This window comes from Streptomyces sp. NPDC037410 (assembly GCF_055602235.1).
Genome location: NZ_JBVJWR010000010.1, coordinates 100127 through 157797 on the forward strand (window position 1 = coordinate 100127; position 57671 = coordinate 157797).

52 protein-coding genes and 1 riboswitch (2 of these 53 running past the window's edge) are annotated in these 57671 nt (G+C 72.2%); of the genes, 10 read left to right on the forward strand and 42 right to left on the reverse strand.

From position 1 onward, the window contains the following. A protein-coding gene (ribD, locus tag ACZ7HT_RS18630) for a bifunctional diaminohydroxyphosphoribosylaminopyrimidine deaminase/5-amino-6-(5-phosphoribosylamino)uracil reductase RibD (RefSeq protein ID WP_471166721.1) crosses the window boundary here: on the reverse strand, positions 1–823 show its 5' portion. The gene continues 251 nt to the left of window position 1, outside the view; only the first 823 of its 1074 coding nucleotides appear in the window; its start codon is at positions 821–823; the stop codon falls past the left edge of the window. 171 nt (positions 824–994) lie between these two features. Beyond that, positions 995–1125: riboswitch (FMN riboswitch) on the reverse strand. 242 nt (positions 1126–1367) lie between these two features. Here ribD and ACZ7HT_RS18635 point away from each other — a divergent pair. Continuing rightward, positions 1368–3737 (forward strand): chitinase C-terminal domain-containing protein, encoded by a 2370-nt coding sequence (locus ACZ7HT_RS18635; RefSeq protein WP_471166724.1) that lies wholly within the window; start codon positions 1368–1370, stop codon positions 3735–3737. 132 nt (positions 3738–3869) lie between these two features. Next, on the forward strand, positions 3870–4646 hold the full coding sequence (locus ACZ7HT_RS18640) for an SDR family oxidoreductase (RefSeq protein ID WP_471166726.1): 777 nt from the start codon (positions 3870–3872) through the stop codon (positions 4644–4646). On the opposite strand, the gene ACZ7HT_RS18645 is transcribed toward ACZ7HT_RS18640, so the two are convergent. Next, on the reverse strand, positions 4643–5767 hold the full coding sequence (locus ACZ7HT_RS18645) for an ROK family transcriptional regulator (RefSeq protein WP_471166729.1): 1125 nt from the start codon (positions 5765–5767) through the stop codon (positions 4643–4645). The genes ACZ7HT_RS18640 and ACZ7HT_RS18645 overlap by 4 nt on opposite strands. A 110-nt stretch (positions 5768–5877) precedes the next feature. On the opposite strand from ACZ7HT_RS18645, the gene ACZ7HT_RS18650 reads away from it, so the two are divergent. The 3 genes from ACZ7HT_RS18650 to ACZ7HT_RS18660 all read left to right on the forward strand — a co-directional run bounded on the left by ACZ7HT_RS18650 (position 5878) and on the right by ACZ7HT_RS18660 (position 9377). Then, positions 5878–7092 carry an MFS transporter gene (locus ACZ7HT_RS18650; RefSeq protein ID WP_471166732.1) on the forward strand — a complete coding sequence of 405 codons (1215 nt, stop codon included), beginning with the start codon at positions 5878–5880 and terminating at the stop codon, positions 7090–7092. A gap of 109 nt (positions 7093–7201) precedes the next feature. Continuing rightward, a complete protein-coding gene (locus tag ACZ7HT_RS18655; protein WP_471166735.1) occupies positions 7202–8596 on the forward strand; it encodes a uracil-xanthine permease family protein in 1395 nt (464 codons plus the stop codon). Between the two features lie 73 nt (positions 8597–8669). Then, complete coding sequence (locus tag ACZ7HT_RS18660; RefSeq protein ID WP_471166737.1) at positions 8670–9377, forward strand: DUF5995 family protein; 708 nt, start codon at positions 8670–8672, stop codon at positions 9375–9377. Positions 9378–9398: 21 nt separating this feature from the next. On the opposite strand, the gene ACZ7HT_RS18665 is transcribed toward ACZ7HT_RS18660, so the two are convergent. Beyond that, entirely contained in the window at positions 9399–11096 is a 1698-nt protein-coding gene (locus tag ACZ7HT_RS18665) for a flavin monoamine oxidase family protein (protein ID WP_471166740.1), read from the reverse strand. Positions 11097–11157: 61 nt separating this feature from the next. After that, a complete protein-coding gene (locus tag ACZ7HT_RS18670) occupies positions 11158–11964 on the reverse strand; it encodes a carbon-nitrogen hydrolase family protein (RefSeq protein WP_471166743.1) in 807 nt (268 codons plus the stop codon). Positions 11965–12238: 274 nt separating this feature from the next. On the opposite strand from ACZ7HT_RS18670, the gene ACZ7HT_RS18675 reads away from it, so the two are divergent. Further along, entirely contained in the window at positions 12239–12790 is a 552-nt protein-coding gene (locus ACZ7HT_RS18675; RefSeq protein WP_471166745.1) for a Repetin, read from the forward strand. 74 nt (positions 12791–12864) lie between these two features. Here ACZ7HT_RS18675 and ACZ7HT_RS18680 read toward each other — a convergent pair whose 3' ends face one another. Both ACZ7HT_RS18680 and ACZ7HT_RS18685 read right to left on the reverse strand, forming a co-directional pair. Continuing rightward, positions 12865–13320, reverse strand: a complete 456-nt coding sequence (locus tag ACZ7HT_RS18680) for an Lrp/AsnC family transcriptional regulator (RefSeq protein WP_030691274.1) — start codon at positions 13318–13320, stop codon at positions 12865–12867. Between the two features lie 10 nt (positions 13321–13330). Then, a complete protein-coding gene (locus tag ACZ7HT_RS18685) occupies positions 13331–14818 on the reverse strand; it encodes an amino acid permease (RefSeq protein WP_471166748.1) in 1488 nt (495 codons plus the stop codon). A gap of 355 nt (positions 14819–15173) precedes the next feature. On the opposite strand from ACZ7HT_RS18685, the gene ACZ7HT_RS18690 reads away from it, so the two are divergent. Further along, entirely contained in the window at positions 15174–16169 is a 996-nt protein-coding gene (locus ACZ7HT_RS18690) for a GDSL-type esterase/lipase family protein (RefSeq protein WP_471167121.1), read from the forward strand. Between the two features lie 110 nt (positions 16170–16279). Here the strand turns inward: ACZ7HT_RS18690 and ACZ7HT_RS18695 are convergent, their stop codons facing one another. From ACZ7HT_RS18695 to fmt, 7 genes are all read right to left on the reverse strand, one after another. Beyond that, positions 16280–17722: a GuaB1 family IMP dehydrogenase-related protein gene (locus ACZ7HT_RS18695; protein ID WP_471166751.1), complete on the reverse strand. Its 1443-nt coding sequence runs from the start codon at positions 17720–17722 to the stop codon at positions 16280–16282. 168 nt (positions 17723–17890) lie between these two features. Continuing rightward, a complete protein-coding gene (locus tag ACZ7HT_RS18700; protein WP_471166754.1) occupies positions 17891–18208 on the reverse strand; it encodes a barstar family protein in 318 nt (105 codons plus the stop codon). After that, positions 18198–18626, reverse strand: coding sequence for a guanyl-specific ribonuclease (locus tag ACZ7HT_RS18705; RefSeq protein WP_471166757.1), 429 nt, complete (start codon positions 18624–18626; stop codon positions 18198–18200). The genes ACZ7HT_RS18700 and ACZ7HT_RS18705 overlap by 11 nt, the downstream gene beginning before the upstream one ends. A 55-nt stretch (positions 18627–18681) precedes the next feature. Further along, positions 18682–19698 (reverse strand): sugar-binding transcriptional regulator, encoded by a 1017-nt coding sequence (locus tag ACZ7HT_RS18710; protein ID WP_116162032.1) that lies wholly within the window; start codon positions 19696–19698, stop codon positions 18682–18684. A gap of 167 nt (positions 19699–19865) precedes the next feature. Next, positions 19866–20549: a ribulose-phosphate 3-epimerase gene (gene rpe, locus ACZ7HT_RS18715; RefSeq protein WP_041128223.1), complete on the reverse strand. Its 684-nt coding sequence runs from the start codon at positions 20547–20549 to the stop codon at positions 19866–19868. A 130-nt stretch (positions 20550–20679) separates the two neighbouring features. After that, positions 20680–22092 (reverse strand): RsmB/NOP family class I SAM-dependent RNA methyltransferase, encoded by a 1413-nt coding sequence (locus ACZ7HT_RS18720; RefSeq protein WP_471166760.1) that lies wholly within the window; start codon positions 22090–22092, stop codon positions 20680–20682. Between the two features lie 70 nt (positions 22093–22162). After that, the gene (fmt, locus tag ACZ7HT_RS18725; RefSeq protein WP_471166763.1) at positions 22163–23095 is read right to left on the reverse strand and encodes a methionyl-tRNA formyltransferase; all 933 of its coding nucleotides are present in this window, start codon (positions 23093–23095) and stop codon (positions 22163–22165) included. Positions 23096–23321: 226 nt separating this feature from the next. On the opposite strand from fmt, the gene ACZ7HT_RS18730 reads away from it, so the two are divergent. Continuing rightward, positions 23322–23840: a hypothetical protein gene (locus ACZ7HT_RS18730; RefSeq protein WP_471166766.1), complete on the forward strand. Its 519-nt coding sequence runs from the start codon at positions 23322–23324 to the stop codon at positions 23838–23840. Positions 23841–23980: 140 nt separating this feature from the next. Here ACZ7HT_RS18730 and ACZ7HT_RS18735 read toward each other — a convergent pair whose 3' ends face one another. From ACZ7HT_RS18735 to pyrR, 14 genes are all read right to left on the reverse strand, one after another. Further along, a complete protein-coding gene (locus ACZ7HT_RS18735) occupies positions 23981–26110 on the reverse strand; it encodes a primosomal protein N' (RefSeq protein WP_471166769.1) in 2130 nt (709 codons plus the stop codon). Positions 26111–26205: 95 nt separating this feature from the next. Then, positions 26206–27414, reverse strand: a complete 1209-nt coding sequence (gene metK, locus ACZ7HT_RS18740; protein ID WP_116162027.1) for a methionine adenosyltransferase — start codon at positions 27412–27414, stop codon at positions 26206–26208. Between the two features lie 360 nt (positions 27415–27774). Next, positions 27775–28980, reverse strand: a complete 1206-nt coding sequence (coaBC, locus tag ACZ7HT_RS18745; protein ID WP_471166772.1) for a bifunctional phosphopantothenoylcysteine decarboxylase/phosphopantothenate--cysteine ligase CoaBC — start codon at positions 28978–28980, stop codon at positions 27775–27777. A gap of 117 nt (positions 28981–29097) precedes the next feature. Beyond that, complete coding sequence (gene rpoZ, locus ACZ7HT_RS18750) at positions 29098–29370, reverse strand: DNA-directed RNA polymerase subunit omega (protein WP_017242218.1); 273 nt, start codon at positions 29368–29370, stop codon at positions 29098–29100. 28 nt (positions 29371–29398) lie between these two features. Further along, on the reverse strand, positions 29399–29962 hold the full coding sequence (gene gmk / locus ACZ7HT_RS18755) for a guanylate kinase (protein WP_471166774.1): 564 nt from the start codon (positions 29960–29962) through the stop codon (positions 29399–29401). Positions 29963–30035: 73 nt separating this feature from the next. Then, positions 30036–30359: an integration host factor gene (locus ACZ7HT_RS18760; RefSeq protein WP_030204477.1), complete on the reverse strand. Its 324-nt coding sequence runs from the start codon at positions 30357–30359 to the stop codon at positions 30036–30038. 297 nt (positions 30360–30656) lie between these two features. Beyond that, a complete protein-coding gene (gene pyrF / locus ACZ7HT_RS18765; protein WP_398439244.1) occupies positions 30657–31493 on the reverse strand; it encodes an orotidine-5'-phosphate decarboxylase in 837 nt (278 codons plus the stop codon). Then, complete coding sequence (locus ACZ7HT_RS18770; protein ID WP_471167127.1) at positions 31490–32599, reverse strand: quinone-dependent dihydroorotate dehydrogenase; 1110 nt, start codon at positions 32597–32599, stop codon at positions 31490–31492. The genes pyrF and ACZ7HT_RS18770 overlap by 4 nt, the downstream gene beginning before the upstream one ends. A 73-nt stretch (positions 32600–32672) precedes the next feature. Further along, positions 32673–35981, reverse strand: coding sequence for a carbamoyl-phosphate synthase large subunit (gene carB, locus ACZ7HT_RS18775; RefSeq protein WP_471166778.1), 3309 nt, complete (start codon positions 35979–35981; stop codon positions 32673–32675). Further along, on the reverse strand, positions 35974–37116 hold the full coding sequence (gene carA, locus ACZ7HT_RS18780) for a glutamine-hydrolyzing carbamoyl-phosphate synthase small subunit (RefSeq protein ID WP_471166780.1): 1143 nt from the start codon (positions 37114–37116) through the stop codon (positions 35974–35976). Before carA ends, carB begins: the two co-directional genes overlap by 8 nt. After that, complete coding sequence (locus tag ACZ7HT_RS18785; RefSeq protein WP_471166782.1) at positions 37113–37685, reverse strand: PH-like domain-containing protein; 573 nt, start codon at positions 37683–37685, stop codon at positions 37113–37115. Before ACZ7HT_RS18785 ends, carA begins: the two co-directional genes overlap by 4 nt. Then, complete coding sequence (locus ACZ7HT_RS18790; protein ID WP_471166785.1) at positions 37682–38968, reverse strand: dihydroorotase; 1287 nt, start codon at positions 38966–38968, stop codon at positions 37682–37684. Before ACZ7HT_RS18790 ends, ACZ7HT_RS18785 begins: the two co-directional genes overlap by 4 nt. Before the next feature lie 2 nt (positions 38969–38970). Continuing rightward, on the reverse strand, positions 38971–39948 hold the full coding sequence (locus ACZ7HT_RS18795) for an aspartate carbamoyltransferase catalytic subunit (protein WP_471166788.1): 978 nt from the start codon (positions 39946–39948) through the stop codon (positions 38971–38973). 83 nt (positions 39949–40031) lie between these two features. Next, positions 40032–40601 carry a bifunctional pyr operon transcriptional regulator/uracil phosphoribosyltransferase PyrR gene (gene pyrR, locus ACZ7HT_RS18800; protein WP_471166790.1) on the reverse strand — a complete coding sequence of 190 codons (570 nt, stop codon included), beginning with the start codon at positions 40599–40601 and terminating at the stop codon, positions 40032–40034. Positions 40602–40846: 245 nt separating this feature from the next. On the opposite strand from pyrR, the gene bldD reads away from it, so the two are divergent. Continuing rightward, positions 40847–41347 (forward strand): transcriptional regulator BldD, encoded by a 501-nt coding sequence (bldD, locus tag ACZ7HT_RS18805; protein ID WP_017242229.1) that lies wholly within the window; start codon positions 40847–40849, stop codon positions 41345–41347. Between the two features lie 154 nt (positions 41348–41501). Here the strand turns inward: bldD and nusB are convergent, their stop codons facing one another. From nusB to ACZ7HT_RS18880, 15 genes are all read right to left on the reverse strand, one after another. Continuing rightward, entirely contained in the window at positions 41502–41939 is a 438-nt protein-coding gene (gene nusB / locus ACZ7HT_RS18810) for a transcription antitermination factor NusB (RefSeq protein ID WP_116162016.1), read from the reverse strand. A gap of 2 nt (positions 41940–41941) precedes the next feature. Further along, on the reverse strand, positions 41942–42508 hold the full coding sequence (gene efp, locus ACZ7HT_RS18815; protein ID WP_471166792.1) for an elongation factor P: 567 nt from the start codon (positions 42506–42508) through the stop codon (positions 41942–41944). Between the two features lie 48 nt (positions 42509–42556). Beyond that, a complete protein-coding gene (locus ACZ7HT_RS18820; RefSeq protein ID WP_471166794.1) occupies positions 42557–43669 on the reverse strand; it encodes an aminopeptidase P family protein in 1113 nt (370 codons plus the stop codon). A gap of 60 nt (positions 43670–43729) precedes the next feature. Then, positions 43730–44614 (reverse strand): AAA family ATPase, encoded by an 885-nt coding sequence (locus tag ACZ7HT_RS18825; protein WP_471166796.1) that lies wholly within the window; start codon positions 44612–44614, stop codon positions 43730–43732. Between the two features lie 392 nt (positions 44615–45006). Next, positions 45007–45453, reverse strand: coding sequence for a type II 3-dehydroquinate dehydratase (gene aroQ, locus ACZ7HT_RS18830; protein WP_471166799.1), 447 nt, complete (start codon positions 45451–45453; stop codon positions 45007–45009). Next, positions 45450–46547 (reverse strand): 3-dehydroquinate synthase, encoded by a 1098-nt coding sequence (gene aroB / locus ACZ7HT_RS18835; RefSeq protein WP_471166802.1) that lies wholly within the window; start codon positions 46545–46547, stop codon positions 45450–45452. The genes aroQ and aroB overlap by 4 nt, the downstream gene beginning before the upstream one ends. Further along, a complete protein-coding gene (locus ACZ7HT_RS18840; protein WP_093877082.1) occupies positions 46544–47062 on the reverse strand; it encodes a shikimate kinase in 519 nt (172 codons plus the stop codon). The genes aroB and ACZ7HT_RS18840 overlap by 4 nt, the downstream gene beginning before the upstream one ends. Next, the gene (aroC, locus tag ACZ7HT_RS18845) at positions 47059–48243 is read right to left on the reverse strand and encodes a chorismate synthase (RefSeq protein ID WP_471166805.1); all 1185 of its coding nucleotides are present in this window, start codon (positions 48241–48243) and stop codon (positions 47059–47061) included. The genes ACZ7HT_RS18840 and aroC overlap by 4 nt, the downstream gene beginning before the upstream one ends. Before the next feature lie 114 nt (positions 48244–48357). After that, positions 48358–48612 carry a hypothetical protein gene (locus tag ACZ7HT_RS18850; protein WP_471166808.1) on the reverse strand — a complete coding sequence of 85 codons (255 nt, stop codon included), beginning with the start codon at positions 48610–48612 and terminating at the stop codon, positions 48358–48360. 38 nt (positions 48613–48650) lie between these two features. Further along, entirely contained in the window at positions 48651–49478 is an 828-nt protein-coding gene (locus ACZ7HT_RS18855; protein ID WP_471166811.1) for a shikimate dehydrogenase, read from the reverse strand. After that, positions 49478–51244: an endolytic transglycosylase MltG gene (gene mltG / locus ACZ7HT_RS18860; RefSeq protein ID WP_471166814.1), complete on the reverse strand. Its 1767-nt coding sequence runs from the start codon at positions 51242–51244 to the stop codon at positions 49478–49480. The genes ACZ7HT_RS18855 and mltG overlap by 1 nt, the downstream gene beginning before the upstream one ends. Positions 51245–51345: 101 nt before the next feature. Beyond that, positions 51346–51810, reverse strand: a complete 465-nt coding sequence (gene ruvX / locus ACZ7HT_RS18865) for a Holliday junction resolvase RuvX (RefSeq protein ID WP_116162006.1) — start codon at positions 51808–51810, stop codon at positions 51346–51348. 2 nt (positions 51811–51812) lie between these two features. Continuing rightward, positions 51813–54482, reverse strand: coding sequence for an alanine--tRNA ligase (alaS, locus tag ACZ7HT_RS18870; protein WP_471166817.1), 2670 nt, complete (start codon positions 54480–54482; stop codon positions 51813–51815). Further along, positions 54482–54835, reverse strand: coding sequence for a DUF6167 family protein (locus ACZ7HT_RS18875; RefSeq protein ID WP_471166819.1), 354 nt, complete (start codon positions 54833–54835; stop codon positions 54482–54484). The genes alaS and ACZ7HT_RS18875 overlap by 1 nt, the downstream gene beginning before the upstream one ends. Positions 54836–54841: 6 nt before the next feature. Next, positions 54842–55279 carry a DUF948 domain-containing protein gene (locus ACZ7HT_RS18880; protein ID WP_471166822.1) on the reverse strand — a complete coding sequence of 146 codons (438 nt, stop codon included), beginning with the start codon at positions 55277–55279 and terminating at the stop codon, positions 54842–54844. Positions 55280–55436: 157 nt separating this feature from the next. On the opposite strand from ACZ7HT_RS18880, the gene ACZ7HT_RS18885 reads away from it, so the two are divergent. Beyond that, positions 55437–57671, forward strand: the 5' portion of a protein-coding gene (locus tag ACZ7HT_RS18885; RefSeq protein ID WP_471166825.1) for an ATP-binding protein. 123 nt of this gene lie beyond the right edge of the window; only the first 2235 of its 2358 coding nucleotides appear in the window; the start codon lies at positions 55437–55439; its stop codon lies beyond the right edge, outside the window.

The window sequence follows — 57671 nt, forward strand, 5'->3', positions numbered from 1 at the left end:
CCAGGAGGGCGGGGACGGAGAGGCCGCGCTCGGCCCTGGGGAGCCGTACGACGTCCGTGAGGGTGGTCTCGGCGTCCTCGGCGATCGCGATCAGGGTGGGTCCCGCGTCGTCGAGGATCCGGGCGCCGGGCTTGACGGCGGTGGCCTCGGTGTCGACGACGACCCGCAGCGGCTGCACGGCTCCTTCGACGCCCCGGACGGCCAGGTGGGGGTCGTCGGCGCGGGCGGTGCCGGAGCCGACGACGACGGCGTCGGCCTCGGCGCGCAGCCGGTGGACGTCGGCGCGGGACTCGGCGGAGCTGATCCAGCGGGAGGTGCCGTCGGCGGCGGCGATCCGGCCGTCGAGGGTGGCGGCGTACTTCCAGCGGACGAAGGGGCGGCCGCGGCGGACGGAGGTGAGCCAGGCGAGGTTGCCGGCCTCGGCCTCGTCCTCCAGGAGGCCCTGCTCGACCTCGATCCCGGCGGCGCGGAGGGTGTCGGCACCGCCGGTGGCCTGCGGGTTCGGGTCGGCGACGGCGTACACGACGCGGCTGATGCCGGCCTCGATCAGGGCCTGGGCGCACGGGCCGGTGCGGCCGGTGTGGTTGCAGGGTTCGAGGGTGACGTACGCGGTGCCGCCGCGGGCCAGGACGCCGGCCGCGCGCAGGGCGTGGACCTCGGCGTGGGGGCCGCCGGCGCGCTGGTGGAAGCCTTCGCCGACCGGGTGGCCCGAGGCGTCGGTGATGACGCACCCGACGACCGGGTTGGGGCTGGTGGCGCCGAGACCGCGTGCGGCGAGCTCGACGGCGCGTCGCATGGCGGTGGTGTCGGCCTGCTGGGCCACCGGGTCCTCCTGCCTCTTCGGGCACGGACTCCGGGGCCTGTCGATGACGACAGAGAGCGGGTACGACGCTTCGCACGGGTATGCCGGTACGGCCGGAGGTCCACGGGTGCGCCGACGGAACGCGGCCACCAGCGGACGTACGGCCGGCACACCCCTGGTAGGGGTCGCCCGCCGCGCACTGCCTCCCATCCGGACTTTCACCGTCGGTCCAGGAATCTCACCTGGTCAACCGGCCGCTGGCTTGCGGACGGGTCGCGGACTATACCGCCGGTTCGGAATTACACCGACCCCGGAGTGCGCTGCTGCTGATACAGGGCCAGTGTGCCACGAGCGGCGTAGATCGCCAGGCCCGGGCCCTGTGGGCTGACTCACAGATTCCCACACACGGCTTCTTTGGTCCAGACCTATTGACGCACTGGTCTAGTCCTCTTAATCTCCGTGTCACCTCCGAGGTGACGGTCCGTCGGTGTGCGCACTCCACGGGCCCAACACGTACCACCCCCCTGTTCGTTGCGTGTCTTCGACCTCCCCAGGAGGACCGATCGTGCTGTCCCCCACGACCAAGAGAGCCTCGCTGTTCGCGTCCGGCGCGGCCGTCGCCGGGCTGCTGCTCAGCTCACTCTCCGGCGGCGTCTCGTACGCCGCCGACAACGAGTCCTGTCGCCCCGACGGGCTCTACAAGACCCCGGGCGTCGACGTCCCGTACTGCTCGGTCTACGACACCGAGGGCCGCGAGAAGATGGGCGCGGACCACCAGCGCCGGGTCATCGGCTACTTCACCGGCTGGCGCACCGGCAAGAACGGCCAGCCCGCGTACCTGGCCAAGGACATCCCGTGGGACAAGATCACCCACATCAACTACGCCTTCGGCCACGTCGGCGGCGACAACAAGCTCTCCGTGGGCACGGACGGCCCGGACAACGCGGCCACCGGGATGACCTGGCCCGGTGTCGCCGGCGCGGAGATGGACCCCGCGTACCCGTACAAGGGCCACTTCAACCTGCTCAACAAGTTCAAGAAGCAGCACCCGAACGTCAAGACGCTGATCTCGGTCGGCGGCTGGGCGGAGACCGGCGGCTACTTCGACGACAGCGGCAACCGGGTGAGCTCCGGCGGCTTCTACTCGATGGCCACGAACGCCGACGGTTCGGTCAACCAGGCCGGGATCGACACCTTCGCGAACTCGGCCGTCGACTTCATCCGGAAGTACGGGTTCAACGGCGTCGACATCGACTACGAGTACCCGACCACGATGAAGGACTCGGGCAACCCGCTCGACTGGCAGCTCTCCAACGCGCGCCGCGCCGGACTCGTGCAGGGCTACGCGGCCCTCATGAAGTCCCTGCGCGAGAAGCTGGACACGGCCGGCGCCGCCGACGGCAGGCACTACCTGCTGACCGTCGCCGCCCCGTCCTCCGGCTACCTGCTGCGCGGCATGGAGACCTTCCAGATGCAGAGGTATCTGGACTACGTCAACATCATGTCCTACGACCTGCACGGCGCCTGGAACGAGTACGTCGGCCCCAACGCCTCGCTCTTCGACGACGGCAAGGACGCCGAGCTCGCCGCCGCGAACGTCTACGGCTCCTCGCAGTACGGCTCCATCGGCTACCTCAACACCGACTGGGCGTACCACTACTTCCGCGGCTCCCTGCCGGCCGGCCGCATCAACATCGGCCTGCCCTACTACACCCGCGGCTTCAAGAACGTGCAGGGCGGCACCGACGGCCTGTGGGGCAAGGCCGCCACGACCACCTGCCCGGCCGGCGCCGGCCTGACCAAGTGCGGCGACGGCGCCAGCGGCATCGACAACCTCTGGCACGACAAGGACACCAACGGCGTCGAGTCGCCCGCCGGCTCCAACCCGATGTGGCACGCCAAGAACCTGGAGAAGGGGATCGTCGGCGACTACGTCACCCAGTACGGCTTCCCCTCGAACACCACGCTGACCGGCACCTACGCCCGCAAGTACGACGCGACCCTGGTCGCGCCGTGGCTGTGGAACGCCGACAAGAAGGTCTTCCTCTCCACCGAGGACGAGCAGTCCGTGGCCGCGAAGGCCGACTACGTGGTGGACCGCGGCATCGGCGGCACCATGGTCTGGGAGATGGCCGGGGACTACGCCTGGAACGCCGGCAAGGGCCAGTACGAGATGGGCTCCACGCTCACCTCGCTGATGTACGACAAGTTCAAGGCGGCCACCCCGTACGGCGCGAAGAAGTCGAACAAGGCGCTGCCGACCCAGGCCGTGAAGATCGACACCCAGTTCACCGAGTTCAAGCTGGGCGACTCGAACTACCCGATCACGCCGAAGATCAAGATCACCAACAACACGGCGACGACGCTGCCCGGCGGCACGGAGTTCCAGTTCGACTACGGCACCTCGGCTCCGGACAACGCCTCCGACCAGTCCGGTTTCGGCACGAAGGTCATCAGCAGCGACCACACGGGCTCCAACGTGGGCGGCCTCAAGGGCGACTTCCACCGCGTCTCCCTGAAGCTCCCGGCCTGGCAGTCGCTCGCCCCGGGCGCGACGGTCGACCTGGCCTTCAACTACTACCTGCCGGTGTCCACCCCCTCCAACTGGACGGTGAACATCAACGGCACGACGTACGCCCTCGCCGGCGACCTGGCGCGCGGCACGACGGTCGTGGAACCGGGCAGCACCACGCCGCCCACCACGCCGCCGACGACGCCGCCCACCACCCCGCCGACGACTCCCCCGACCACGCCTCCGACGACGCCGCCCACCACGGGCTGCACCGCCCCGGCGTACGTGGCCGGCCAGGTCTACACCGGGGGCACCACCGTCTCCCACAAGGGCCACCAGTGGAAGGCCCAGTGGTGGACCCAGAACGAGGAGCCGGGCACGACCGGCGACTGGGGCGTCTGGAAGGACCTCGGCACCTGCTGACGCACCCCCGCTGAAACCCCCGGCGGCGGACACTCACGGCCCTTGCCCCCGCCGGGCCCTCTCCGCGCCGCGCCCCCCTGTCCGGGGCGCGGCGCGGTCGCGTGCGCGCTCCCGGGCGGTCAGTCTGGAGAGATGAGCACGATCCTGGTGACCGGCGGTACGGGAACGCTCGGCCGTCCCGTCTGCGAGCGGCTGCGCGCGGACGGCCACGAGGTGCGCGTCCTCAGCCGTCACTCGCCCCCGTACGCCGTCGACCTGCGCAAAGGCGGACCACTGCTCGACCGGGCGGTCGACGGGGTCGACGCGGTCGTCCACTGCAGCAACATCCTGCGCGGCGACAAGGAGGCCGCCCGCCTCCTGATCGAGGCCTCGCGGCGGGCCGGGGTGCCGCACCTGCTGTACATCTCGATCGTCGGCGTCGACCGGGTGCCGCTCGGCTACTACCGGACCAAGTACGCGGTGGAACGCATGATCCAGCAGTCCGGCGTCCCGTGGACCCTGCTGCGGGCCACCCAGTTCCACGACCTGATCCTCCAGCTGCTCCAGGGCCTCGCCAAGCCGCCCGTCATGCTGCTGCCCAAGGAGGTCAGGGACCAGCCGCTGGAGGTGACCGAGGCCGCCGGGCGCCTCGCCGAGCTCGCCGCCGGGCCGCCGCTGGGCCGGGTGGACGACATGGGCGGCCCCGAGATCCGCACCTTCGACGAGCTGGCCCGCGCCTACCTGCGGGCGAGCGGACGCACGCGCCGACTGGTGGAGGTGCCGCTGCCGGGCCGGGTCTACCGGGCGCTGCGACGCGGCGGGCACCTGGCTCCGGACCGCGCGGTGGGCCGGGTGACGTTCGAGCAGTTCCTCGAAGCGCGCTTCGGTGCTCAGGGCCTGTCCGACCCTGATCCGCCGGACAGTGCCTAGGGGAACAGCTCGTCCTGGGCCGCGTCCCGCGCCCTCAACAGGGCGCCGCGCAGGACCGCCGCGTCGCCGAGGGCGGTGGCGCGGACCTCCGTACGGAGCGGGGAGAGGGCCGCGAGTTCGGTCTCCACGCGCGCGGCGAGGGCGGCGCCGCCCTGGTGGCCGGTCTCCCCGGCGAGGACCACGCAGCCGGGGTCCAGGACGGAGACGACGGCGGCCGCGCCGATGGCGAGGCGGCGGGCGAGGGCGTCGAGGAAGGGTCCGTGGCCGGAGGCGAGCGCGCCGGCCGGGTCGAGGCCGTGGTCGGCGGCGAGGGCGGCGACGGCCGCCGTGCAGGCCAGTTCGTGGAAGCCGCCGTCGCAGCCGGTGGCCGAGGGCAGTCCGGAGGTGCCGGGGACCGGCATGAAGCCGATCTCCCCCGCGCCGCCCGAGGCGCCCCGGCGGAGGCGCCCGTCGAGGACGACGGCGGCGCCGACGCCCTGGCCGAGCCAGAGCAGGACGAAGTCCTCGCGGTCGCTGGCCGCGCCCTCGCGGAGCTCGGCGACGGCGGCGAGGTTGGTCTCGTTCTCGACGAGCACGTGGGCGGGCAGCCGTTCCTGGAGGACGCCGACGAGCCGGCGGTGCCAGGCGGGCAGCCCCGAGGAGTCGCGCAGCTCGCCGGTGGCGGGGTCGATCAGCCCGGGGGCGCCGACGGCGACGCTGTGCAGCGGTTCGGCGCCCGCCTCCCGCACGGTCCGCTCCAGGAGGGCGACGGCCTTCTCGACGGCGGGCCCCGTGCCGCTGTCGTCGCCGACGGGGACGGACGCCTCGGCGAGCGTGGTGCCGAGGAGGTCGGCGACGGTGACGGAGACGGAGCGGGTGCGGACGTCGAGGGCGGCGAGGTGGGCGCGGTCGGCGACGATCCCGTAAAGCTTGGCGTTGGGGCCGCGGCGCTCGGCTCCGGCCTCGCCGACGACGTGGACGAGTCCGGAGCCCTGGAGCCGCTCGACGAGGTCGGCGACGGTCGGCCGGGAGAGTCCGGTGAGCGTCTTGAGCTGAGTGGCCGTCAACGGGCCTTCGTCCTGGAGCAGTCGCAGGGCGAACCGGTCGTTGATGGCTCGTGCGGTGCTCGGGGATGCGGCCATGCGGTGATCCTCTCAGATGCGGGGGCCCGCACAGCATCTATTTATCAGGCAGGGTTCCTGATAGTTTACGCGGCACACACCACGAGCACCCACGACCACAGGGAGGGCCCATGGCGGCGGACACCGTCACACGCACCGATCGCCTCCGGCGCGCGCGCTTCGCCGTCGCCGCCGTCTTCTGCGTCCACGGCGCGGTCACCGGCAGCTTCGCGACCCGGATCCCCTGGATCCAGGAGCACGCGGGCATCGGCGCCGGGCAGCTCGGGCTCGCGCTCGCCTTCCCCGCGCTCGGCGCCTCCCTCGCGATGCCGCTCGCCGGGACCGTCTCGCACCGCTTCGGCGCCCGCACGGCGCTGCGCGGCCTGCTCGCCCTGTGGACCCTCGCACTCGCCCTGCCCTCGCTCGCCCCGAACATCTGGGGACTGTGCGGAGCGCTGCTCGTGTTCGGGGCGACCGCCGGCATGTCCGACGTGGCGATGAACGCGCTCGGCGTCGAGACCGAGAACCGGCTCGGCCGGTCCATCATGTCGAGCCTGCACGGGATGTGGAGCGTCGGCGCCCTGCTCGGCTCCGCCGCCGGCACGGTCGCCGCCCACCTCGGCGGCGACGCCCGGCTGCACCACCTGATCGCCGCCCTCGTGCTCACCGCGCTCGGCCTGGTCTTCTGCCAGGGCGTGCTCGACGTGCGCAGCACCCCGGAGGAGGAGCCGCCGCCGCGCTTCTCGCTGCCGCCGAGGTCCGCGCTGATCATCGGCGCCATCGGCTTCTGCGGGGTGTTCGCCGAGGGCGCCAGCCTCGACTGGTCGGCCGTCTACCTCCGGGACGAGCTGGGCAGCTCGGCCGGGCTCGCGGCCGCCTCCACGACCGCCTTCGCGCTGACGATGGCGGTGGCGCGCCTCGCCGGAGACCGGGTGGTGGACCGCTTCGGGGCCGTTCGTACGGTACGGGTCGGGGGCGCCGTCGCCACCCTCGGCGGGGTCCTGGTGGTCCTCGCCCCGCACGCCGCCGTCGCGATGGCGGGATTCGGCCTGATCGGACTGGGGATCGCGGTCGTCGTCCCGCTGGCCTTCGCGGCGGCCGGGCGCAGCGGCCCGAACCCGAGCCAGGCCATCGCGGGCGTCGCCACCATCACGTACACCTCGGGTCTCATCGCCCCCTCGGCCATCGGCGGCATCGCCGACGCGACCTCCCTGGTCATCTCCTTCGGCCTGGTCACGCTGCTCGCCCTGGGGCTCGTGCTCGGCGCGGGCGTGCTGAGGACCGCCGCGCGGGAGACGGCGGCGGGGACGCCGGAGCCGGCGAAGAGCGCGGGGCCTGTGGCATAGACCGAGCGGCATCCCGAAATCCCAGGTCCGCGGCCGTGGCGCCTACCATATGGCTGAACTTTCGCGGTCTCGACACGGCCGCCGGAACCGGAGAACGGGAGCAGACCTCATGAACCTCGGCGTGCGCTGGACCCTGCACGGCGACGGGAGAACACCCGCTCCGGGAGCCGTCGTCCGCCCGGACGAGCGGCTCTCCTGGCCCCGTACGGCCGGACTCGGCGCCCAGCACGTCGTCGCGATGTTCGGGGCGTCGTTCGTCGCCCCGGTCCTCATGGGTCTCGACCCGAACCTGGCGATCATGATGTCCGGTGTCGCCACCGCGATCTTCCTGCTCGCGACCCGCGGCACCGTCCCGTCCTACCTGGGCTGCTCGCTCTCCTTCGTCGGCGTCGCCGCCGCCATCCGGGCCTCGGGCGGCACCAGCGCCACCGTCACCGGTGCGGTGTTCGTCGTCGGCGGGGTGCTGTTCCTGGCCGGTCTCGCCGTGAAGAGGTTCGGCGCGCGGATCATCCACGCGGCGATGCCGCCGATCGTGACCGGCGCGGTCGTCATGCTGATCGGTTTCAACCTGGCGCCGGTCACGGCGTCGACGTACTGGCCGCAGGACCAGTGGACGGCCCTCCTCGTGATGCTGTTCACCGGTCTCGCCGTGGTGTGCCTGCGCGGCTTCTGGTCCCGGATCGCGATCTTCCTCGGCCTGATCTTCGGCTACGCCGTCTCCTGGGTCTTCGACCTCGTCTTCGGCAAGATCCACTCGGTGTCGCCGAGCGGCCAGGTCACCGACCACTGGCGGCTCGACCTCTCCGGCGTCTCCCAGGCCGACTGGATCGGCCTGCCGTCCCTGCACGGCCCGAGCTTCGAGTGGTCCGCGATCCTTGTGGCGCTGCCCGTGGTCATCGCGCTGATCGCCGAGAACGCCGGTCACGTGAAGGCCGTCGGCGAGATGACCGGCACCTCGCTCGACGACAAGCTCGGCACCGCGATCGCCGCCGACGGCGTCGCGTCCATGCTCTCCACCGGCGTGGGCGGCCCGCCGAACACCACGTACTCCGAGAACATCGGCGTCATGGCCGCCACCCGGGTCTACTCCACCGCCGCCTACTGGGCCGCCGCCGGCTTCGCGCTGCTCTTCGGCCTCTGCCCGAAGTTCGGCGCGGTCGTCGCCGCGATCCCCGGCGGTGTCCTCGGCGGCATCACCGTGATCCTGTACGGCATGATCGGCCTGCTCGGCGCCCAGATCTGGATCAACGCCGAGGTCGACCTGCGCAACCCGCTCAACCTGGTCCCGGCCGCCGCCGGCATCATCATCGGCGTCGGCGGCGTGAAGCTGCACTTCACCGACACCTTCGAACTGGGCGGCATCGCGCTCGGCACGATCGTCGTGATCACCGGCTACCACGTGCTGCGGGCCTTCGCCCCGGCCCACCTCAAGACCCAGGAACCCCTCCTGGACGCGGGCACCAGCTCGTACGAGACGGAGACGGAAGACGTGTCGAAGAACTGAGTGATTCGCCCGTTCTGGGTAAGCCGGTCCCGAGGAGTTCCCTCCCGGGCCCGGCGGCTGGGAGCCTGCCCCCATGACGCAGACCCAGTGGACCCCGGAACGGATCGGCCCGTTCGTCGCGGTCGACCCCGTGGTGGACCGGATGCGGGCGCTTCGCGCGGCCTGGCATCCGGCCGACGGGGTCGCCGTCTTCAACCGGGTCTATCTGACGGTCACCGAGGAGATCGGCCACGCCCTCGACGCGGGCGCCTTCGCCGACCGGCGGGCCGCCGCGACCCTCGACGTGCGGTTCGCGGAGCGCTACCTCGCGGCGGTCGACGCCGCCGCCACCGGCCGTCCCGCGCCCGCCTGCTGGCGGCCCCTCTTCCACTACCGGCGCCATCCCGGCGTACGGCCGCTGCAGTTCGCGCTCGCCGGGATCAACGCCCACATCGGCCACGACCTGGCGCTCGCGGTGGTCGACGCCTGCCGGATCCTGGAGTGCGCGCCGGCCGACCTGGAGGACGAGTTCGACCGGGTCGGCGACATCCTCGTCCTCCTGGAGGAGCGCATCCGGGAAGAACTGATGCCGGGCCCGGACCTCCTGGAGGTCGCGGACCCGCTGACGCATCTGCTCGGCTGCTGGAGCCTGGACCGGGCCCGTGACGGGGCCTGGCTCGCCGCCCGCTCGCTGTGGCAGCTGCGGCGGCTGCCCGACCTGGCCGAGGAGTTCACGGAACGCCTCGACCGGTCGGTGGGCCTGGTGGGGCGGATGCTGCTCACACCCCTGACCAGGCCCTGACCTCTCGGTCCGTACCGGGGATCAGTCCTCCGGCAGCTCGACCGGGGCGATCTCGTCGTACACGTCGCCCGGACCCGGGTTGGTGCCGTCGGTCGCGCCACCGAAGTGGTGCATGACGCCCCAGACCGCGTTGAGCGCCGTCTGCACCGCGCCCTCGGCCCAGCCGGCCGTCCAGGAGATGTCGTCGCCGGCGAGGAAGATGCCCCGCTTGTCCTCCGGCAGCCGGTCCTGCATGAAGTGCGTGAACAGGCGACGCTGGTAGCGGTAGTGGCCCGGCAGGTTCGCCTTGAAGGCGCCCATGAAGAAGGGCTCGTTCTCCCAGGAGACCGTCACCGGGTTGCCGATGATGTGCTTCCGGATGTCGACCTTCGGGTAGATCTCTCCGAGCGACTTCAGCATGACCTCCATCCGCTCGTTCGCCGAGAGCGGCAGCCACTTCAGGCTGTCGTCGCACCAGGTGTACGAGAGGCAGATCGTGGCCGGCTTGTCCGGGCCGTCGTCCAGGAGGTAGGTGCCGCGGGTCATCCGGTCGGTCAGCGTCATCGACATGACGTCCCGGCCGGTCTCCTCGTCCTTGTCCAGCCAGAACGGCCGGTCGACCGGCACGAAGAGCTTCGAGGACTCCATGTAGTGGGTGCGCTCGATCGCCGTCCAGTGGTCGATCGGGAAGAGCGAGTCGTCGCAGGCGATCTTGGACAGCAGCATCCAGGACTGGGCGGTGAAGATCGCCGCCTGGTACGTGCGGATGTCGCCGGAGGCGTCGGTGACCGTGATGCGGTTGCCGGCGGTCCGGTTCAGCCGGGTCACGGCCGGCTTCGGGGTGCCGTCGTGCAGGGAGCTGAGCGAGGTGCCCTGCGCCCAGTGGACGATCTTCTCCGGCTCGCGCTCCCACAGGCGCAGCGGCAGCTGCTGCGAGCCGCCGACGATGCCGCGGTGGTGGTCGTCGGCCTCGGTGTAGACGACGCGGAGGATCTCCAGGATGGAGTTGGGGAAGTCGGTGTCCCAGCCGCCGGTGCCGAAGCCGACCTGGCCGAAGATCTCGCGGTGGCGGAAGGACTTGAAGGCCTCGGACTCGCACAGGAAGCCGTAGAAGGTCTGGTTGTCGAGCTTCTCGACGAGCTTCGCCCAGATCTCGCGGATGCGCGGGACGTCGCGCTCGCGCATGGCCTGGTTCATGTCGGAGAAGTCGGCGCCCTCGTCGAGGCACTTGTTCCAGGCCTCGGCGACATCGCGGTAGACCTGCGGCAGGTCGGCGATCGTCTCGGCGTAGTGCGACTCGCCCTTGAGGTCGACGACGGTCGACGGGGTGGCCGGGGCCAGCGGGTTCGGGAACTCCCTGGTCTCCAGGCCGACGAGGTCGATGTAGTGCTGGAACGCGGTCGAGGAGGGCGGGAAGCGCATGGCGCCCATCTCGGCGGTCAGGCCCTCGGTGCCGGTGCCCTCGAAGCCGACGGTGCGCAGGCGTCCGCCGATCTCGTCCGCCTCGTAGACGACGGGCTTGAGGCCCATCTTCATGAGCTCGTACGCGGCGATGATGCCGGAGAGCCCGCCGCCGATGACGGCGACCTCGGTGCCGTGCTCGGTGGCCGGTATCTGGCCGAGCCCGGCCGGGTGGGCCAGGAAGTCGTCGTAGGCGTACGGGAAGTCCGGACCGAACATGGTGATCGGCGGCTGGCCGTCGCTGTGCGGGACGGCGGTCGTGGGCACCGTGGACGTCATGGGGTACGGACTCCTTGCACGGAAAAAATGGGGGGTGAGGCGGGGAGGTGGGTGGGGCGGCTCAGACGAGGGAGCCGTAGAGGCCCGGGCGCCGGTCGCGGAGGTAGGGGTTCTCCTGGCGGGAGGCCGCGAGGAAGGCCGGGTCGACGTCGCCGATGACGAGCTCCTCGCCGCGTCCGGCGCGGGCCCGGGCGGTGCCGTCGGGGCCGGCCAGGGTGGAGAGGCCGACGAACTCGAAGTCGCCCTCGGGGCCGGTCCGGTTGGCGTACGCGAGGTAGAGCTGGTTCTCGAAGGCGCGGACCGGCACCACCGACAGGGGCACGACCTCGGCGGGGTGCATGAGCGCGGTCGGTACGAGGAGGAGGTCCGTACCGGCCAGCGCGTGCGCCCGCACGTTCTCGGGGAACTCGACGTCGTAGCAGATCATCATGCCGACGGTGAGCCCGCCGAGCTCCGCCTGGACGACCGGCTGGTCGCCGGGGGTGAACCACTGCGTCTCGAAGTCCCCGAAGAGGTGGGTCTTGCGGTACCGCGCGAGCGGGACGCCGTCGGCGCCGATGAGCTGCGCGGAGTTGTACAGGACGCCGTGCCGCTCGGTGTCCCGCTCCGGGTAGCCGTAGCCGACGGCCAGGCCGTGGCGCACGGCGATGGCCGCGACGGCGCGGGCGGAGGGGCCGTCGACGGGCTCGGCCAGGCGCGCGATGTCGGCGCCGATGGCGTAGCCGGTCAGGAAGAGCTCGGGGGCGAGCAGGACGCCCGCTCCGGCGGCCGCGGCGCGGGCGGCGGCCTCGTCGAGGATCTTGAGGTTGGCGGCCACGTCACCGAGCTCACCGGAGCTCTGGAGCAGGGCGGTGCGCAGCGCGGGCATCGGCGATCCTCGGCGGTCGGAAGTACAGGGGGAAGACGTCAAAAACGGTACGGTTTCGCGCTCGGCCGGGACAAGGCGGCAGCGTTGCGGACCGACCGTCGAACCGTTGCGCGATCGGCGGTCGCCGCGTCGATTCGTTGCGTACGGCTCCGACCGGGGTCGTACGGCTCCCCCGCCGCGCGGCGGAGACGAGGACCGTTCCTCGGCACGACGCCCCGGAGCGGGCCGGGCGGAAGAGTGATGACCGTCCGGTTGACCTGCCGAAAGGACCGACATGAACCGCCGTACGAAGATCGGGGCTCTGGCCGCCGCCCTGCTGATCACCGCCGGGGCCGCAGGCTCCGCCGTCGCTTCGGGGGACGGTGACGGCGGCAGCCGCGAGGCGGCGGCGCTGACCGGGACGGCGAAGCTCTACCGGCCGGCCGGGGATGACATCACGTTCAGCTTCGATGCCCACCTGGCGGCGAAGGATCGGCGGGACCCGACGAAGGCCACCGGCACGTTCACCTTCAGCCACTACATCGGGGATCTCGGCGCCGCGGCCGATGTGAAGGTGGACTGCCTGGTCACGGGCGGGAAGGTGGCGGTGGTCACGGGGGTGATCACCCATGGGGAGGGCCTGCTCGCCCCGGCCGTGGGCAAGCGCGTGGGCATCTCCGTGCACGACACGGGCAAGGGACGGGACCGGCTGGGCTACAGCTGGATGGCGTCCAACAATCCGCTGAACGACGAGGTGCCGAAGTGCACGAGCGCCGCGCCCTTCGAGAAGACAAGGGCGGGCACCGGTGACTTCAACGTCCTGCCGTGGGAGGTCCCGTACACCTAGACGTACGCGAAAAGCCCGAAGGGCGGTGCGGGAACCACGGCCCGCACCGCCCTTCGTCCAGCTGCCCGCCAGGGCTACGCGGGCGAGCCGGAGGAGAAGCGCCGCAGGAGCGGCGAGAGCACCAGGACGGACTTGGTGCGCTCCACGAAGGGCTCGCCCGCGATCCGCTCCAGGACGCGCTCGAAGTGGCGCATGTCCGAGGCGAAGACCTGGACGACGGCGTCCGCGTCACCGGTGACGGTCGACGCGGACACCACCTCGGGATACCGCTCCAGGCCTCGCCGGATGTCCTCCGGCGAGGTGTTGTGGCGGCAGTAGATCTCGACGAAGCCCTCGGTCTCCCAGCCGAGCGCCGCCGGGTCCACCCGGACGGTGAAGCCGGTGATGGCGCCCTCGGCCCGGAGCCGGTCCACGCGCCGCTTCACGGCGGGTGCGGAGAGTCCGACGAGCGAGCCGATGTCGGCGTAGCTGCGGCGGGCGTCTTCCGCGAGGGCGTGGACGATGCGTTCGTCGAGGTCGTTGAGTCGCACTACGGGTGGATCACTTCTCTGCTGGAGCCTCTGCCAGGACCGGAGCCGTGGCCAGTCGGGAACGGCGCATGCCGTACAGGAAGTAGAACACGAGCCCGGCGGCCATCCAGCAACCGAAGACCACCCAGGTGATGGAGTCGAGGCTGGCCATGTTGTAGAGGCAGAACGCGAAGCCGAGGATCGGGAAGACCGGGCCGAGGGCGACCTTGAAGGTGCGCGGCATGTCCGGGCGGGTGCGGCGGAGCACGATGACCGCGACGTTGACCAGGGCGAAGGCGAAGAGGGTGCCGATGCTGGTGGCGTCGACGAGCTTGCCCAGCGGGATGACCGAGGCCAGCACACCGCAGAAGAGCGACACGATGACCGTGTTGATGCGCGGGGTGCCGGTCTTGCCGCTGACCTTGCCGAAGACCTTGGGGACCAGGCCGTCGCGGGACATCGCGAAGAGGACGCGGGTCTGGCCGTAGAGCACGGTGAGGACGACGCTGGCGATGGAGATGACCGCGCCGGCGGCGAGCATCGTGCCCCAGAAGGTCTGGCCGGTGACGTCGTTCATGATCGCGGCCAGGGTGGCCTCGGAGCCCTCGAAGGCCTTCCAGTGCCAGGCGCCGACGGCGACGGCCGCGACGAGCACGTACAGCACGGTGACGATCAGCAGCGAGAGCATGATCGCCCGCGGCAGGTCGCGCTTGGGGTTCTTGGCCTCCTCGCCGGCCGTGGAGGCGGCGTCGAAGCCGATGTACGAGAAGAAGAGGGTCGCGCTCGCGGCGCCGACGCCGGTCATGCCGAGCGGCATGAAGTCGCGGTAGTTGCCGGACTTGAAGCCCATGAAGCCGATCGCGCAGAAGATCACGAGGGTGACGATCTTCACGCCGACCATGATCGTGTTGACGACGGCGGACTCGCGGGCGCCGCCGAGCAGGAACACCATCGCGAGCATCACGACGATCAGGCCGGGCAGGTTGATGACACCGCCCTCGCCGGGGGCCGACGACAGCACGTCGGGGATGGTGACGCCGATCGTCCCGTCGAGCAGCTCGTTGAGGTACTCGCCCCAGCCGACGGCCACGGCGGCGACGGAGACGCCGTACTCCAGGACCAGACACCAGCCGCAGACCCAGGCGACGAGTTCACCCATCGTTGCGTACGCGTACGAGTACGAGGACCCGGCGACCGGTATGGAGCCGGCCAACTCGGCGTACGAGAGCGCCGAGAACAGGGCCGTGAGACCGGCGATGACGAAGGCGAGCGTGACGGCCGGGCCGGCCTTCGGGACGGCGTCGCCGAGAACGACGAAGATGCCGGTGCCGAGCGTGGCACCGATGCTGATCATGGTCAGCTGCCACATCGAGAGCGAGCGGCGAAGACTGCCACCCTCCCCCTGGCCACCCTCGTCGACCAGGCGTTCTACCGGCTTGCGGCGGACGAGCGCGCTGAGAGCGGACGTCTTCGGGGTGGTCGTGTCGACGACCGGTGGGGCTGCGCCGTGGTCCAGCACTGCGGAGGCTCCTTCATCGCTGCCTGTGGGTACGGAGACGACCGCGGCGGTACGCGGGCAGCCTGAGCAAGACCCACGGGGGACGGGAACCGCCGAGCAGGCGGTCGACGCCACTCCTGGTACGAGGCATGAGCCTAAACGCCAGAGCTTCGCACTCGTAATGCAGGGTTGTTGCGCAGTGGCAGATGATCATTGCGCGCTTCGGGCACAGACGGGCAAACATTGCGCTCCCCCGCATGAATCGACACATCCGGGTGTGAACCGGCACGCGCACGCGTATGGACTCCTCATGCGGAATGACGCACGCTGCGAGGCCCTGACGACCGCCCTCGGCGCCCCACGATCGGAGGCCCCGGTGCAGTGGCTCGACCCGGCGCCGTTCCTGCGCGGCACGGCCTGGCTGGACGGCGACCGGCCCGTCCGCGCCGACCCCGACGACCTCGAACGGCTGCCGTGGGACATCGCCGAGCGGGCCGCGCTGCCCATCGGCGTACGGATCGAGTTCACGGCCTCGCCCGGCACGCGCGCGGTGGAGCTCCGCTACCGGGCGGCCGTCCCCGGGCCCGAGGACCCCCTGCGCGCGCTGCGCCACTGCTTCGCCCTCTGGCAGGGCACACGGCTCGTCGGCGAGACGTGCGCGGCTCCGGCGCCGGAGGCCGTCGTGAGGCTTCCCCTCCCCCCGGACGGCGGAGTCTTCACCGTCCACCTCCCGGAGGGCCAGGCGCCCGTGCCGCTCGCCCTGCGGGCCGTCGGCGGCGCCCTCTCCCCCGCCCCGGCGCGGCCCCGCTGGCTCGTCCACGGCGACTCCATCACCGAGGGCTGGTGGTCGACCCGCCCGGCGCACTCCTGGCCCGCCACGGCGGGCCGGCTCCTCGGCCTCGACCCGGTCAACCTGGGGTACGCGGGCGGGGCGCGGGGCGAGCTCCCGCTGGCCGAGCACCTGGCGCGGCTCCCCGGCGAGGTGATCACCCTCGCGTTCGGCACGAACTGCTGGTCCCGGGTGCCGGCGACGGCGGACTGGCTCTACGCGACGGTCCGCGCCTTCGTCGGCCTGGTCCGCCGGGGCCACCCGGCCACGCCGCTGCTGATCGTCTCCCCGGTCCTGCGCCCGGAGGCGGAACACACCCGCAACACGCTCGGGGCGACGCTGACGGAGCTGCGGCGCGCGATGGAACGCGCGGGCCGCGACCTGGCGACGGAGGGCGACCCCCACCTCCACGTCCTCCCCGGCGGCCGGCTCCTGGGCCCGGAACACCTGGCGGACGGGCTGCATCCGAACGACGCGGGGCATGCGCGGCTGGCCCGAGCGGTGGCGGGGGCGCTGCGGGGCGCGCTGAAGCCGCCCCTGTGAGCCCCGCCCGGCGGGGGCGGTGCCCCCACGGAGCGGGGCGCGGGCCCGGAAACGGGCTTGGGCCCCGGGAGCGAGGTCCCGGGGCCCAAGGCGTGCTGTGAGGTGAGCGGCTAGCTCCAGCTGGCGTGGAGGGGCTTGCCCTCCGCGTAGCCCGCCGCCGACTGGATACCGACCACCGACTTCTCCTCGAACTCGGCGAGCGAGGCCGCACCGGCGTACGTGCACGACGACCGCACGCCCGCGATGATCGAGTCGATCAGGTCCTCGACACCCGGACGCTGCGGGTCGAGGAACATGCGCGAGGTGGAGATGCCCTCCTCGAACAGCGCCTTGCGGGCGCGGTCGTAGGCGGACTCGTCGGAGGTCCGGTTCCGCACGGCGCGGGCCGAGGCCATGCCGAAGGACTCCTTGTACGCACGCCCCTGGGCGTCGTGCTGGAGGTCGCCCGGCGACTCGTACGTCCCGGCGAACCAGGAGCCGATCATCACGTTGGACGCACCGGCGGCGAGCGCCATGGCGACGTCGCGCGGGTGGCGGACACCGCCGTCGGCCCAGACGTGCTTGCCGTACTTCTTCGCCTCGGCGGCGCATTCGAGGACGGCGGAGAACTGCGGCCGGCCGACGCCGGTCATCATCCGGGTGGTGCACATGGCGCCGGGGCCGACACCGACCTTGATGATGTCCGCGCCCGCCTCGATGAGGTCCTTGACGCCCTCGGCGGCGACGATGTTGCCCGCGACGATCGGGACCTGCGGGTCGAGCGCCCGCACGGTGCGGATCGCGCTGATCATCGACTCCTGGTGGCCGTGCGCGGTGTCGATGACGAGCGTGTCGACGCCCGCGTCGAGGAGCTGCTTGGCCTTGCCTGCCACGTCGCCGTTGATGCCGACGGCGGCGGCGATGCGCAGGCGGCCCTGGGCGTCGACGGCCGGGGAGTACAGCGTCGCGCGCAGCGCGGCCTTGCGGGTGAGGATGCCGACCAGCTTGCCGTCCGCGTCCACGGCGGGGGCGTAGCGGCGGTTGGCGGCGTCGAGGGTGTTGAAGGCCTCGCGCGGGTCGATGTCGGCGTCCAGGAGCAGCAGGTCCCTGGACATGACCTCGGAGAGCTGGGTGAAGCGGTCGACGCCGGAGAGGTCGGCGTCGGTGACGACGCCCACCGGGCGGCGGTTCTCGTCGACGACGACACCGGCGTCGTGGGCGCGCTTCGGCAGCAGCGAGAGCGCGTCGGCGACGGTCTGGTGGGGTTCGAGGACGATCGGGGTGTCGAGCACGTGGTGGCGGCTCTTCACCCACGAGATGACGTCGGTGACGACCTCGATCGGGATGTCCTGCGGGATGACGACCAGACCGCCGCGGCGGGCGACCGTCTCGGCCATCCGGCGGCCGGCGATGGCGGTCATGTTGGCGACGACGAGCGGGATGGTCGTCCCGGTCCCGTCGGGCGAGGAGAGGTCCACGGCCTGGCGGGAACCCACGGCCGAGCGGCTCGGCACCATGAAGACGTCGTCGTACGTCAGGTCGTAGGGCGGCTTGACGTCATTGAGGAAACGCACGTGCTGACATCCCAGTCGTTCGGATCGGCCCCTAGGCATTTCAGCCAGGGGAAAAAGCACGTAGTTCATTGTCCCACGCCGGTACGAATACCAGTCCAGGCCGAAACATCCGAGGCTTGCGGCATGCGGTTCGTCGGATCCTCCTAAAGGTCCTCCCTGGAGGTCCTCCTAGAGGCCCTCCGAAAACCCCTCCGGCGGCTCGCCCAGTGCGAGGAGGACGGAGAGGTGGGTGGGGCGTTCGTCGACCGCCGTGGCGAAGACGTCCTGGGCGATCCCCCACTCGCGCGGGTGCGTCCTGGCGTAGGTCTGCCAGCCGGTGACGACGAGGGTGACCGGCTCGGGCAGGTCGGTGAGGCAGTCGGCGAGGGCGTCCCAGTTGCGGCCGAACCAGTCGGGCAGGGCGAGCGCGACGGCGCACCGGTCCATGAGGGCGGCCTTGTCCTTGACGCCGGTCAGGTCGAGGACGACGGGGTCGTCAAGCCTCATCCGTGACCACCTCCCGGAAGGTCTCGTAGTGGTCGTCGGTGTAGTACGTGTCGCCGCCGCGGCCGGTGACGATGCGCCGCGCTCCCCGGTCGCGCTCGCCGGGGGTCTTCACGGTGTACTCGTGGTAGTAGCCGCGTTCGCGCCGGGGCAGGACCCGCTCGAAGTTCGAGAAGACGGTGCCGTCCTTGGTGTACGGGAAGGGGCCGCCGCGCGCGATGAGGGTGAGCGTCTCGCGCGCCTCGGGCGGGAGCTGCGACACCCGTACGGTGGCGAGCCCGGAGGCCCCGGTGGGCGCGGCGGCCGCGGCCGTACGGGTCGGGGTGGCCGTGCCCGTGCCGGTGCCGCCCGCCGAGGAGCACCCGGCCAGGAAGACGGCGAGGACGAGCGCGAGGAGGACGCGCGGGGGCCGGAGCGACATGTCCCGAACATACCGTTACGGGACGGCTCCGGCCCCCGGGCGCACGCGGCCTCGTTCAGTTGCCGTCCGGGTCCTTGCGGTCGAGCGCCGGGTGCGTGCCCGGGCTGGACTCGGTGAGCAGGTAGTCCGCCGCGGCGCGGTCGGTGACCAGGCTGGTGACGAGCCCGGAGCGGAGCACCGCCCCGATCGCCGCCGCCTTGCGCTGGCCGCCCGCGATCGCGACGACCTCGGGGATCCGGCGCAGCCGGTCCGCCTCGACGGTGATGCAGCGCTCGCCCAGGTCGCGGCCGACCCGGCGGCCCTCGGTGTCGAAGAGGTGCGCGGACATCTCGGCGGCGACGCCGAGCGAGGCGTAGTGGGCGCGCTCGGCGTCGGAGAGCATGTCGTGGACGGTCGAGATGCCCGGCTCCCAGGAGCCGATGGAGACGCAGGCGACGGTCACCTTGTCGAAGTACTCGAAGGCCCGCGCGATGCCGGTCTGGCTGCGCAGCGCGGCGGCGGTCGCCGGGTCGGGCAGCAGCATGGGCGCGTAGATGGGGTGGGCCTCGCCGCCGGAGACCTGCGCGGCGCGGCGCACGGCCTCGACCGAGCCGCGCTCGGCGGTCCCGGCGTCGTACACGCCGGTGAGCTGGACGACCGTGCAGGGCGGCAGCCGGTCGAGGGCCGCCGCCATGTGGATGGTGGAGCGGCCCCAGGCCAAACCGAGGACGTCGCCCTCGGTGACGAGCTCGCCGAGCAGGTCGGCCGCGACCTCGCCGAGGTTCTCCGGGTCGGGCGACTCGTCGTCGCCCTCCGCCGGGGACTCGACGACGACGGCGTGGCGGAGCCCGTAACGGGCGCGGAGCGCGTCGGAGCGCTCGGCGTCCAGCTCGGCCGGTACGCGGATCTCGATCCGTACGAGGTCGCGCTCCAGGGCGGTCTCCAGGACCCGGGCCACCTTGAAGCGGCTCACGCCGAACTCCTCGGCGATCTGGATCTTGGACTTGCCCTCGAGGTAGAAGCGGCGGGCCATGGCCGCCGCCTGCACCAGCTCCGCGGGGCCCATCCGCAGGGCTGACCGTCCCGCCGACATACCCGCCACCGCGATCTCCTCACTGCTGTTCACGTACCGCTGTTCACGTACGGAAGTCACATACCGATGTCGTTCACACTCTGGACTCGCCGTTCATCCTGTCAGATCCGGCGGGCCTTGATCAGTCCTGTCGGCGGCCCGACGGACCGCGTTCATCCGCCGGAGGCTCAGTGGCCACATGCCCACGCGGCGGACGCGGTCGCGGCCTCCGCGCGGGCCCGGAGCGAGGCGACGGCCGCGGCCGGATCCGCCGCGCCGTACACCGCGGAACCGGCGACGAAGACGTCGGCGCCGGCCTCGGCGCACCGCTCGATCGTGGACTCGGCGACCCCGCCGTCGACCTGGAGCCACAGCTCCAGACCGTGCTTGGAGATCAGTTCCCGGGTGCGGCGGATCTTGGGGAGCATGATGTCGAGGAAGGCCTGGCCGCCGAAGCCGGGCTCGACGGTCATGATGAGCAGCATGTCGAGCTCGGGGAGCAGGTCCTCGTACGGCTCGATGGGCGTGGCCGGCTTGAGGGCCATCGAGGCCCTCGCGCCCTTGGCCCGGATCTCCCGCGCGAGCCGGACCGGCGCGGCGGCCGCCTCGACGTGGAAGGTGACCGAGCCCGCGCCCGCCTCCACGTACTGCGGGGCCCAGCGGTCGGGGTCCTCGATCATCAGGTGGCAGTCGAGCGGGGTGTCCGTCGCGCGGGCCAGCGACTCCACGATCGGGACGCCGAGCGTGAGGTTGGGGACGAAGTGGTTGTCCATCACGTCGACGTGCAGCCAGTCGGCACCTCCGACGGCCTTCGCCTCATCGGCGAGCCGGGCGAAGTCCGCGGACAGGATGCTGGGGTTGATCTGCGCCATGTGCCAAGCCTCCCACGTTCTTGGGCACTTCTTTGCCGCTCAGCGGTTTCGAATCCGGTCCAGACCAATTTCGGTACGAAGCGACGAGTCCGGGACCCGCACAGACCGGGAGATTACGGTCGCCCGCGGCTCAGGCGGTCCGGCGCAGCAGCGCCAGGTACATGGCGTCCGTGCCGTGCAGATGCGGCCACAGCTGGACGTCCGGGCCGTCGCCGAGCTCCGGGACGCCGGGCAGCAGCGGGCGGGCGTCGATCAGCTCGGCGCCGCCGACCTTCTTGAGGACGTCGTCGACGACGACCCGGGTCTCGGCGAGGTGCGGCGAGCAGGTCGCGTAGCCCACGACACCGCCGACACGGACGGCGCTCAGGGCCTCGGTGAGCAGGGCGCGCTGGAGCGGGGCGAAGCCGTCCAGGTCCTCGGGGCGGCGGCGCCAGCGGGCCTCGGGGCGGCGGCGCAGGGCGCCGAGACCCGAGCACGGCACGTCCATGAGGACCCGGTCGAAGGAGCCGGGGCCCCACGGCGGGCGGGTGCCGTCGGCGGCGATCACCTGGTACGGGCCGGGGTTGCCGGCGAGGGCGCGCTCGACGAGACGGGCGCGGTGCGACTGCTTCTCGGAGGCGAGCAGGAAGGCGCCGCGCTCGGCCGCGAGGGCTCCGAGCAGGGCGGCCTTGCCACCGGGCCCGGCGCAGCCGTCGAGCCAACGGCTGTCGGAGCCCTCCACGGGCGCGTTGGCGAGGGCGATCGCGACGAGCTGGCTGCCCTCGTCCTGGACGCCGGCCCGGCCCTCCTTGACGGCCTCGATGGCGCCGGGCTCGCCGCCCTCGGCCATCCGCAGGGCGTACGGCGACCAGCGCCCGGGCTCGGTCTCGGCGGTGGCGGCCAGCTCCTCGGTGCTGATCCGGCCGGGGCGGGCGACGAGGGTGACCTCGGGCCGCTCGTTGTCGGCCGCGAGCAGGCTCTCGATCCCGGCCCGGCCGCCGCCGAGGGAGTCCCAGAGCGCGGAGACGACCCAGCGGGGGTGCGAGTGGACGACGGCGAGGTGGTCCTCGGCGTCGTCGTCGTACGGCGGTGCGACCTGCTCGACCCAGGCGTCGAGGTCCTGCTGCGAGATCTTCCGCAGCACGGCGTTCACGAACTTGGCGCGGCCGTCGCCCAGGACCACCCGGGCCAGCTCGACGCTGGCGGAGACGGCGGCGTGGGTGGGGATCCGGGTCCCCAGAAGCTGGTGCGCGCCGAGCGAGAGGACGTCGAGCACGGGCGGGTCGACCTCGCGCAGCGGCCGGTCGACGCAGGCGGCGATGATCGCGTCGTACGTGCCCTGCCGACGCAGCGTCCCGTACACGAGCTCGGTCGCGAGCGCCGCGTCCCGCCCGTCGAACTCGCCCTTCTCCCGCGCCTTCTTGAGGAGCGGCGGCAGCACCAGGTTCGCGTAGGCGTCCCGCTCGTCCACCGCCCTCAACGCCTCGAAGGCGAGCATCCGGACGGGGTCCTTCTGGGGCCGCCGGTAGGGCTTGTGGGGACGACGACGTGCCTGCTCGCTCAAAGGTGCTCCGCGTGACGAAATGAGGGGTGGAACGCTCCCAGCCTACGTCGCCCGCGGAGCCGCCCGCGCCCTACGCCCCGAGCCGCTCACCGGGTGCGATGCGGACGCCCCGGGCCCAGTCCGCGGCCTTCATCGGCTTCTTGCCCTGGGGCTGGACCCAGAGGAGTTCGACGGCGTACGAGCCGGTGCCCGCGTACACGTTGTTCTTGCCCGCCGAGAGCTCGCCCGGGGCGAGGTCGGTGCGGTCCGGGAGGGGGGTGACCTGGATCAGCTTGAGGCGTTCGCCGCGGAAGACCGTCCAGGCGCCGGGGGCCGGGGTGCAGCCGCGGACCACCCGGTCCACCCGGAGCGCGGGGGCGGCGAAGTCGACCTGGGCGTCCTCGACCTGGATCTTCGGGGCGAGCGTGAGGCCCTCGATCGGCTGCGGGACGGCCTGCAGCGTGCCGTCCTCGATGCCGTCCATCGTCGCGGCGAGCAGCCCGGCGCCCGCGAAGGCGAGCCGGGTCAGCAGGTCGCCGCTGGTGTCGGTGGGGCGGATGTCCTCGGTGACGACGCCGAAGACCGGCCCGGAGTCGAGGCCCTCCTCGATGAGGAAGGTGGACGCGCCCGTCACCTGGTCCCCGGCCATCAGGGAATGCTGCACGGGCGCCGCGCCGCGCCACGCCGGCAGCAGCGAGAAGTGCAGGTTGACCCAGCCGCGGGCGGGGATGTCGAGGGCGACCTTGGGCAGCAGCGCGCCGTACGCGACGACCGGGCAGCAGTCCGGCGCGATCTCCCGCAGCCGGGCGAGGAACTCCTCGTCACGCGGCCTGGCCGGCTTCAGGACCTCGATCCCGGCCTCCTCGGCCCGCTGGGCCACCGGGCTGGCGACGAGCCGCCGGCCGCGCCCCGCCGGGGCGTCCGGCCGGGTGACCACGGCGGCCACCTCGTGCCGCCCGGAGGCGATCAGGGCGTCCAGGGCGGGAACGGCGACCTCGGGGGTGCCTGCGAAGACGAGCTTCATGGGTCGGGACTGCCTGTCTCTCCGGGGGCATGCGGGCAGCGCACCAGTCTAGGCGGCCCCGCCGGAGGGGGCGTACGGAGGGACGAGCGCCCCGCGCATATGCGTGTACGCCCCCGCAGCGTGACCCAAGTCCCCGTGACGCGTTGGTCAAGAGAGATTGACCGAAACGGGTCGCTGCTCCCCCCTGCGGCCCGCCCCCTTAAACGCCGGTTCGAGAGGCTTTCACATGGCCGACCACGCAACCCACGACGCCCAAGCCCGGGCAAGTCTGCACCTGCTGGTGCGGGACATCGAGCGGGTCCGGCGGCAGGTGGACGCACTGCGCACGCTCACGGCCCAGCTGGGCAATGTCTACCGCCCTCGCCGCTCCGGCCCGTCGACGGGCTTCGTCGTCTACGGGCGCGCGCCCGCCCCGACCGTACGCCTCGCCCAGGAGCTGCGGGACAGTGTCGAGACCCTGGTGACCGCGGCGGTCGACTTCGACCGCTCGCTCGGGTTCTCCTGGGACGCGGTGGGTTCCGCGCTCGGGGTCACCAAGCAGGCCGTCCACCGCCGCTACGGCGCCCGGCGCGCGCCCCAGCCCGGCGTGGCCGTGGAGCAGGACCACACGGTGGAGCCGGGCGTGACCCGCACGCTCCCCTCCGTCCCCGCCGCCCGTTCGATGCCGCCGCAGCCCACCTCGGGCAGCGCCTCCCTCCGCGAGGACCCGCGACCGCCGGCCTTCCCGGGCCCGCGCAACGGCTGACCCGCTCAGCGCACCACGGCCGCCCGCCCCACCCACGGGGGACGGGCGGCCGTGGCACGTCCGGGGCGCGCCGGGGCGGCCGCGGAACGGCCGGGCGGCGCCTCCCCGCCCATGCCCAGTCGGCCGGGCCGCCCTCCCCGTCAGCCGATGTCCGGCGGGTCGACCCTGATCCTGACCGGTTCCCCGCCGCCGCGCGCCATCCGGGCCGCCCTGGCCTGCTTGAGCGAGGCCGCAAGGGCCGCGCCGCTGCCCGGCGGGACCCGGACCAGGGCCCGGTCCCACTGCTCGCCGGGCGGCGGGTCGCCGGGTCTGCGGGGCCCGCCGGGGCGGACGACGGGCAGCGGCACGGGGCCGAGGACCTCCGCGTCGGCGGGCAGCCCGGCCGCGGCCAGGAAGCCCTCGACGGCCTCCGGCGGCCCGGACACGGCGGCCATCCTGGAGACCGGCGGGAACCCCAGCTCGGCCCGCTCGGCCAGCTCCCGCTGGGCGTGCCCCACCGGGTCCCAGCGGACCAGCGCCTGGACGGGCCGGAGGGTCGGCTCGGCGACCACGACGACGGCGCCGCCCTCGGCCTGGCCGCGGACCAGGGAGGCCGCGTCGATCCAGCGGCGCAGCGCCTCCTCGCCGGCGCGCAGGTCGGGCCGGCCGAGCATGGCCCAGCCGTCGAGGAGCAGCGCGGCCGCGTAGCCGCCTTCGGCGACGGGTTCGGCTCCCGGGGTGGAGACGACGAGCGCGGGGCGCCCGGGCACGCTGTCCAGGACGTGGTCGCGTCCGGAGGTCCGTACGGGCACCGCGGGGAACGCCCGTCCGAGCTCCTCCGCGGTCCGCCGGGCGCCGACCACCTGGGCCCGCAGCCGGGTCGAGCCGCACTCCACGCAGTGCCAGTCGGGGGCGCCGCGCCCGCACCAGCCGCACCGCAGCTCCTGCTGCTCGGGGGCCTCAAGGGGCCCGGCGCAGTGCCGGCAGCGGGCGGGCGTGCGGCAGCGCTCGCAGGCCAGCCTCGGCACGTACCCCCGGCGGGGGACCTGGACGAGCACCGGCCCGGTCTTGAGGCCTTCCCGTACGGTCTGCCAGGCGAGCGAGGGCAGTCGGGCGGCGCGCGCGGCCTCGTCGCGGGCGAGTTCGCCGTCGCCGACGGTCCGGATCAGGGGGGCGGCCTTGCGGACCTGCTCGCGTCCGGCGCCCAGGGCCTGGGCCCAGCCGGACTCGACGAGCTGGGCGGCCTCGACGGTGCAGCTGGTGGAGCCCAGGAGGAAGGCGCAGCGGTCGTGGGCGGCGCGCAGGAGCAGCACCTCGCGCGCGTGGGGCTGCGGGGCGTGCGGTTCGCTGTGGCTGCCGTCGCCGTCGTCCCAGATGACGGCGAGCCCGAGGTCCCGTACGGGGGCGAACATCGCGGCCCGGGTGCCGACGACGGCCCGCACCGCGCCGCGCCGCACGGCGAGCCACTGCGCGTACCGCTTCTCGGGGCCCGCCTCGGCGGTGAGCAGCGCGTGCCGGCCCTCCCCCAGGACCTCGGTCAGCGCCGCGTCGACCCGGCCGGCGGCCCGCCCGTCGGGGACGACGACGAGCGCGCCCCGCCCGGAGGCGAGGGTGGCGGCGACGGCGCGGGCGATCTCCTGCGCCCAGTACGGCCCCGGCAGCGCGTTCCACACGGCCCGGGGCGCGCCGCCGCGGGCGAGGGAGTCCAGGAACGCCGGCCCGCGCTCGTAACGCGTCCAGCTCCCCGGCTCCGGCGGCCCGGGCGGCGGCAGCGGCGCGGGCGAGGGCTTGCGCTCGGCGGTCGCGTTCCGCGGGGGTACGGCGAGCTGGAGGACGTCGGCGAGGCTCCCCGCGTACCGGTCGGCGACCGCCCGGGCGAGGCCGAGCAGCTCGGGTCCGAGCACCGGCTCGGGCGAGACGACGTCGGCGATCACGGCCAGCGGCCCCGAGTAGTCGGACTCGGCGCGCCGCTCCACCAGGAACCCGTCGATCAGCCGCCCGCCCTCGCGCCGACCTCCCCGCACCTGATGCGCCCCCGCCCCGAACCGCACGCGCACGCGCACGCCGGGCCGGGCGGCCTCGTCGAGCTCCTCGGGGACCGCGTAGTCGAAGAACTGGTCGAGGTGGAGCGCCCCCTTGTTCACGACGACCCGGGCGACGGGCAGCTCCTTGGCCAGCGCGGCCCCCCGCCACGTCCGCGGCTTGGCCCGCGGCACCTTCGCCTTCCGGACGGTCTCCCGGATGAGCGCGAGCTGCTCGGGCTCGTCGGACTTCTCGTTCTCGCTGCTCACAGCCCCATACCTACCAGACGCCACCGACAGCCGGGCATGCCCGGAGCCCGGCACCCCCGCGAGGGGTACCGGGCTCCGTGAGTGTCCGGGTGGGACTACAGGCCGGCGGCCTGCTTCAGGGCGTCCACGCGGTCCGTGCGCTCCCAGGTGAAGTCCGGCAGCTCGCGGCCGAAGTGGCCGTAGGCGGCGGTCTGGGAGTAGATCGGGCGGAGCAGGTCGAGGTCGCGGATGATCGCGGCCGGGCGGAGGTCGAAGACCTCGCCGATGGCGTGCTCGATCTTCTCGGTCTCGACGGTGTTGGTGCCGAAGGTCTCGACGAAGAGGCCGACGGGCTCGGCCTTGCCGATCGCGTAGGCGACCTGGACCTCGCAGCGCGAGGCGAGGCCCGCGGCGACGACGTTCTTGGCGACCCAGCGCATGGCGTAGGCGGCGGAACGGTCGACCTTGGACGGGTCCTTGCCGGAGAAGGCGCCGCCACCGTGGCGGGCCATGCCGCCGTAGGTGTCGATGATGATCTTGCGACCGGTGAGGCCGGCGTCGCCCATCGGGCCGCCGATCTCGAAGCGGCCGGTCGGGTTCACGAGCAGGCGGTAGCCGTCGGTGTCGAGCTTGATGCCGTCCTCGACGAGCTGCTTGAGCACGTGCTCGACGACGAACTCGCGGATGTCGGGCGCGAGCAGCGACTCGAGGTCGATGTCCGAGGCGTGCTGCGAGGAGACGACGACCGTGTCGAGACGGACGGCCTTGTCGCCGTCGTACTCGATGGTGACCTGGGTCTTGCCGTCGGGACGCAGGTACGGGATGGTCCCGTTCTTGCGGACCTCGGTGAGGCGGCGGGAGAGCCGGTGCGCGATGTGGATCGGCAGCGGCATCAGCTCGGGGGTCTCGTCCGACGCGTAGCCGAACATCAGGCCCTGGTCGCCGGCGCCCTGCTTGTCGAGCTCGTCCTCGTCGCCCTCGACCCGCTTCTCGTACGCGGTGTCCACGCCCTGGGCGATGTCCGGGGACTGGGATCCGATGGACACCGACACGCCGCAGGAGGCGCCGTCGAAGCCCTTCTTCGAGGAGTCGTAACCGATCTCGAGGATCTTGTTCCGGACGAGGGTCGGGATGTCCGCCCAGGCCTTGGTGGTCACCTCACCGGCGACGTGCACCAGGCCGGTGGTGATCAGCGTCTCGACGGCGACGCGCGAGGTGGGGTCCTCGCGCAGCAGTGCGTCGAGAATGGTGTCGCTGATCTGGTCAGCGATCTTGTCGGGGTGACCCTCGGTGACGGACTCCGAGGTGAACAGACGACGGGACACAACGCTCCCTGGGGTTGCAGCGGCTGCTGGCTACTCGTGACGCGGACCGGCAGGGGGCTGCGCCCCGCGACGTTCCACGAACAGTCTATCGGTCGTGGTCGGACAATGGACCAGGTGTCTCGCCTGGCGAATGACAGGGAGGCGGCGGAATCGCCTTCCGGCAAGGCGGAGCCGCCCGCCCGGATGGGGCGCAAATCACTCGTCAGGCGGTGTTTCGCACCTCCCCGGACGGCGGATCGCGCCCCGGAGGCGGCACCGGCGTCCGCCGCGCAGGCGGACCGGATGCGTCAGGTCGAGGGCCCGTCCGGCGGATCAGGGTCGGATACGCCGCGGCCCCGGCGATGATCCGCCGGACAGGCCCTAGGGGCGCAGCCGCGGCAGGACCAGGTCCCAGACCGTCTCGGCGAGCGCTTCCTTCGGCCCGTACGGTACGGGGGTCTCGGTGCCGTCCGAGGCGAGGACGACGGCCTCGTTCTCCTCGGAGCCGAAGGTCTTCCGCTCCCCCACCTCGTTGACGACGAGGAGGTCGCAGCCCTTGCGGGCGAGCTTGGCGCGCCCGTTGGCGAGCACGTCGTCGGTCTCGGCGGCGAAGCCCACGACGACCTGGCCGGCCAGGGCGCGGTCGGCGGAGAGCTCGGCGAGGATGTCGGGGTTGCGCACGAGCTCGATGGTCGGCGCGCCGCCGTCGTCCTTCTTCTTGATCTTCCCGGGGGCGTAGACGGCCGGGCGGAAGTCGGCGACGGCGGCGGCCATCACGACCGCGTCGGCGTCGGCCGCCGCCTTGAGGACGGCCTCGCGGAGCTGGACGGCGGTGCCGACGTGGACCACGTCGACCCCGGCGGGGTCGGCGATGCCGGTGTTCGCCTCGACGAGGGTGACCCGGGCGCCGCGGGCGGCGGCCGCCTTCGCGAGGGCGTAGCCCTGCTTCCCGGAGGAGCGGTTGCCGAGGTAGCGGACGGGGTCGAGGGGCTCGCGGGTGCCGCCCGCGCTGACCACGACGTGACGTCCGGCGAGGTCGGGGGTGGTGACGCCCCGGGCGAGGATCCGTCGGCAGACCTCGAAGATCTCCGCCGGGTCCGGGAGCCGGCCCTTGCCGGTGTCGACGCCGGTGAGGCGGCCGACGGCGGGCTCGATGACGACGGCGCCGCGGCGGCGCAGGGTCGCCACGTTCTCCTGGGTCGCCGGGTGCTCCCACATCTCGGTGTGCATGGCGGGGGCGAAGACGACCGGACAGCGCGCGGTCAGCAGCGTGTTGGTCAGCAGGTCGTCGGCGAGCCCGTGGGCGGCCTTGGCGAGCATGTCGGCGGTGGCGGGGGCGACGACGACGAGGTCGGCGCCCTGGCCGATCCGCACGTGCGGGACCTCGTGGACGGACTCCCACACCTCGGTGGAGACGGGGTGGCCCGAGAGCGCGGACCAGGTGGCGGCGCCGACGAAGTGGAGGGCGGAGTCGGTGGGCACGACCCGGACGTCGTGGCCGGACTCGGTGAGCCGGCGCAACAGCTCGCACGCCTTGTAGGCGGCGATGCCGCCGCTGACGCCCAGGACCACCTTCGGCTTGGTCACGACTGTCACTGCTCCCCTGGTCTTCTGGAGGCTCGGATGCGTACGACTCCATGAGACACCACAGGCCCGGCGGATGGTCCGCCGGGCCTGTGGTGACGAGCGTTACACGCTCGGTGCTTACTGCGCGGGGCCCTCGATGGCCTCGGACGTCAGCAGACCCGCGTTGATCTCGCGCAGCGCGATCGAGAGCGGCTTCTCGTGAACGTGGGTGTCGACGAGCGGACCCACGTACTCCAGCAGGCCCTCGCCGAGCTGGGAGTAGTACGCGTTGATCTGACGCGCGCGCTTGGCCGCGTAGATCACGAGGCTGTACTTCGAGTCCGTGGCCTCGAGCAGCTCGTCGATCGGCGGGTTGATGATGCCCTCGGGCGCGGTCATGGAAGAGGACACGCTCTACCTTCCGAAGATGGAAAAAAGATCAGACAACGTGCATCAACGTTAGCAGCTCGCGCGCGACGTCCTCGACGGAGGTGTTGACGAGGGTGGTGTCGAACTCCGACTCGGCGGCCAGCTCGACCTTCGCGGCCTCCAGACGGCGCGCGATGACCTCGGGCGACTCGGTGCCGCGGCCGGTGAGCCGGCGGACCAGCTCCTCCCAGCTCGGCGGGGCGAGGAAGACCAGCTGGGACTCCTCCATGGAGTCCTTCACCTGGCGGGCGCCCTGGAGGTCGATCTCCAGGAGCACGGGCTCGCCGGAGTCGAGACGCTCCAGGACGGCGCCGCGCGGGGTGCCGTAGCGGTTGCCCGCGAACTCGGCCCACTCGAGGAGCTCACCGTTGGCGATCAGCTTGTCGAACTCGTCGTCCGAGACGAAGAAGTAGTGGACGCCGTGCTTCTCGCCGGGGCGGGGCTTCCGTGTCGTCGCCGACACCGAGAGCCAGACCTCGGGGTGGACCTTGCGCATATGAGCGACGACCGTGCTCTTGCCGACCCCTGAGGGGCCGGAGAGCACGGTCAGCCGCGGACGTACCTCTGCTGCCATGCAGCGATTATTCCAGCTTCACCGGCGTGCCCGGGACGCGTGTCCCGGATCGGCGGCCGGACCGGTCGCCGGTTCAGGCGCCGGTGGAGCCGAACTCGCGCTCCAGGGAGGCGATCTGGTTGGAACCGAGACCACGGACGCGACGGCTCTCGGAGATGCCGAGGCGCTCCATGATCTGCTTGGCGCGGACCTTGCCGACGCCGGGCAGGGACTCAAGGAGCGCGGAGACCTTCATCTTGCCGATGACGTCGTTCTCCTGGCCGGTCTTGATGACCTCGTGCAGGGAGGCGCCGGAGTGCTTCAGTCGATTCTTGACCTCGGCCCGCTCCCGGCGAGCCGCGGCGGCCTTTTCGAGCGCGGCTGCGCGCTGTTCAGGGGTAAGGGGCGGAAGAGCCACGCCTACGTCACCTCGGATGTCGATCTGTCGGATACGGACCGGTGAGGAACCTGGACGCCCCACACCAGTGGAGCAACGATCAACGGTGTGGTCGTTGAACGCCTGCTCTGCTCCGGAGACTAGCGGCCGAGGCCGCTCCAGTCAGCGAGAACAGCGGAAAAGTCCTGGTCAGCATCGACCGACCAGGACTTTTCCGGCATACCACCCCTGTTTTGAGCCAAGATTTCGTCAAGTGGTGAGACGGCTCACCATCGGGCGGCCCCGCCTCTCCGACCTGCGGATTGTCCGGGAGACCCGTCAGCCGGCGACGGCCGCGCGGATCTCGTCCGCGTAGCGGTGCGCGGAGTCCCGCAGGGCGGCCACGTCCGGGCCGTTGCGCAGGACCCCGCGGCTGACGTTCGGGACGACGTTGCGGACCGCGGCGCCGAAGACGGCCGGGAGGTCGGCGGGGGTCGCGCCCTGGGCGCCGATGCCGGGGGCGAGGAGCGGCCCGTTGATGTCCAGGTCGAAGGAGGACAGGTCGCCGAGGGTGGCGCCGACGACCGCGCCGAAGGAGCCCATCGGGGTCTCCCCCGCGTTCTCCTCGGCGAGGTGGGCGAGCATGGTCGCGCCGATGGTGCGGCCGTCCTCGCGGACCGCCCGCTGGACCTCCGCGCCCTCCGGGTTGGAGGTGAGGGCCAGCACGAAGAGGCCGGCGCCGGACTCGCGGGCCAGGTCGACGGCCGGCTTCAGGGCGCCGTAGCCGAGGTACGGGGAGACCGTCAGGGCGTCGGAGAAGAGCGGGGAGTCCTTGCGCAGGAAGGTCTCCGCGTACGCGGCCATGGTGGAGCCGATGTCGCCGCGCTTGGCGTCCATGACGACCAGGCCGCCCGCCGCGCGCAGGTCGGCGGTGGCGCGCTCCAGGACGGCGATGCCGCGCGAGCCGAAGCGCTCGAAGAAGGCGGACTGCGGCTTGAAGACGGCCACGGTCTCGGCGAGGGCCTCGACGACGGTGAAGGTGAAGCGTTCGAGACCGGCGATGTCGTCGGTCAGGCCCCAGGAGTCGAGCAGGGCGGCGTGCGGGTCGATGCCGACGCAGAGCGGGCCGCGCTCGTCCATGGCGGAGCGCAGGCGGGTGCCGAAGGAGAGGGTCATCGCGTGGCCTTTCGGTTGTCGGCGCCGACGGCCTCGGCGAGGGTGGCGTACGGGGAGGCCGCGAGGCGCGCGGCGAGGCCCTTGTGGATCGCGCGGGCGTAGAACGGGCCCTCGTAGATGAAGGCGCTGTAGCCCTGGACGAGGGTGGCGCCGGCGAGGATGCGCTGCCAGGCGTCCTCGGCGTTCTCGACGCCGCCGACGCCCACCAGGACCAGACGGTCGCCCACGCGCGCGTGGAGGCGGCGCAGGACGGCCAGGGAGCGCTCCTTGACGGGGGCCCCGGACAGGCCGCCGGTCTCCTTGACGAGCGCGGGGTCGGACTTCAGGCCGAGGCCCTCGCGCGCGATGGTGGTGTTGGTGGCGATGATTCCGTCGAGGCCGAGCTCCAGGGCGAGGTCGGCGACGGCGTCGACGTCCTCGTCGGCCAGGTCGGGGGCGATCTTGACCAGGAGGGGGACGCGGCGGCCGGTGACCGTGCGGTCGGCGGCCTCGCGGACGGCCGTGAGGAGGGGGCGCAGGGACTCGGTGGCCTGGAGGTTGCGCAGGCCCGGGGTGTTCGGCGAGGAGACGTTGACGACGAGGTAGTCGGCGTGCGCGGCGAGGCGCTCGGTGGACTTCACGTAGTCGGCGGCGGCCTCGGCCTCGGGGACGACCTTGGTCTTGCCGATGTTGACCCCGACGACCGTCTTGAAGACGGGGTTGCGGGTGGCCAGGCGCTCGGCGACGGCGGCGGAGCCCTCGTTGTTGAAGCCCATGCGGTTGATCAGGGCGCGGTCCGGGACGAGCCGGAAGAGGCGCTTCTTGGGGTTGCCGGGCTGGGCCTCGCCGGTGACGGTGCCGATCTCGACGTGGTCGAAGCCGAGCATCGACATGCCGTCGATGGCGACGGCGTTCTTGTCGAAGCCTGCGGCGAGCCCGAAGGGGCCGTGCATGCGGAGGCCGAGGGCCTCGGTGCGCAGCTCCTTGTACCGGGGCGCGAGGACGGCGGCGACGAGGGTGCGCAGGACGGGGATCCGGGCGGCGAGGCGGATCCAGCGGAAGGCCATGTAGTGGGCCTGCTCGGGGTCCATGCGCTTGAAGACCAGGTCGAAGAAGAACTTGTACATGCTGGGGTGGCTCCAGGTCATGACGAGGGGGACACCGCAGTGCTGCCGGTGTCCCCCTCCTCGTACGGGCTTGCTAGTCGCGGGCCGCGGTCAGGTGCTCCGCGTGCTCCTGGAGCGAGCGGACGCCCACGTCGCCGTGGTTGAGCGCGTCGATGCCCTGGACGGCCGCGGCGAGCGCCTGGACCGTGGTGAGGCAGGGGACGCTGCGCGCCACCGCGGCCGTACGGATCTCGTAGCCGTCGAGGCGGCCGCCGGTGCCGTACGGGGTGTTGACGATCAGGTCGACCTGGCCGTCGTGGATGAGCTGGACGACGGTCTTCTCGCCGTTCGGGCCTTCGCCCTCGCTGAGCTTGCGGACGACCGTGGCGTTGATGCCGTTGCGCTTGAGGACCTCGGCGGTGCCGGAGGTGGCGAGCAGCTCGAAGCCGTGGGCGACGAGCTCGCGGGCCGGGAAGATCATCGAGCGCTTGTCGCGGTTGGCGACCGAGATGAACGCGCGGCCCTTGGTGGGCAGCGGGCCGTAGGCGCCTGCCTGCGACTTGGCGTAGGCCGTGCCGAAGACCGCGTCGATGCCCATGACCTCGCCGGTGGAGCGCATCTCCGGGCCGAGGACCGTGTCGACGCCGCGGCCGTGCACGTCGCGGAAGCGCGACCACGGCATCACGGCCTCCTTGACGGAGATCGGCGCGTCGAGCGGCAGGGTGCCGCCGTCGCCGTTCTTCGGCAGCAGGCCCTCGGCGCGCAGCTCGGCGATGGTGGCGCCCAGCGAGATGCGGGCGGCGGCCTTCGCGAGCGGCACGGCGGTCGCCTTCGAGGTGAAGGGGACGGTCCGGGAGGCGCGCGGGTTCGCCTCCAGGACGTAGAGGATGTCGCCGGCCATGGCGAACTGGATGTTGATCAGGCCGCGGACGCCGACGCCCTTGGCGATGGCCTCGGTGGAGGCGCGCAGGCGCTTGATGTCGAAGCCGCCGAGGGTGATCGGGGGCAGGGCGCAGGCCGAGTCGCCGGAGTGGATGCCGGCCTCCTCGATGTGCTCCATGACGCCGCCGAGGTAGAGCTCGGTGCCGTCGTAGAGCGCGTCGACGTCGATCTCGATGGCGTCGTCGAGGAAGCGGTCGACCAGGACCGGCCGGGTGGGGCTGATCTCGGTGGACTCGGCGATGTACGACTCCAGGCGGGCCTCGTCGTACACGATCTCCATGCCGCGGCCGCCGAGCACGTACGAGGGGCGTACGAGGACGGGGTAGCCGATCTCGTCGGCGATGGCCTTGGCGCCGGTGAAGGTGGTCGCGGTGCCGTGCTTCGGCGCGGGGAGCCCGGCCTCGGCGAGGACGCGGCCGAAGGCGCCGCGGTCCTCGGCGGCGTGGATGGCCTCCGGGGAGGTGCCGACGACCGGCACGCCGTTGTCCTTGAGCGCCTGGGCGAGACCCAGCGGGGTCTGGCCGCCGAGCTGGACGACGACACCGGCGACGGGTCCCGCGAGGGTCTCGGCGTGGACGATCTCAAGCACGTCTTCGAGCGTGAGCGGCTCGAAGTACAGGCGGTCGGAGGTGTCGTAGTCCGTGGAGACGGTCTCCGGGTTGCAGTTGACCATCACGGTCTCGTAGCCGGCGTCGCTCAGGGCGAAGGAGGCGTGGACGCAGGAGTAGTCGAACTCGATGCCCTGGCCGATGCGGTTCGGGCCGGAGCCCAGGATGATCACCGCGGGCTTCTCGCGCGGGGCGACCTCGGACTCCTCGTCGTAGGACGAGTAGAAGTACGGGGTCCTGGCGGCGAACTCGGCGGCGCAGGTGTCGACCGTCTTGTAGACCGGGCGGACGCCCAGGGCGTGCCGGACTTCGCGGACGACGTCCTCGCGCAGGTCCCGGATCTCGGCGATCTGGGCGTCGGAGAAGCCGTGGCGCTTGGCCTCGGCGAGCAGCTCGGGGTCGAGCTTGCCGGCGGCGGCCAGGTCGTCGGCGATCTCCTTGATCAGGAAGAGCTGGTCGACGAACCACGGGTCGATCTTCGTGGCGTCGAAGATCTCCTGCGGGGTGGCGCCGGCGCGGATGGCCTGCATGACCGTGTTGATGCGGCCGTCGGTCGGGCGGACCGCCTCGCGGAGGAGCTCGGCCTTGTCGCCGGGCTCGCCGGTGAAGGTGAACTGCGAGCCCTTCTTCTCCAGGGAGCGCAGGGCCTTCTGGAGCGCCTCGGTGAAGTTGCGGCCGATGGCCATGGCCTCGCCGACCGACTTCATCGTGGTGGTGAGGGTGGAGTCGGCCTGCGGGAACTTCTCGAAGGCGAAGCGCGGGGCCTTGACGACGACGTAGTCGAGCGTGGGCTCGAAGGACGCCGGGGTCTTCTCCGTGATGTCGTTCGGGATCTCGTCCAGCGTGTAGCCGACGGCGAGACGGGCCGCGATCTTGGCGATCGGGAAGCCGGTCGCCTTGGAGGCGAGCGCGGAGGAGCGGGAGACGCGCGGGTTCATCTCGATGACGATGATCCGGCCGTCGTCCGGGTTGACCGCGAACTGGATGTTGCAGCCGCCGGTGTCGACGCCGACCTCGCGGATGATCGCGATGCCGATGTCGCGCAGGCGCTGGTACTCGCGGTCGGTGAGCGTCATCGCCGGGGCGACGGTGATCGAGTCACCGGTGTGGACGCCCATCGGGTCGAAGTTCTCGATGGAGCAGACGACCACGACGTTGTCGTGCTTGTCGCGCATGAGCTCCAGCTCGTACTCCTTCCAGCCGAGGATGGACTCCTCCAGGAGCACCTCGGTGGTCGGGGAGAGCGTGAGGCCCTGGCCGGCGATGCGGCGCAGCTCCTCCTCGTCGTGGGCGAAGCCCGAGCCGGCGCCGCCCATGGTGAAGGAGGGGCGGACGACGACGGGGTAGCCGCCGAGCTCGTCGACGCCCTTGAGGACGTCGTCCATGGAGTGGCAGATGACGGAGCGGGCGGACTCGCCGTAGCCGATCTTGGCCTTGACGGCCTCGACGACGCCCTTGAAGAGGTCGCGGTCCTCGCCCTTGTTGATGGCCTCGACGTTGGCGCCGATGAGCTCGACGCCGTACTTCTCCAGCACACCCTGCTCGTGCATGGAGATCGCGGTGTTGAGCGCGGTCTGGCCGCCGAGCGTGGGCAGGAGGGCGTCGGGGCGCTCCTTGGCGATGATCTTCTCGACGAACTCGGGGGTGATCGGCTCGACGTACGTGGCGTCGGCGATCTCCGGGTCGGTCATGATCGTGGCCGGGTTGGAGTTGACCAGGATCACCCTCAGGCCCTCGGCCTTGAGGATGCGGCAGGCCTGGGTGCCGGAGTAGTCGAACTCGGCGGCCTGGCCGATGACGATCGGGCCGGAGCCGATGACCAGGACGGACTGGATATCGGTGCGCTTAGGCACGCTCGGCCTCCATCAGGGATACGAAGCGGTCGAAGAGGTACGCGGCGTCGTGCGGGCCCGCGGCCGCCTCGGGGTGGTACTGGACGGAGAAGGCCGGCTGGTCGAGCAGCTGGAGGCCTTCGACGACCTGGTCGTTCAGGCAGACGTGGGAGACCTCGGCACGCCCGTACAGGGTGTCGGAGACCTTGTCGAGGGGCGCGTCGACGGCGAAGCCGTGGTTGTGCGCGGTGACCTCGACCTTGCCGGTGGTGCGGTCCTGGACCGGCTGGTTGATGCCCCGGTGGCCGTACTTCAGCTTGTAGGTGCCGAAGCCGAGTGCGCGGCCGAGGATCTGGTTGCCGAAGCAGATGCCGAAGAGCGGCGTCTTGCGCTCCAGGACGGCCTGCATGACGGCGACGGGGCCGTCGGCGGTGGCCGGGTCGCCCGGGCCGTTGGAGAAGAACACGCCGTCGGGGCTGACGGCGTAGATGTCCTCGGCGGTGGCGGTGGCGGGGAGGACGTGGACCTCGATGCCGCGCTCGGCCATCCGGTGCGGGGTCATGCCCTTGATGCCGAGGTCGACGGCGGCGACGGTGAACTTCTTCTCACCGATGGCGGGGACGACGTACGTCTCCTTCGTGGCGACCTCGGCCGAGAGGTTCGCGCCCTTCATCTCGGGCTGCTGGCGGACCTCGGCGAGCATGGTGCCCTCGTCGGGGAGCGCGCTGCCGGAGAAGATGCCGACGCGCATGGCGCCGCTCTCGCGCAGGTGGCGGGTGAGGGCGCGGGTGTCGATGCCCTGGATGCCGACGACGCCCTGGTCGCGCAGCTCCTCGTCGAGGGAGCGCTGCGAGCGCCAGTTGGAGGAGACGCGGGCGGGGTCGCGGACGACGTAGCCGGAGACCCAGATCCGCGCGGACTCGGGGTCCTCGTCGTTGACGCCGGTGTTGCCGACGTGGGGGGCGGTCATGACGACGACCTGCCGGTGGTACGACGGGTCGGTGAGCGTCTCCTGGTAGCCGGTCATGCCGGTGGAGAACACGGCCTCGCCGAAGGTCTCCCCCACGGCCCCGTAGGCGCGGCCGCGGAAGATGCGGCCGTCCTCCAGGACGAGTACGGCGGGAGTCTTGGCGGCTCCCCTGGTGGAGGTCGTCATCGTGCGATGCCTTCCGTCGTGTTGATCATGGAGTTGATGGCTTCGGTCCAGGCCGCGTGCTCGGCCGCCCGGTCGGAGCGGAAGCCGGAGTCGAGCTGCTTGCCGCCGTGCTCCCAGGTGACGATCAGGAGCCCGCCCTCGGCGAGGACCTTGCCGGCGATGCCCTTGTCGAGACGGGCCTCGCGCAGCGCGGCGGCCGGCACGAAGAAGTCGTTCGCCCCGGGGCGGACGACCTCGATGCCGGCGTCGGTGAGCGTGAGCTCGACGCGGCTGCGGGTGCCGAGGCCGTGGGCGACGATCCGGTCGAGCCACTGCCCGGCGGTCGTGGACCCGTGGTAGCGCCCGCTGAGAGTCAGTCTCGCCTCACCGGTCGCCTCCGGCGCGGTGGGGAGCTCGGGGAGGTCGGACTGGAGGCTGCCGCGCCACTTCCATCCCTGGCGCATGAGCCAGTACACGAAGGCGACGAAGAGCAGGAGTCCTGCGACCCAGCCGAGCCGTCCGGCCCAGTCGGTCACCTCCGCCGACTTCTGCTCGGCTGCCTCTGCGGCGATTGCGATGAGTGGTGTCACGCCAGCTTCCCGTCCACGACCGTTGCCCGGCCCCGCAGGAAGGTGTGGGTGACGCGTCCCGGCAGCTCACGGCCCTCGTAGGGGGTGTTGCGGCTGCGGGAGGCGAAGTCCGCGGGGTCCACGACACCACGGTAAGCCGGATCGACCAGCGTCAGGTTCGCGGGCTCACCTGCCGAGACGGGGCGTCCGTGGCCCTTCGCCCGTCCGATGCGGGCGGGCGCGGAGGACATCCGGTCGGCGACGCCGGCCCAGTCGAGGAGGCCGGTCTCGACCATCGTCTGCTGGACGACGGAGAGGGCGGTCTCCAGGCCGACCATGCCCATGGCGGCCGCGGCCCACTCGCAGTCCTTGTCCTCGTGCGGGTGCGGGGCGTGGTCGGTGGCGACGATGTCGATCGTGCCGTCGGCCAGCGCCTCGCGCAGGGCGAGCACGTCCTTCTCGGTGCGCAGCGGCGGGTTGACCTTGTAGACCGGGTTGTACGAGCGGACCAGCTCGTCCGTGAGGAGGAGGTGGTGCGGGGTGACCTCGGCGGTGACGTCGATGCCGCGGGACTTGGCCCAGCGGACGATCTCGACGGAGCCGGCGGTGGAGAGGTGGCAGATGTGGACGCGGGAGCCGACGTGCTCGGCGAGGAGGACGTCGCGGGCGATGATCGACTCCTCGGCGACGGCGGGCCAGCCGCCGAGGCCGAGCTCGGCGGAGACGACGCCCTCGTTCATCTGGGCGCCCTCGGTGAGGCGGGGCTCCTGGGCGTGCTGGGCGACGACGCCGCCGAAGGCCTTCACGTACTCCAGGGCGCGGCGCATGATCACGGCGTCGTCGACGCACTTGCCGTCGTCGGAGAAGACGGTGACGCCGGCGGCGGAGTCGTGCATGGCGCCGAGCTCGGCGAGCTTCTTGCCCTCCAGGCCGACGGTGACGGCGCCGATGGGCTGGACGTCGCAGTAGCCGTGCTCCCGGCCGAGGCGGTAGACCTGCTCGACGACGCCGGCGGTGTCGGCGACCGGGTGGGTGTTGGCCATGGCGAAGACGGCCGTGTAGCCGCCGGAGGCGGCGGCGCGGGTGCCGGTGAGGACGGTCTCGGAGTCCTCGCGGCCGGGCTCGCGCAGGTGGGTGTGGAGGTCGACCAGGCCGGGCAGCAGGATCTGGCCGTCGGCCTCGATGACGGTGGCGCCCTCGGCGGAGAGGTCCGTGCCGACCTCGGCGATGGACTCGCCGTTGATGAGGACGTCCTGGACGTCGCCGCCGAGGACCTTCGCACCGCGGATAAGGATCTTGCTCATGGTTACTTGTTCTCCTCGGTACGGGCGGGGGTGGCGGAGTCGTTGCCGCCGAGCAGCAGGTAGAGGACGGCCATCCGGATGGAGACACCGTTGGCGACCTGCTCGACGACCGTGCAGCGGTCGGAGTCGGCGACCTCGGCGGTGATCTCCATGCCGCGGACCATCGGGCCGGGGTGCATGACGATGGCGTGCTCGGGCATCTTCGCCATCCGCTCGCCGTCGAGCCCGTAGCGGCGCGAGTACTCGCGCTCGGTCGGGAAGAAGGCGGCGTTCATCCGCTCGCGCTGCACACGCAGCATCATCACCGCGTCGGACTTCGGCAGCACGCTGTCGAGGTCGTACGAGACGTCGCAGGGCCAGGTCTCGACGCCGACGGGGACCAGGGTGGGCGGGGCCACCAGGGTGACCTCGGCTCCAAGGGTGTGCAGCAGGTCGACGTTCGAGCGGGCGACCCGGCTGTGCAGGACGTCGCCCACGAGGGTGATGCGCTTGCCCGCGAGGTCCTGGCCGAGGCCGGCGTCGCGGCCGACGAGGCGGCGGCGCATGGTGAAGGCGTCCAGGAGGGCCTGGGTGGGGTGCTGGTGGGTGCCGTCGCCCGCGTTGATGACGGGGGCGTCGATCCAGCCGGAGGTGGCGAGCCGGTACGGGGCGCCGGAGGCGCTGTGCCGGATGACGACCGCGTCGACGCCCATGGCCTCCAGGGTCTGCGCGGTGTCCTTGAGGGACTCGCCCTTGGAGACGCTGGAGCCCTTGGCCGCGAAGTTGATGACGTCGGCGGAGAGGCGCTTCTCGGCGGCCTCGAAGGAGATCCGGGTCCGGGTGGAGTCCTCGAAGAAGAGGTTGCAGATGGTCCGGCCGCGCAGGGTCGGCAGCTTCTTGATGGGCCGGTCGGCCACCCGGGCCATCTCCTCGGCGGTGTCGAGGATCTGGACGGCGTCGTCGCGGGTGAGGTCGGCGGCCGAGATGAGGTGACGCATCATCGGGTTTTCGCTCCGTGGTGGGAGGGTGAGGGCATGCGGGTGCGCAGGGCTGTGCCCCGGCCCCGTCGGGGGTGCCGGTCCGGTTAGGAGGAGGCGGGCTTGCCGCCGAGCAGGACGGTGTCGCGACCGTCTTCCTCGGCGAGCAGGACCTTGACCGTCTCCCGCAGCGACGTGGGGAGGTTCTTGCCGACGTAGTCGGCGCGGATCGGAAGTTCGCGGTGGCCGCGGTCGACGAGGACCGCGAGCTGGACGGCGCGCGGGCGGCCGATGTCGCCGAGGGCGTCGAGGGCGGCGCGGATGGTGCGGCCGGAGAAGAGGACGTCGTCGACGAGGACGACGAGGCGGCCGTCGATGCCGTCGGCGGGGATCTCGGTGCGGCCGATGGCGCGGGCGGGCTTCAGCCGCAGGTCGTCCCGGTACATGGTGATGTCGAGGGAACCGACCGGGATCTTGGAGCCGGTGATCGATTCGAGCTTCTCGGCGAGCCGGCGGGCGAGGAAGACGCCACGGGTGGGGATGCCGAGGAGGACCACGTCGTCGGCGCCCTTGGCGCGCTCGACGATCTCGTGGGCGATGCGGGTCAGGACCCGCGCGATGTCAGGGGCCTCGAGAACGGGCCGCGCTTCGTCGCCGTAATGCTGCTGAGTGTCCATGGGAAACGGACCTCCTTCTCCGCCTCACGGGACGGCTCTTAAAGGACGTCGGATTTGCGCCGTTCACTCTACCAGGGGTGGGGAGGCCGGTCCCGCGCACCCCTGCCGCCACTCCGGGCGCCGTCCCCCGGGAGGGGGCGGTACGGACCATTCGGCTTGACGGGTGGGTGTAACGCTGCGTAACCTCACAGTGAGTTACCAGCCGCGCGGCGCAGCCGCATGTCGTCACAGCGTCCGGGAGCGTTATGTCCAGCGAATACGCAAAGCAGCTCGGGGCCAAACTCCGTGCCATCCGCACCCAGCAGGGTCTCTCCCTCCACGGGGTGGAGGAGAAGTCCCAGGGCCGCTGGAAGGCGGTCGTGGTCGGCTCGTACGAGCGCGGAGACCGCGCGGTGACCGTGCAGCGTCTTGCCGAGCTGGCCGATTTCTACGGAGTGCCGGTGCAGGAGCTCCTGCCGGGCACGACCCCGGGCGGGGCCGCCGAGCCGCCGCCGAAGCTGGTCCTTGACCTGGAGCGCCTCGCCCACGTCCCGCAGGAGAAGGCGGGCCCGCTCCAGCGCTACGCGGCGACGATCCAGTCGCAGCGCGGCGACTACAACGGCAAGGTGCTGTCGATCCGCCAGGACGACCTGCGCACCCTCGCCGTCATCTACGACCAGTCCCCCTCGGTCCTCACCGAGCAGCTGATCAGCTGGGGCGTCCTCGACGCGGACGCGCGCCGCGCGGTCGCCCACGAGGACAACTGACCCCTTACGAGGGCACAGCAGAAACGTACCGCCGGGCCCGTGGACGTCATCCGACGACCACGGGCCCGGCTTCTTTCTTCCCCGCACGGGCCGGCGATACGCGAAGGGGCCCGCAGCACCGAGTGCTGCGGGCCCCTTCGCGTGCCGTACGGGACTAGACGTCCGCATCCCTGCGCAGGCGCGGCTTCAGGTCCTTGAAGCGTCCCAGAAGGCCGTTGACGAAAGCCGGGGACTCGTCCGTGGAGAACTCCTTGGCGAGCTGCACCGACTCGTCGATCGCGACCGCGTCGGGCGTGCCGTCCTCCCAGATCAGCTCGTACGCACCGAGGCGCACGATGTTCCGGTCGGCGACGGGCATCCGGTCGAGGGTCCAGTCCACCGAGTAGGTCTCGATGAGCTCGTCGATCCGCGCCACGTGGGCGGCGTATCCCTCGACCAGCTGCATGGTGAAGTCGTTGACCGGCGGCTGACGGTCGTCCGACCGCGCGAGCCGCACCTGGTCCGCGAGGACCTCCTGGACGGAGGCACCACGCTGGTCCGCCTCGAAGAGGATCTGGAAGGCGCGCTTGCGGGCCTTGCTCCGAGCGGCCACGGTTACTTGTTCACCCGGCCGAGGTAGTCGCTGGTGCGGGTGTCGACCTTGACCTTCTCACCGGTGGTGATGAAGAGCGGGACCTGGATCTCGTAGTCCGTCTCCAGCGTGGCGGGCTTGGTGCCGCCGGTGGAGCGGTCGCCCTGGACGCCCGGGTCGGTGTGCTTGATCGTCAGCTCGACGGCGGCCGGCAGCTCGACGTAGAGCACCTCGCCCTCGTGCTGCGCCACGGAGGCGGTGAAGCCCTCGATCAGGAAGTTGGCGGCGTCACCGACGTTCTTCCGGTCGATGTGCAGCTGGTCGTACGTCTCCATGTCCATGAAGACGAAGTAGTCGCCGTCCATGTAGGAGAACTGCATGTCGCGGCGGTCGATGGTGGCCGTCTCGACCTTCGTACCAGCGTTGAAGGTCTTGTCGACGACCTTGCCGGAGAGCACGTGCTTGAGCTTGGTGCGCACGAAAGCCGGGCCCTTGCCGGGCTTGACGTGCTGGAACTCGACGACGGACCAGAGCTGGTCCCCGTCGAGCTTGAGCACCATGCCGTTCTTGAGGTCGTTCGTGGAAGCCACGGTTGCGGAATCTCCTGGACTGACGTGGACCGAGGAGGCGTACGCGCCTCACAGCGCGAGCAGCTCCTTGGTCGTGATGGTGAGTAGCTCGGGTCCGCCGTCCGCCTCCTGGCGTACGACGAGCGTGTCATCGATCCGGACCCCGCCCCGGCCCGGGAGGTGGACCCCCGGTTCGACGGTGACCGGCACGCAAGCGTCCAGTTTACCCATGGCCGAAGGTGAGAGCTGCGGGTCCTCGTCGATTTCGAGCCCCACCCCGTGCCCGGTGAGGGGCACGGCGGCCTCCGCGTGCCCCGCGGCGTCCAGGATCTGGCGGGCCGCCCGGTCCACGTCGCGGTACTCCGCGCCGGGCGCGAGGGACTCGCGTCCGGCCCGCTGAGCGGCGAAGACGAGCTCGTACAGCTCGATCTGCCAGTCGGCGGGGGTGGTGCCGATGACGAACGTACGGCCGATCTCGCACCGGTAGCCGCGGTAGTCCGCGCCGAGGCAGACGGTGAGGAAATCACCCTCCTCGACCCGGCGGTCGGTGGGCCGGTGCCCGCGGCGCCCGGAGTGCGGGCCGGTCCCCACGGAGGTGGGGAACGCGGCCCCGTCGGCGCCGTGGTCGACGAGCCGCCGCTCCAGCTCCAGGGCGAGGTGGCGCTCGGTCCGCCCCACGAGGATCGACTCCAGGAGCTCGCCGAGCGCCTGGTCGGCGATCTCCGCCGCGATCCGCAGGCAGGCGATCTCGTCCTCGTCCTTGACGATCCTGAGCTGTTCGACGGCGCAGGCGAGGTCGGCGAGGCGCAGGGCGGGGGCGACGGAGCCCATGGCCCGGTGCCGGGCGACCGTCAGGTGGTGCTCCTCGACCGCGAGCGCGTCGGCGCCCGCCCGGCGGGCGAGGTCGACGGCGGCGACCGCCGGATCGCCCCCTCCGGTGGGCAGGACCTGCTGCCGGAGCAGCTCGTCGAGCCGCCCGTCGGCCGGCTCGCCGCCGGGCGGGACGGGGCAGAGCAGCACGTCCGACTCCGGTTCCGGCCCGACGAGCAGGACGGAGCCGGGCGGTGAACCACCCGCGAGATAGCGGACGTTGGCGGGGCGGGAGACCAGGGCCGCCGGGCTGCCCGCGGCCGCGCACCGGTCGCGCAGCCGCACCCGGCGGTCCGCATACACCTCTGACATGCTCCGAGCGTACGAGCGCCGCGCCGCGACGGCCTGTTCAGGACGGCCGTCCGGGCGGGGTCACCAGGTGGGCGGGCTCGCGATCGCGCGGGCGAGGACGTCGTCGAGGACGCGCGCGGTGGTCTCGACGTCGTACGTGGAGTTGTCGATGATCGGCAGGCCCGAGCCGTACCAGCCGGCCATCCGGCCGTGGATGGCGGCGACCTCCTCGTCCGAGAGGCGCCGGTTGCCGCTGCGCTCGGCGTTGCGCTCCAGGACGATCTCCAGGCCGGGCAGCAGGACGACGGGCAGCAGGCCGGGGCCGACGTGCCGCTTCCAGCCGCCGAGCCCGACGACGGGCCGGTCCGGGAAGACGGCGTCGTCGACGATGCAGGAGATGCCGTTGGCGAGGAAGTTGCGCGCGGCGAAGCCGCAGGTGCGGCGGGCGAGCCGGTACTGCGCCTCGGAGTGCTCGTTCCAGCCGGACTGCGGGTCGGCGAAGCCGGAGCAGACCCATTCGCGGACGTCGTCCAGGCTGATGTGCGCGGTGGGCACGCGGCGGCGCTGCGCCCAGTGCCGGGCGACGGTCGTCTTGCCCGCGCCCGCGGGGCCGATGAGCAGGACGGCGAGGGTGGCCGCACCGGTCCCGGCGCCGAGCTCCGCGGGCGGCGCGAGCGGCGCGCTCACGGGCGGCAGCGGCACGTGCCCGGTCAGGTCCCCGCGCGGCGGGGCGGAGGAGGGATGCTGCGGCCCGGCGGCGGGGTGCGGCGGGGGCGCGGCGGGGTGCTGGTGCTGAGGTATGCCTCCCGGCGTGCCCCAGCCGGGCCCCGGGCCGGGCCCGGAGGGCGGCGGGGCGTGCGGGGGCCGGGGAGCGCCGGCCTGGACGGTCGGGTGCACGCCGAGCCGGGGTCCGGACGGCGGCGCGGGGTACGGCGTGCCGGGCGGAAGCGGCGGAGGAACGGGCACCTGCCCACCGAGCTCCCCACCGCCGACCACGTGACCCGACACGGACCCGGGCGCGGGTACGGAACCAGGCGCGCGTACGGACCCCGGGGCGTGTACGGACCCCGGGGCGTGTACGGAACCAGGCGCGAGTCCCGGACCAGGCCCAGGTCCGGAACCAGGCACAGGTCCCGGACCGGGCGCGGGTCCCGGACCCGGGCCGGGGCCGGGCGGTCCGCCCGGCTGTTCGGGCGGTGGCAGCGGGCCCCCCACTGCGTGCTGCATCCGGTGCCACTCCGTCTCGTGCGCCTGCTGGATCCCCGGACAGGTGTGTCCGTGGTCGCCGGAACGTTACCGCCCCGGCCCCCCACAGGGGGAACGACCGGGGACGCCTCCTGGTGCCCTGAAAGGCCCTGTCAGTCGGTGAGTTCCTCGGCGAGCGCCCGCAGCGCCAGCCGGTAGGAACCGATCCCGAACCCGGCGACCGTGCCGGTCGCCACGGCCGCGATGACCGAGGTGTGCCGGAACTCCTCACGGGCGTACGGGTTCGAGATGTGCACCTCGATCAGCGGGGCGGTCCGCTGGGCGGCGGCGTCCCGCATTCCGTACGAGTAGTGGGTGAAGGCGCCGGGGTTGATCACCACGGGGACCGAGCCGTCCGCGGCCTCGTGGAGCCAGCGGATCATCTCGCCCTCGTCGTTGGTCTCCCGCACCTCGACGTCGAAGCCGAGCTCCGCGCCGAGGGTCCGGCAGGACTCGACGAGCCCCTTGTACGAGGTGGCGCCGTAGATGTCGGGCTCGCGGGAGCCGAGACGGCCCAGGTTGGGGCCGTTGAGCACCAGCACCGGACGCGTCTCGCTCACGCCGACACCTCGCCGTACGCCGCGATCAGGACGGCCGGGTCGGGACCCTCCAGGAGGGTCGGCTTGCCGAGCCCGTCGAGCACGATGAAGCGCAGCAGGTCGCCGCGGGACTTCTTGTCGACCCGCATCGTCTCCAGGAGCTTGGGCCACTGGTCGCCGCGGTAGGTGAGCGGCAGGCCGACGGACTCCAGGATCGCCCGGTGCCGGTCGGCGGTGGCGTCGTCGAGCCGCCCGGCGAGGCGGCCGAGCTCGGCGGCGAAGACCATGCCGACGGAGACGGCGGCGCCGTGGCGCCACTTGTACCGCTCGTTCTTCTCGATGGCGTGGGCGAGGGTGTGGCCGTAGTTGAGGATCTCCCGGCGGCCGGACTCCTTGAGGTCGCCGGAGACGACCTCCGCCTTGACCTTGATCGAGCGGACGAGCAGCTCGGCGGTGTGCGGCCCGGCGGGGGTACGGGCGGCCTGCGGGTCCTCCTCGATGAGGTCGAGGATCACCGGGTCGACGATGAAGCCGGCCTTGATGATCTCGGCGAGACCGCTGACGTAGTCGTGCACGGGCAGCGAGTCGAGCGCCGCGAGGTCGCAGAGGACGCCGGCCGGCGGGTGGAAGGCGCCGACGAGGTTCTTGCCCTCGGCGGTGTTGATGCCCGTCTTGCCCCCGACGGCCGCGTCGACCATGGCCAGGACCGTGGTGGGCACGGCGATCCAGCGCACGCCCCGCAGCCAGGTCGCGGCGACGAAGCCCGCGAGGTCGGTGGTGGCGCCGCCGCCGACGCCGACGACGACGTCGCTGCGGGTGAAGCCGGTCTGCCCGAGGGCCTTCCAGCAGTAGGCGGCGACCTCGGCGGTCTTCGCCTCCTCGGCGTTCGGCACCTGGATGGCGACGGCCTCGTAGCCCTGCTCGGCCAGGTCGGCGCGGAGCGCCTCGCCGGTGTCGGCGAGCGCCTCCGGGTGGATCACGGCGACCCGCTTGGCCTGGGTGCCGATCAGCGCGGGGAGCTCATCGAGGAGCTGCCGGCCGACCAGTACCTCGTACGGATCGGTGCCCGCGGAACCGCCGACCTGGATACGGGTCACCTGGTCCTGGTCCGTCATACGTCCTTCAACTCCAGAGCGTCGAGGACCGCCTGGGCGACCTCTTCGGGGGTGCGGTCGTCCGTGGCGACGACGACCCGTGCGACTTCGGTGTACAGGTGGCGGCGCGCCTCCATCAGCTCGCGCCACTGGCGGCGCGGGTTGACGGCGAGGAGCGGCCGGGCGGTGTTGAGTCCGACCCGCCGTACGGCCTCCTCGACGTCCATGGAGAGGTACGCGACGGGCAGCCCGGCGAGCAGGGCGCGGGTCCCGGCGTCCAGGATCGCGCCGCCGCCGAGGGCGAGGACGCCCTCGTGCTCGGCGACGGCCGTGGCGACCGCGGCCCGCTCCAGGGCGCGGAAGTGCTCCTCGCCGTCCTCGACGAAGATGTCGGAGATCTCGCGTCCTTCGGCGGCGACGATGTCGGCGTCGGTGTCCCGGTAGGGCGCGCCGAGCCGTTCGGCCAGGAGCGCGCCCACCGTGGACTTGCCGGAGCCCATGGGGCCGACGAGGACGACCAGGGGTCCGGCGGTCACCGGATGTTCAGGTTGTCGAGGTACGACCGCACGTTGCGGCGGGTCTCGGGGACGCTGTCGCCGCCGAACTTCTCGACGACCGCGTCCGCGAGGACGAGCGCGACCATGGCCTCGGCGACGATGCCGGCGGCGGGGACGGCGCACACGTCGGAGCGCTGGTGGTGGGCGGCCGCGGCCTCGCCGGTGGCGACGTCGATGGTGGCCAGGGCGCGCGGGACGGTCGCGATGGGCTTCATCGCGGCGCGGACGCGGAGCAGCTCGCCGGTGGTCAGGCCGCCCTCGGTGCCGCCGGAGCGGCCGGTGGTGCGCTTGATCCCGTCCTCGGTGCGGACGATCTCGTCGTGTGCCTGGGAGCCGGGCACGCGGGCCAGGTCGAAGCCGTCGCCGACCTCGACGCCCTTGATCGCCTGGATGCCCATGAGCGCGGCGGCGAGGCGGGCATCGAGCCGCCGGTCCCAGTGCACATGCGAACCGAGGCCGACGGGCACGCCGTACGCGAGGACCTCGACGACGCCACCGAGGGTGTCGCCGTCCTTGTGGGCCTGGTCGATCTCCGCGACCATCGCCTTCGACGCGTCGGCGTCGAGGCAGCGGACGGGGTCGGCGTCGAGCTTCTCGACGTCGGCGGGGGTCGGGTAGACCCCGTAAGGCGCCTTGGCCGCGGCCAGCTCCACCACGTGGGAGACGATCTCGATGCCGGCGGCCTCCTTGATGAAGGACCGTGCGACGGCGCCGAGCGCGACCCGGGCCGCGGTCTCGCGGGCGCTGGCGCGCTCCAGGATCGGCCGGGCCTCGTCGAACCCGTACTTCTGCATGCCGGCGAGATCGGCGTGGCCGGGCCGGGGCCGGGTCAGGGGCGCGTTGCGACCCGTCTCCTTCAGCTCCGCGGGGTCGACCGGATCGGCCGACATGACCTTCTCCCACTTCGGCCACTCGGTGTTGCCCACCATGACGGCGATCGGCGAGCCGAGGGAGAGCCCGTGGCGGACACCGCCGAGGAAGGTGACCTCGTCCTGCTCGAACTTCATGCGGGCGCCACGCCCATAGCCGAGGCGTCGCCGGGCGAGGTGGTCCGCCACCAGCTCAGTGGTGACCGGGACGCCGGCGGGAAGACCCTCAAGGGTCGCGACCAGCGCGGGTCCGTGGGATTCCCCAGCGGTCAGCCAACGCAACCTGCTCAACGATGCTCCTCATGCTCGCGCCTGGGCACTGCGACGACGCGGCCGGGTGCGCGGCCCTGGCCCGCCAACCCCGATCCTCCCACGTCCGGGGGACGAACCCGTCCTCCGGTCCAGCTATCGGACGTCGGCCTCGCTCTCCTGGACGGCCTCGCCGCTCTCGCGGTCGGCCTCGCTCTCCTCCAGGGGCGCGCCGAATCGCTCACGCAGCCAGCCGAGGCCGAGGTGGACGACCACGGCGCAGCCGAACGCGAGCAGCGGATACCTCACCCATTCGGGCAAGTGGTGGTGGAACACCGCGAAGACCAGTCGCGCGATGTCCCAGGACACGCTCCACCGCGACGCCAGTACGAGTTCCCCGCCCGTGTCCACAACCGCTCCCCCATGATCGACTCGGTACGGGGTGGAGCCTACCGAGCCGCCAGCGCCCGCTCCCCCGCCGCCCGCATGGCCGCGAGCGGGGCCTTCGGGACGCCCGTCATCTGTTCGACCTGGAGGACGGCCTGGTGGACGAGGAGGTCGAGGCCGCCGACGACCTTGCCGCCGTGGTCGGACCAGGCGGCGGCGAGCGCGGTCGGCCAGGGGTCGTACAGGACGTCGAAGAGGGTGCCGACGCGGTCGGGGACGGCGGTCGCCAGGGCGTTGGTGGTGCCGGCCGGGGTGGTCGCGATGACCAGCGGCGCCTCGAAGGCCTCCGCCGCCCGCTCCCAGTCGGCCGTACGGACGTCCACGCCGAGCCGCTCGCCCCAGCCGCGCATCTCCTCGGCGCGCGCCTCGCTGCGTACGTACGCGGTGACGGGGCCCGCGCAGATCCGGGCGAGGGCGGCGAGCGCGGAGGAGGCGGTGGCGCCGGCGCCGAGGACGGCCGCCGACTCCACCTCCTCGACGCCCCGCTCGCGCAGGGCGGCGATCATGCCGGGGACGTCGGTGTTGTCGCCGACCCGTCGCCCGTCCTCACGGAGGACGACGGTGTTGACGGCCTCCACGGAGGCGGCCGTGTCGCTGATCTCGTCGAGCAGCGGGATGATCGCCCGCTTGAGCGGCATGGTCAGCGAGAGCCCGGCCCAGCTGTCGTCCAGCTCGCCGACGAAGCCGGGCAGCCCGGCCTCGTCCACCTCGAAGCGGTCGTACGCCCAGTCGTCGAGCCCGAGCTCGGCGTACGCGGCGCGGTGCAGGATTGGGGAGAGCGAGTGGGCGATGGGCGATCCCAGAACGGCCGCCCGGCGTGCTGTCGCCATCAGTTCTTCCTCGACTCGTTGAACTTTTCGACGAGCTTCTGGTGCTCGGCGTTGGTCTTCGTGAACTCGGAGGTCTTGCCGTCGATCGAGACGAAGTAGTACCAGCCGTCGTGCGTCGGGCTGACCACGCCCTGCATCGCCTCGGCGCCGGGGTTGCCGATGGGACCGGGAGGCAGACCCTTGACGAAGTACGTGTTGTACGGGTTGTCGTACTTCCGCAGCTCTTCGAGGGTGAGGTCGATCTTGCTCTGGTTCTTGATGTAGTTGTACGTCGAGTCGAATTCGAGCCCGCCGTAGGTCTGCGGGTTCGACGGCTTGAGCCGGTTGTAGACGACCTCGGCCATCTTGCGGAAGTCGTCGTGGGACGTACCCTCCGCCTGGACCAGGCTCCCGATCGTGACGAGCTCCCAGGGGCTGTCGACACCGAGCGACTTCGCCTTGGCCTCCAGGTCGAACTTCATGTACTCCTGGTTCGCGCGGCTCACCATCTTGCGCAGGACGTCCTCGGGCTTGTTGCCCTTGGCCACCGGGTAGCTCGCCGGGAAGAGGAAGCCCTCCAGCGGGTCCTTCACGTTCTTGTGGTTCTTCGCCCAGTCCGGGAGACCGAGGCTGTCCGCCTTCGCCTTTGCGATGCCCTGCGTCGTCCCGGGCGCGAGGTCGAGTCGCTCGTCGAGCTTCTCGTACACCCAGGCGTTCCGCTTGCCCTCCGGGATGATCAGGTTCGCCTGGCTGGCCGGGTTCAGCATCAGCGTGACCGCGCTGTCCGCCGACATCTCCTTCTTCAGCGCGTACGCGCCCGCCTGGATCGAGAGGCCCCGGGGGTTCTTCTGCTGTGCGGAGACGAAGGCGTCGACGCTCTTGACGACGCCGGCCTTCTTGAGGATGTTGCCGATCTCGTAGCCGCCGGCGTCCTTCGGGATCTCGACCTGCACGACCCCGCTGCCGCTGCCCGCGTAGTCGGGCGCCGCGCCGAACTGGCCCTGCCAGAACTTGTAGCCGAAGTAGCCGACGCCGCCCAGGCCGCCGACCAGGACGGCGGCGACGACCAGGCAGGCCACGCCGTTCTTGCCTTTGCGTTTCTTCGCTTTGCTCCGGCGCTCGCGGTCGCCGTCGCGGGAGCCGCGGCCGCCGCGGCCCGGCTCCTCGTCGTAGTCGGCGTCGTCGTCATCGGATTCACCGGTGAAGAAGGGGTGCGTCTCCTCCTCCGGCTCCGCCTCGGGGTGCGTCTCCTCCTCCGGCGCCCAGTCGACGACCGGCTCCGGCGGGTTCTGCCGGCGGCCGGGCGGCTGGGGCGGCGGGTAGGCCTCGGGCGTGCCGTAGAGGTCGGGGTTCTGGCCGCCGTACGGATCGGCCGGGGGCGCGCCGTAGGCCATCGCCGCCTGGCCGGTCTCCCAGTTGCCGTCGTACTGCTGTCCGGGGTTCCCGGGCGTGTCGTAGCCGACGCCCGGGTACCCCGTCCCGTACTGCTGCTGGTACTGCTGTTGCTGCTGTTGCTGCTGGTACTGGGGATCGACGTACTGCTGCTGAGGCTGCTGCTGGTACTGCTGCTGAGGCTGAGGCTGCTGGTACTGCTGCTGCGCCTGCTGCTGGTACGGGTCACCCCCGTAGCCCTGGCCGTACGGGTCCGCGTAGCCCTGGCCGCCGTGGCCGTACTGGCTCGCCTGCTGCTGCGGGTACTGCTGCTGGCCCTCCCACCCCTGGTCCCCATAGAGCGGGTCCCCCGGGTGCCACGGTTCGGAGCCAGGGCCCCGGCCATACTCAGTCATCGATCCCCAAACAGCCGCGAGGCTTCCGGACGATCCGCCTCTACGTAGTGCAGCAGCTGTTCGAACACCGCCGCATCGCGCGGAACGTTACCGTATCGCGATCAGATGACCACTTCGACGCCCTCACCGGGCGGATTACCTGATACCCGTTCGGACTCAAGAGCGTTCTGAAGGATGATCACAGCGGCGGCCTGGTCGATGACGGACCGCCCCTTCTTCGCCTTCACGCCCGAGGCGCGCAGGCCCTGGGTCGCGGTGACGGTGGTCATCCGCTCGTCGACGAGGCGGACCGGGATCGGGGCGATGCCCTTGGCCATCTCGCCGGCGAAGGCGCGGACCTTGGTCGCGGCCGGGCCCTCCCGCCCGCTGAGCGAGCGGGGCAGGCCCACGACGACCTCGATCGGCTCGTACTCCTCGACGATCTGGCGGAGCCGCCGGTGGGCCGCCGGGACGTCGCGTCCCGGCACGGTCTCCACCGGCGTCGCGAGGACCCCGTCGGGGTCGCACGAGGCGACCCCGATCCGGGCGTCCCCGACGTCGACCGCGAGACGGCGGCCGCGGCGCATCGTCACGCCGTCTCCACCACGAGACGCTCGACGGCGGCGATGGCCTCGCCGACGGCCTCCGGGTTCTGGCCGCCGCCCTGGGCGACGTCCGGCTTGCCGCCGCCACCGCCGCCGAGGGTCTTGGCGGCCGTGCGGACCAGCTCGCCGGCCTTGAAGCCGCGCTCGCGGGCGGCCTCGTTGGTGGCGATGACCGTCAGCGGCTTGCCGCCGACGGTGGTGAACAGGGCCACGACGGCCGGGCGGTCCGAGGGGATGCGGCCGCGGACGTCGAGGACCAGCTTGCGCAGGTCGTCGGCGCCGGTGCCGTCCGGGACCTGCCCGGTGACGAGGGCGACGCCGCGGATGTCGCGGGCGGAGTCGACGAGACCGGCGGCGGCCTGGAGGACCTTCTCCGCGCGGAACTTCTCGATCTCCTTCTCGGCGTCCTTCAGCTTGCCGAGCATGGTGGAGATCTTCTCCGGCAGCTCCTCCGGGCGGCCCTTGACGAGCTCCTGGAGCTGGGCGACGACCGTGTGCTCGCGGGCGAGGAAGTTGTACGCGTCGACGCCGACGAGGGCCTCGATGCGGCGCACGCCGGAGCCGATGGACGACTCGCCGAGCAGCTTCACCAGGCCCAGCTGGGCGGTGTTGCCGACGTGCGTGCCGCCGCACAGCTCCTTGGAGAAGTCGCCGATGGTGACGACACGGACCTGCTCGCCGTACTTCTCGCCGAACTCGGCGATGGCGCCCTGGCGCTTGGCCTCGTTGATCGGCATGACCTCGGCGTGGACCTCCAGCTCGCGCGAGAGGACCTCGTTGATCTTCTGCTCGACGTCGGTGAGGACCGCGCCGGGGACGGCGTTCGGCGAGCCGAAGTCGAAGCGGAAGCGGCCGGGCTGGTTCTCGGAACCGGCCTGGGCGGCCGTCGGGCCGAGGGCGTCACGCAGGGCCTGGTGCGTCAGGTGCGTGGCGGAGTGGGCGCGGGCGATGGCCCGGCGGCGCTTGACGTCGATGGTGGCGTAGGCGGTGGAGCCCACGGTCACCTCGCCGACCTGCACGGAGCCCTTGTGGACCGAGACGCCCGGGACCGGCTGCTGGACGTCGCGGACCTCGATGACGGCGCCGCTGTGCAGCTTGATGCGGCCCTGGTCGGCGATCTGGCCGCCGCCCTCGGCGTAGAACGGGGTGCGGTCGAGGACGACCTCGACCTCGTCGCCCTCGGAGGCGGCCGGCGAGGGGACGCCGTTCACGAGGAGGCCGACGACCGTGGTCTCGCCCTCGGTGTTGGTGTAACCGGTGAACTGGGTGGCGCCGTTGCCGTCGGCGATCTCCCGGTACGCGGTCATGTCGGCGTGACCGGTCTTCTTGGCCTTGGCGTCGGCCTTGGCCCGGTCCCGCTGCTCCTTCATCAGGCGGCGGAAGCCGTCCTCGTCCACGGAGAGGCCCTGCTCGGCGGCCATCTCCAGGGTGAGGTCGATCGGGAAGCCCCAGGTGTCGTGGAGCAGGAAGGCCTTCTCACCGGCGAGGACCGTGCCGCCGGCGGACTTGGTCTCGGTGACGGCGGTGTCGAGGATGTTGGTGCCGCCCTTGAGGGCCTTCAGGAAGGCGGCCTCTTCGGCGAGGGCGACGGTCTCGATGCGCTTGCGGTCGGTGACCAGCTCCGGGTACTGCTCGCCCATCGTGTCGATCACGGTGTCGACGAGGTCCTGGACGACCGGGCCGGTGGCGCCGAGCAGGCGCATGTTGCGGACGGCGCGGCGCATGATGCGGCGGAGCACGTAGCCGCGGCCCTCGTTGCCGGGGGTGACGCCGTCGCCGATGAGCATCACGGAGGTGCGCATGTGGTCGGCGACCACGCGGAGCGAGACGTCGCTGTCGTGGGCCTTGCCGTAGGCGACGCCGGTGAGGGCGGTGGCCTTGTCGATGACGACCTGGAGGGTGTCCGTCTCGTACATGTTCTGGACGCCCTGGAGGATCATCGCCAGGCGCTCCAGGCCGAGGCCCGTGTCGATGTTCTTCGACGGGAGCTCGCCGAGGATCGGGAAGTCGTCCTTGCCGGAGCCCTCACCGCGCTCGTACTGCATGAAGACCAGGTTCCAGATCTCCACGTACCGCTCGTCGTTGACGGCCGGGCCGCCCTCGACGCCGAACTCGGGACCGCGGTCGTAGTTGATCTCGGAGCAGGGGCCGCAGGGGCCGGGGACGCCCATGGACCAGTAGTTGTCCGCCTTGCCGAGGCGCTGGATGCGCTCGGCCGGGACGCCGACGACGTCACGCCAGATCTGCTCGGCCTCGTCGTCCTCCTGGTAGACGGTGATCCAGAGCTTCTCCGGCTCGAGCCCGTAGCCGCCGTGCTCCACCGGGGTGGTCAGCAGCTCCCAGGCGAGCTTGATGGCGCCTTCCTTGAAGTAGTCGCCGAAGGAGAAGTTGCCGCACATCTGGAAGAACGTGCCGTGCCGGGTGGTCTTGCCGACCTCCTCGATGTCCGGCGTGCGCACGCACTTCTGCACGCTGGAGGCGCGCGAGAAGGGCGGCTTGACCTCGCCCAGGAAGTAGGGCTTGAAGGGCACCATGCCGGCCGGGACGAGCAGCAGAGTCGGGTCGTCCGCGATGAGCGACGCCGAAGGGACGACGGTGTGCCCGCGCTCCTCGAAGAAGCTCAGCCAGCGGCGGCGGATTTCAGCCGACTCCATCAGTGGTCCTCATTCCGGTTGTACGAACTCGTGGGGATCTTGGAAAACGACGAGGTGGCCGGGTGCGCGACCGGGCCCAGCGCGGCCCTGCGGCGCGGCTCGGGGAGCTCCCGGGCGTGCTCCACCGGTGCGGCCAGTCCGAGCGCGTCGCCCAGCTCGGCCTCACGCTGGAGCATGCCCGCCCTCACGTCGAGGGCGAAGTCCTTGAGCCGGTGCCCGGTCTCGACGGCCTTGTTCGCCGCCTGGGCCGCGAGGCTCTCGGGGGTCAGCTGCTTCAGCTTCCGGTTGACCTTGGTGGTGGCCCACACGCCGGCGGCTGCGCCGGCCGTGAACCAGAACGTGCGGCGGAACATCGCGGCTCAGCCCTTCTGCTTCCGGCGTCGCGAGGACGGCACGGTACGGCCGACGATCACGGTCCGGCGGTCGGAGGCCGTCGGCGCCCCCTCCGCCTCACGGCCCCGGCCGAGCGCCCTGCGGACGCCGTAGCCGAAGGCGGCCACCTTGACGAGCGGGCCGCCGAAGGTGGAGGCGACGGTCGTGGACAGCGCGGAGGCGTTGGAGGCGACCTCCTGGACGTCCGAGGCGATGGCGTCGACCCGGTCGAGCTGGGTCTGCGCCGAGCGCACGGTCGCGGACGCCTCGGCCAGCAGGGGAACGGCCTGCTCGGTCACGTCCGCCACCAGCTTGGTGGTCGCCCTGAGCGTCTGCGCCAGCCTCACCAGTGCCACGGCGAGGAAGGAGACGAGGATCGCCCAGAACACGGCCACCAGGATCCCGGCAACCTCTCCACCGGTCACTGTGCACCGCTCTCTGCTGTCGTTGGGCCTTGTGAAAGTCGTCCCCCGACCCTATCGCGCCCGGGCTGTCCTGCCGTACCGCATTACCGCCCGTGGGACGGGAGTTACGCGATCTCGATTGTACGGAGCGCGCGCGGGTGAGTACGCTCCGTGTCCCATGCGACGGAGCAATCTCCCGGCGGAGCTGAACCGGTTCGTCGGACGGGCCGCCGAGCAGGCCGCACTCACGGCGCTCCTCCAGACGTCCCGTCTGGTCACGGTCGTGGGCGTGGGCGGTGTCGGCAAGACACGGCTCGCGCTGCGGGCTGCCGCGGGGGCGCAGAAACGCTACGGCGAAGGGGTCAGGCTGGCCGAGCTCGCGCCGCTGCGCGACCCGGACCTGGTGGCGTACGCGCTGGTGGAGGCGCTCGGTCTGACCGACCACACGCCGAAGGCCCCGCGCGAGGTCCTCGTCGAGCACCTCGCGGAGCGGCGGATGCTGCTGGTGGTGGACGGCTTCGAGCACCTGGTGGAGGCCTGCGCGCCGCTGCTGCGGGAGCTCCTGGCCCACGCGCCGGGCCTCACCGTGCTCGCGGCCGGCCGGCGGCCGCTGCGGGTGGCGGGCGAGTCGGTGTTCCCGCTGGCCCCGATGGACGAGACGGACGCGATGGCGCTGCTCGCCGAGCGGGCGGCGGAGGCGGGCGCGCCGGTGGCCGGGGACCTCGCCGCGGGCACCGGCGAAGCGGACTTGTGCGCGGGGCCTGGGGAAGCGGACTTCCCCGCGGGGCCTGGCGAAGGGGACTTCTCCGCGGGGCCTGGCGAAGCGGACTTCCCAGCGGATCCGGCGACCAGCCCGGAGGCCCCGCGGGCGCACCCGCCCACGCGTCACGCTGCCGTGCGAGCGCACCCGCCGACCGGTGTCGCGGCCGTGCGGGAGCTGTGCCGGCGGCTCGACGGGATCCCGCTCGCGCTCGAACTGGCCGCAGGCCGCCTCCCCCTCCTCACGGTCGAGCAGATGCTGCACCGCCTCGACGACCGCTTCCGGCTCCTGACGGACGGCGAGCGCGGGGTGCTCCCCCGCCATCAGACGCTGCGCACCGCGATCGGCTGGAGCCACGAGCTGTGCACCCCGGAGGAGCGGCTGCTCTGGGCGCGGCTCTCGGTCTTCGCCGGCCCCTTCGACCTGGAGGCGGTGGAGTACGTGTGCGGGAGCCGGGAGCTGCCGCCGGAACGGATCCTCGACCACCTCGGGGGCCTGCTCGCCCAGTCGCTGGTGTCGCGGGAGGACACGCCCGCGGGCCCCGCCTACCGGCTCCTGGACACGGTCGCCGCGTACGGGGCGGAGTGGCTGGCGGCGCTCGGCGACACGGAGCGGCTGCGGCGGCGGCACCGCGACTGGTACATGGGCCTGGCCACCTGGTGCGAGCTGGAGTGGTTCAGCCCGCGCCAGGCGGAGGTGGCGGCCCGTACGGACGCGGCGCTGCCCAATCTGCGGGCGGCGCTCGACCTGTGTCTCGAACTCCCGGACGACGCGCACCTCGCTCAGCACCTGGCGGGCACGCTCTGGTTCGCCTGGGTGGGCTGCGGGCGCCTGTCGGAGGGCCGGCACTGGCTGGAGCGGGCGGTCGCGCTGGAGTCGGGGCACGAGGAGGCGCGGCTCAAGGCGCTGTGGGTGCTCGGCTACGTGGCGGTGCTCCAGGGGGACGGCACGGCGGCGGTGGCGGCCCTGCACGAGTGCCGGGAGCGGGCCCGTTCCTCGCGGAACGCGCTGGCGGAGGCGTACGCGACGCACCGGATGGGCTGCCTCGCGCTGCTCTCGGACGATCTGCCGCGGGCCGAGGCGCTGATCGGGCGGGCCCTGGACTCCTACCGGGAGCTCGGCGAGCTGAACAGCAACGTGCTGATGGGGCAGGTCGAGGTGGCGATGGCGCTGGCCTTCCGGGGCGACCTGGAGGGGGCGGTCGCGATCTGCCGGGAGGTACGGGAGGTCTGCGAGGAGCGCGGGGAGCTGTGGACCCGGGCCTACGCGCTCTACGTCCTGGCGTTCTCGGCGTGGACCCGGGACGCGTTCGGCGAGGCGCGGGAGCTGCTCACCGAGTGCGTCTCGATCAATCACACCTTCCGTGACCTGGTCGGTCTCGTCCTGGCGATCGAGCTGCTCGCGCTCGTGACGGTGAGCGAGGGGGACCCGGCGGAGGCCGCGGTCCTCCAGGGGGCCGCGGTGCCGGTGTGGGACACGGTGGGCATCCGGCTGTTCGGCTCGGAGGCCTTCGACGGGCCGAGGGCCCTGTGCGAGCAGCGGGCGGCGGATGCCCTGGGCGCGGAGGCCTTCGGCAGCGCGGTCCAGGAGGGCGGGCGTCTGTCGCTGGACGCGGTCGTGGAGCGCGCGCTCGCCGGGCGCCGGGATCCGGCC

Excerpts from the sequence above, each read along its gene's own strand:
- ACZ7HT_RS18665 (WP_471166740.1), bottom strand. The coding sequence starts at position 11,096 with ATGACGTCCACGGTGCCCACGACCGCCGTCCCGCACAGCGACGGCCAG.
- alaS (WP_471166817.1), bottom strand. The coding sequence starts at position 54,482 with ATGGAGTCGGCTGAAATCCGCCGCCGCTGGCTGAGCTTCTTCGAGGAG.
- pyrR (WP_471166790.1), bottom strand. The coding sequence starts at position 40,601 with ATGGACACTCAGCAGCATTACGGCGACGAAGCGCGGCCCGTTCTCGAG.
- ACZ7HT_RS18700 (WP_471166754.1), bottom strand. The coding sequence starts at position 18,208 with ATGAGGCTTGACGACCCCGTCGTCCTCGACCTGACCGGCGTCAAGGAC.
- ACZ7HT_RS18660 (WP_471166737.1), top strand. The coding sequence starts at position 8,670 with ATGACGCAGACCCAGTGGACCCCGGAACGGATCGGCCCGTTCGTCGCG.
- ACZ7HT_RS18790 (WP_471166785.1), bottom strand. The coding sequence starts at position 38,968 with ATGAGCAAGATCCTTATCCGCGGTGCGAAGGTCCTCGGCGGCGACGTC.
- rpe (WP_041128223.1), bottom strand. The coding sequence starts at position 20,549 with ATGGCGCAGATCAACCCCAGCATCCTGTCCGCGGACTTCGCCCGGCTC.
- ruvX (WP_116162006.1), bottom strand. The coding sequence starts at position 51,810 with ATGCGCCGCGGCCGCCGTCTCGCGGTCGACGTCGGGGACGCCCGGATC.
- ACZ7HT_RS18770 (WP_471167127.1), bottom strand. The coding sequence starts at position 32,599 with ATGTACAAGTTCTTCTTCGACCTGGTCTTCAAGCGCATGGACCCCGAG.
- ACZ7HT_RS18650 (WP_471166732.1), top strand. The coding sequence starts at position 5,878 with ATGGCGGCGGACACCGTCACACGCACCGATCGCCTCCGGCGCGCGCGC.
- bldD (WP_017242229.1), top strand. The coding sequence starts at position 40,847 with ATGTCCAGCGAATACGCAAAGCAGCTCGGGGCCAAACTCCGTGCCATC.
- ACZ7HT_RS18875 (WP_471166819.1), bottom strand. The coding sequence starts at position 54,835 with ATGTTCCGCCGCACGTTCTGGTTCACGGCCGGCGCAGCCGCCGGCGTG.
- pyrF (WP_398439244.1), bottom strand. The coding sequence starts at position 31,493 with ATGACCCTCTCCTTCGGCACCCGCCTGCGCTCCGCCATGGACGAGCGC.
- ACZ7HT_RS18795 (WP_471166788.1), bottom strand. The coding sequence starts at position 39,948 with ATGATGCGTCACCTCATCTCGGCCGCCGACCTCACCCGCGACGACGCC.
- ACZ7HT_RS18855 (WP_471166811.1), bottom strand. The coding sequence starts at position 49,478 with ATGGCGACAGCACGCCGGGCGGCCGTTCTGGGATCGCCCATCGCCCAC.
- ACZ7HT_RS18645 (WP_471166729.1), bottom strand. The coding sequence starts at position 5,767 with ATGGCCGCATCCCCGAGCACCGCACGAGCCATCAACGACCGGTTCGCC.
- ACZ7HT_RS18705 (WP_471166757.1), bottom strand. The coding sequence starts at position 18,626 with ATGTCGCTCCGGCCCCCGCGCGTCCTCCTCGCGCTCGTCCTCGCCGTC.
- ACZ7HT_RS18675 (WP_471166745.1), top strand. The coding sequence starts at position 12,239 with ATGAACCGCCGTACGAAGATCGGGGCTCTGGCCGCCGCCCTGCTGATC.
- ACZ7HT_RS18655 (WP_471166735.1), top strand. The coding sequence starts at position 7,202 with ATGAACCTCGGCGTGCGCTGGACCCTGCACGGCGACGGGAGAACACCC.
- ACZ7HT_RS18710 (WP_116162032.1), bottom strand. The coding sequence starts at position 19,698 with ATGTCGGCGGGACGGTCAGCCCTGCGGATGGGCCCCGCGGAGCTGGTG.
- gmk (WP_471166774.1), bottom strand. The coding sequence starts at position 29,962 with ATGGCAGCAGAGGTACGTCCGCGGCTGACCGTGCTCTCCGGCCCCTCA.
- ACZ7HT_RS18730 (WP_471166766.1), top strand. The coding sequence starts at position 23,322 with ATGGCCGACCACGCAACCCACGACGCCCAAGCCCGGGCAAGTCTGCAC.
- ACZ7HT_RS18820 (WP_471166794.1), bottom strand. The coding sequence starts at position 43,669 with ATGTCAGAGGTGTATGCGGACCGCCGGGTGCGGCTGCGCGACCGGTGC.
- mltG (WP_471166814.1), bottom strand. The coding sequence starts at position 51,244 with ATGACTGAGTATGGCCGGGGCCCTGGCTCCGAACCGTGGCACCCGGGG.
- aroB (WP_471166802.1), bottom strand. The coding sequence starts at position 46,547 with ATGACGGACCAGGACCAGGTGACCCGTATCCAGGTCGGCGGTTCCGCG.
- ACZ7HT_RS18640 (WP_471166726.1), top strand. The coding sequence starts at position 3,870 with ATGAGCACGATCCTGGTGACCGGCGGTACGGGAACGCTCGGCCGTCCC.
- ACZ7HT_RS18670 (WP_471166743.1), bottom strand. The coding sequence starts at position 11,964 with ATGCCCGCGCTGCGCACCGCCCTGCTCCAGAGCTCCGGTGAGCTCGGT.
- carA (WP_471166780.1), bottom strand. The coding sequence starts at position 37,116 with ATGACGACCTCCACCAGGGGAGCCGCCAAGACTCCCGCCGTACTCGTC.
- fmt (WP_471166763.1), bottom strand. The coding sequence starts at position 23,095 with ATGAAGCTCGTCTTCGCAGGCACCCCCGAGGTCGCCGTTCCCGCCCTG.